Source organism: Duganella sp. 1224, assembly GCF_013408245.1.
GTDB lineage: Bacteria > Pseudomonadota > Gammaproteobacteria > Burkholderiales > Burkholderiaceae_D > Rugamonas.
In genome coordinates this window covers 339279-396949 of the sequence record NZ_JACBYS010000001.1, presented here as the reverse complement: position 1 = coordinate 396949, position 57671 = coordinate 339279, and the positions used below count along the sequence as shown (strand labels likewise).

Below are 57671 nucleotides of genomic sequence, written 5' to 3'. Positions count from 1 at the left end.
GCGCGGCTGACGCCCGATTGCGACATCGCCAGCGCCTCGCCGGCGCGCACGAAACTGCCGCTGTCCACAATCGCGGCCAGGATGCGCAGGCCGTTCACCACCCGTTCGTCGAAAGCCATATATGCTCTTTGGTCATCAATGATATGCCATCCATGCTATCGAAGTATTCCCCGGTTTGCAGCAAAATTCTCCCATCAACTTCACAAGGAGAACAACATGTATGCGATTACCGGAATTACGGGACAAGTCGGCTCGGTGCTGGGTCAGCAACTGCTGGACGACGGCCTGCCCGTGCGCGCCGTGGTGCGCGACGCGGCCAAGGGCGAGGTCTGGGCCGCGCGCGGCGCCGAGGTGGCGCTGGCGGATGTCAACGATGTCGCCGCGCTGACCCGTGCCTTCAGCGGCGCCGAGGCGGTGTTCGTGCTGCTGCCGCCGACCTTCGATCCATCGGCAGGTTTTCCAGAGGCGCGCCGTACCATCGCCGCCCTGCGCGAGGCGCTGGCGGCCGCACGCCCTGCCCGCGTGGTCGCGTTGTCGACCATCGGCGCACAGGCGACGGAACCGAATCTGCTGAACCAGCTCGGTATCATGGAGCGCGAGTTCAGCACGCTCGGCCTGCCGGTGACTTTCCTGCGCGCCGCGTGGTTTATCGAGAACAGCCTGTGGGATGTGCCATCCGCGCGCACTGAAGGCAGCATCGCCAGCTATCTGCAGCCGCTGGAGCGTCCGGTGCCGATGGTGGCGTGCGCCGACATCTCTTCGGTGGCGGCCGAGCTGTTGCGGGAAACGTGGAGCGGCGTGCGCGTGGTGGAACTGGAAGGTCCGGCGCGCGTCAGCCCGGCCGACATCGCCGCCAGCTTCGCGCGGCAACTGGGCAAATATGTCAACGCCCGCGTGGTGCCGCGCGACGAATGGGCCGCCTTGTTCACCACCCAGGGCATGCGAAATCCGCTGCCGCGCATGCAGATGCTGGATGGCTTCAACGAGGGCTGGATCGCCTTTGAAGGCACGCCGCGCAAGGGCGTGGCGCCGCTGGACGTGGCCATCGCCGGCCTGCTGAAGCGCTAGCGGCTGGTGGTGCCAGCGGTGCCGGTGATGCCGGTGACGCCGGGAATATCCGTGGTCGGGCGCGGGAACTGGCCCTTGAGGTCATCCACGCCCGACTGCGGGTGGGCCAGTGGTTGCAGATCGAGGCGCGCGGCGCGGGTCTTGACGGTGTCGACCTCCATCTTGCGGTCGCGCTGCTCGACCAGGCCGGGCGCGGCCTCGCCGTCGCGGTTGAACGACCAAGCCAGCATGGCGGGACCGAGCGGGAGGTTGTTGCGCTCGGTGTCCCAGACGTGCCAGGTCTTGCCATAGCTGTTCATCTTGGTTTTCATCAGCGCGTGCTCCGCCACGTCGGGAATGCCGGGCGCCATCAACTGGCCGCTGGCTCTTCAGTCCGCTTGAAGGATGTCTTCGAGCCACTACACTGAAATGACGACCTACACGTGGGACGAGGCCAAGCGGAAGATCAATTTGCGCGACCATGGCCTCGACTTCAAAGATGCGGCAACGGTGATTGAGAACAACAGTTCACTGACGATTGAAGACACGCGCTATCACTATAACGAGCGTCGATTCTTGACGCCCGGATTTTATGACAGCCTGGAAGTTGCGATAGTTTATGCGGAGAGACACTATGGATTACGAATCATCTCATTCCGAAAGGCGACCCGACGAGAACGGCTCGCATTATTTCGGGCCAACCAGTGAATGGATCAATGTCATGCCTATCGCAGATGAAGATGTCTTATTCGACGGGGACTGTCCTCCGCTTGAGTCAGGTATCTACGCCAATCCTGTGCGTCGCTTCAACGGTCGCGTCATTCCGCCACGCGAATCGCCAACAGATCCTATTGACCCCGAACTACTGGCGTTCATGAAATCACTGACGCCGTACATTCAGATGGAGGACGACATTCAGGCCGGCATGCCGGTATTCCGCGGCACCGCCATCCCCATCAAACGGATGTTCGATTGTCTTCTGGCTGGCCAGCAGTTCGATGACTTCCTGCGCGCGTATCCGTCGGTGCCGCGCGGGACTGCCGTTGCCGTGTTGAATAGCGAGGCAACGCTATTTTATGAAGATATCAGCGCAGCGTTGGCGGCTCGATAGGCTCCTCGGTCAATGCGAAGCCATGGCCAGCGTTGGAGATACGACGCGGCCTTGGCTTCGAACAGATCCGGGTATGGCGTGAGCGGATTGGCGGTGAGCACGCCGTCATACAGCATGTCCAGGCTGTTCGGGGCGTGGACAGCGTCAGGACGAATGCCGACGCAGGTTGCGGGCATGAGGAAACGGTCTATCCCTTCCCGGGCGCTGCCCAGCGCGGGATATGGACGGCCAAAGTAAGCCTCGTACCACGTGTGCACGCGCGCCTGGTTCGATACTTCAACAGCAACCCCGAGGTCCGCCAGTATGCTATCGACGTGGGCCTGCCGCTCACGTTCCGCCGCTTCACTCAGATCGCTCGCATCGAAATAAAAGAGATCGTAGTCCTTGATATCCGCATCGGGCGCGCGGCCGCTCTGAAGGTTCCACACCGTCTGGAATAGACAGCCCGCGACCAGCCAGCCATCCGGCAGCGCCAGGGATGTCCAGCGCTCCAGGATCGCGCGATTGTTCCGGTTGGTCACCACATCGGCACGAAAGCGATCCGGGCTGCGTTTATCAAGTTCTCCCAATCTGATTTCTCCATGCAGTCAAATCCACGCACATTTGATCCACGCTAAGGTTGAGTCAAGCCGGCGGTGGACGATGCCGGAAGATATCCTGAATCCGCTGGCTTTTCAGTCCGCGTGAAGGATATCTTCGAGCCGCTACACTGAAATGACTATTTATACGTGGGACGAGGCCAAGCGCAAAAGCAACCTGCGCAAACATGGCATTACCTACACGGAGAGACACCATGGAATACGAATTATCTCATCTAGAAAAGCGAGCCGAAAAGAGTCAGGAAAATATCTTCGAGGATCAAAATAGCTGGCTGAATGTCATGCCAAACCACGACGATGAAATCATTATTGATGAGGATGGACCGGAGTATGACCCGAGATATTTCGGCGAGCCGGTGCACTACTTTAACGGCCGGGTTATTCCGCCTCGCAGCTCACCCTTGGAACCGTTTGATCCGGAGGTACTGGCGTTTATGAAGTCCATTACGCCACTGGTACAAATGGAGCCGGGCATCCTGGGCGGAATGCCCGTTTTCAAAGATACGTTGGTGCCGATCAAGTACATGTTCGACTATCTGCTGGCGGGGCGGCCGATGTCCGCCTTCCTGGCCAACTATCCCGCCGTGTCGCGCGACGTCGCCACCGCTGTGCTAGAGAACGACGCCACGATTTTTTACGAGGAGATCAGCAAGGCAATAGACTCCGCGGCGATGCCTTCTTCGCGGCCGAGGTAGCCCAGCTTTTCATTGGTCTTGGCCTTGACATTGACCTGGCTGATGTCCACGCCCAGGTCCTCGGCGATGTTGGCGCGCATCGCCGGGATGTGCGGCGCCATCTTCGGGCGCTGGGCGATGATGGTGCAGTCGATGTTGCCGATGCGGTAGCCGGTGGCCACCACGCGCCTGGCGGCTTCCCGCAGCAGCTTGCGCGAGTCGGCGCCCTTGAAGTCGGGATCGGTGTCCGGGAAGTGCTTGCCGATATCGCCCAGCGCGGCGGCGCCCAGGATCGAGTCGGTGATGGCGTGCAGCAGCACGTCGGCGTCCGAGTGGCCCAGCAGGCCGACGTGGTGCGGGATGTCGACGCCGCCGATGATCAGCTTGCGGCCTTCCACCAGCGCGTGGCAGTCGTAGCCCTGGCCGATACGAAATGGGAGTGTGGTCATGATTGGTCTTCCTTGTGAGCCAGGTACATCTCGGCGATGCGGATGTCCGCCGGCAGGGTTACTTTGAGATTGCGTGGATGGCCTGCGATCAGGCGCGGCGCGTAGCCGAGCATTTCGACGGCGCTGGCGTCGTCGGTGATGGCGGTGGCGTCGGGCGCGCTGCCGAGGGCGCGCAGCAGCAGCGCGTAGCTGAACATCTGCGGCGTCTGCGCCGCCCACAGGCCGCTGCGCGGCACCGTGGCGGCGCTGACGCTGGCGCCTTCCGTGGCCGCGGCGGCGCGCTTGATGGTGTCCACCACCGGCAGCGCCAGCAGGCCGCCGGCCGGGTCGTCGCCAACGCCATCGATCAGGCGCGCGATCAGCTCCGGCGTCAGGCCGGGACGGGCGGCGTCGTGCACCATCACCAGGTCGTGGTCGGCCAGCTGGCCGGCCAGCGCGCGCAGGCCGTTCAGCACCGAGTCCATGCGGGTGGCGCCGCCGACGCGCAGCACGGTCACGCCGTCCAGCGAGGGCGGCAGCACCGAGTCGATCACGCCGTCGTCCGGGCTGACGACGACGTAGGTGTGCGCCACCAGCGGCGAGGCACGGAAGGCGTCCACGGCGTGGCGCAGCATCGGTTTGCCGGCGACCGTCAGGTATTGTTTGGGGCCGTTGGCCGCCATGCGCGCGCCGACGCCGGCGGCGGGCAGCAGCGCGACGTGGCGCGGGGGTTGATTGGTTACTGTCATCACTTTCTTTTTCTACTGAGTTCGCGGGAACCGCTTGACCCGCACTGCGGCGAACAGGGGTCGGACCCCGCAGGGGTCCGACCCCGACCTTGTGGGTTGACTGCGAGGCTCAATCTACTGCCGCGGATTTCTGCGGCGGTTGACGATCGCGGCAATCTCGCCATTGCAGGCCTGGGCCAGCCGGGCGTATTCCTGCGGCGAGTCGATTTTGGCCTGCTCGATCTTGCCCTTGTCGAATTCCGCCTGGATGAACGGGAACCACGTGCCGTTGATCTCGTGCTCCAGCGCCGACATCGCGGTGCCGGACGGCGCGTACATCGGTTGCCCGGCGAAACGCTTGTCCAACGCCGCTTTCACCACCTTTTCCACCCGCGCCAGGTTGTCCATGTAGGCCTGCAGGTGGCGCTGCTCGTGCGCCAGAATTTCCTTGTAGGCGCAGCTGCCCGGCACGAACTCGTTGCCGACGTAGATCAGCACCGGCGAATAATTCAACTGGATAGTCACGCGCGGCGCCACGCATTCGTAGCCGCTGGCCGGGTCCTGCAGGATCGGCCCGCCCAGCGTGGCGCGGTACACGCCCTGCGTCACGGTCAGCCCCAATGTCTGCATGCGGTTGCTCATGCTGCCGGTGCGCGCGGTCAGCGCGCGGTACGGCAACTGGTTGTTGATGGTGTAGCCATTCTGCTTCGACGACAGCACCGACACCGTCTTACTGATCGTGTCCTCGCAGCGGATCTGGAACGGCGTGCGCTGTTGCGCCGCCTGCGCACCGCAAGCGGCAAGCAGCAGCAGGCACGCCATCCAGCATTTCATAGCGTCCAGTCGCCCGCGCGCAGCTTGTCCAGCCAGAAGATGCCGATCACGGTCTTGACGTCGGTGATCTTGCCTTCGCGTACCCACTGCAGCAACTCGTCGATGGTGGCGGTGAAGGTTTCGAGGAATTCGCCTTCGTCGAGCCTGGCCGGGCCGGGCTTGAGGCCGCGCGCCAGGTACAGGTCCAGGTGCTCGTCCGAGTAGGCGATGGCGTTGTGAATCTTGGTGACGAACTGCCATTCGCCGCCGGTGTAGCCGGTTTCCTCCTCCAGCTCGCGCCGGGCGGCCAGCAGCGGATCTTCGCCCGGATCGATTTTACCGGCAGGGAATTCGATGAAGACGTCGTGCAGCGGGTAGCGGAACTGGCGTTCCATCAGCACGGTGCCGTCGTCCAGCAGCGGCAAAATCACCACCGCACCGGGGTGCAGGATGTATTCGCGCTTGGTGCGCTTGCCGTTGGGGAGTTCTATGATGTCACGCTGCACCTTCAGGAAGTGGCCGTCGTAGGCCAGTTCACCGTCGATGCGCGTTTCTTTGAGGTTGTCCATCCCTGCTCCACTATCGTATGAGAACGATAGTGTATCAGCCGTGAGGCTTGCGCAGGTAGCGGACGATGAATCCCGGAAAACCGAGAACGACAAACAGGCAGGCGGAGATCGCGTAGAACTCCCAGGTCTGCGGGAAACGGGTGCCGATGTTGGCTTCGAGGGCGAAACCCAGCGCCCCAACGACCAGGTAGAGCGCCGTCATTTCCAGCAGCCGGATGGCCAGCGGCTTGCGCTGCCATTTGGCGCCGATGACGGCGAACAGGCGGTCGTTGAAGAATGGCAGGTTGGCGGCCGCCAAAGCGACCGCGATCACCAGCCAGGCCGCGATGGAGGTATCCATCAGGTGGCCAGCGTCACTTTGATGGCGGCCAGGCAGGCTTTCAGCAGGCCTTCCGGCATCAGGCCCAACGCCACGATGGCCAGACCGTTGATGCTCAGCACCAGCTTCATGTCGGCCGGTGCGGCAATCGGCGCGGTGTCCACCGGCTCGTCAAACCACATGGTCTTGATGACGCGCAGGTAGTAGAACGCGCCGATCAGCGAGAACATCACCGCGAAGATGGTCAGCCACAGCTGGCCGGTGGCCAGCACCGAGTTCAGCACGGCGAACTTGGCGGCGAAGCCCATCATTGGCGGCACGCCGGCCAGCGAGAACAGTAGGATGGTCATGACCAGCGCGAACCAGCCATTGCGCTTGCTCAGGCCCTTGAAGTCGGCGATGTTGTCGGCGTCGAAACCGGCGCGCGAGGCCAGCATCAGCGTGCCGAAGGTGCCGACCGTGGTCAGCACGTAGGTGATGACGTAGTACATGCCGGCGCTGTAGGCGGCGTCGCGGCCGCTCACATCGGTGGTGCCGGCCACGCCCGACAGCAGGCCCAGCAGCACGAAGCCGATCTGTGCGATGGTCGAGTACGCCAGCATACGCTTGATGTTGGTCTGGGCGATGGCGGTCAGGTTGCCGATCACCAGCGACAGCACGGCCAGCACCATCAGCATCTGCTGCCAGTCAAAGGCCATCGGCATCAGGCCTTCCACCAGCAGGCGGATGCAGATGGCGAAGGTGGCGATCTTCGGCGCGCCGCCCAGCAGCAGCGTGACAGCGGTAGGCGCACCGTCGTAGACGTCCGGCACCCACATGTGGAATGGCACGGCGCCCAGTTTGAACGCCAGGCCGGCCACCAGGAATACCAGGCCGAACACCAGGATGGTCTTGTTGATGGTGCCGCTGGCCGCCGCCGCCGAGATCTGGGCGATGTCCAGCGTGCCGGTGGCGCCGTACAGCATCGACATGCCGTACAGCAGGAAGCCCGACGCCAGCGCGCCCAGCACGAAGTACTTCATTGCCGCTTCGGTCGCGCGCACATTGTCGCGGCGCATGGCCACCAGCGCGTACAGCGACAGCGACATCAGTTCCACGCCCAGGTAGATCGACAGCAGGCTGGAGCCCGAGATCATCACCATCTGGCCCAGCATGGCAAACAGCGCCAGCACGTAGAACTCGCCGCCCAGGTTACCGCTCAGCATGTCGCGGTCGCCCGCGTACTGGCGCGAATACACCAGCGTCATGCCCACGGTCAGGTAGGTGAACAGCTTGAGCAGGTTGGCCATCGGGTCGGACACGAACATCCCGTGGAAGGTATAGGCCGTGGTGCCGGCGGCGTAGTCGTGGTAGCTGATACCGGCCAGCACCACCAGCATCAGCAGCGACAGCACGTAGGTGAACGAACGCTGCGCCTTGGACAGGAACATGTCGATCAGCAGGATGGCCGAAGCGCCGATCACCAGCGCGATCTCGGCGTAGGCCGGGACCAGGTTCACGGCCTCTTGTGGAATAGGTGTAGTCATTTATGCGTTTCCGTTATCTCTTAAGGCAGCTTGCTGTGTGCTACGTGTGCCAGCAGGTCAGCGACCGAGGTTTGCATCGTGTCGGTGAATGGTGCCGGGTACAGGCCCATGTACAGCGTGGCAACCGCCAGAATGCCCAGCATGAAGAACTCGCGGCCATTCAGGTCGACCAGTTCGGCCACGTGGTGGTTGGTCACTTTGCCGAAGATGACGCGCTTGGCCATCCACAGCGAGTACGCTGCACCCAAGATCAGCGCCGTTGCTGCCAGCAGGCCGATCCAGAAGTTGTACTGGGTGGCGCCCAGGATCACCATGAACTCGCCGACGAAACCGGAGGTCGCTGGCAGGCCGCAGTTGGCCATCGAGAACAGGATGAAGAAGGCGGCGAAACGCGGCATCTTGTTGACCACACCACCGTAGTCGGCGATCTGGCGCGAGTGCGCCTGGTCGTACAGCACGCCGATGCACAGGAACATCGCGCCCGACACGAAGCCGTGCGAGATCATCTGCATGATGGCGCCCTGCACTGCCATGTTGTTGAACACGAAGAAGCCCAGCGTGACAAAGCCCATGTGCGCGATCGACGAGTAGGCGACCAGCTTTTTCATGTCTTTCTGTACCAGCGCCACCAGGCCGATGTAGACCACGGCGATCAGCGACAGCGTGATGACGAAGCCCGACAGGTAGTGCGAGGCGTCCGGCGCGATCGGCAGCGAGAAACGGATGAAACCGTAGGCGCCCAGCTTCAGCATGATCGCGGCCAGCACGGCGGAACCGCCGGTCGGCGCTTCCACGTGCACGTCCGGCAGCCAGGTGTGGACCGGGAACATCGGCACTTTCACGGCAAACGCCATGAAGAAGGCGAAGAAGATGGCGATCTGCTCGGTCATCGTCAGCGGCGCCTTGTGCCAGTACAGGATGTCCCAGCTACCGGTGACCTTGTACAGGTAGATGATGGCAACCAGCGTCAGCAGCGAGCCGAAGAAGGTGTACAGGAAGAACTTGAACGAGGCGTACACGCGGTTCTCGCCGCCCCAGATACCGATGATGATGTACATCGGGATCAGCGTCGCTTCAAAGAAGAAGTAGAACAGCAGGCCGTCGGTGGCGGCGAACACGCCGACCATCAGGCCGGACAGGATCAGGAACGCGCCCATGTACTGGGCCACGCGTTTCTGGATCACCTGCCACGCCGAGATCACCACGATGATGGTGATGAAGGCGGTCAGCGGCACGAACCACAGCGACAGGCCGTCGATGCCCAGCGCGTAGAAGATGTTGAAGCGTTCGATCCACGCCGATTTCTCGACGAACTGCATGCCGTGGGCGGCGTTGTCGAAGTGGGTGATCAGCGGCACGGTGGCGCCGAAGCTGACCAGTGCGCCGACCAGCGACAGCACGCGGGTGAAGCCGGCGTTGCTGTCACGGCCTACCGCCAGCACGATCAGGCCGAAAATAATCGGGAGCCAGATCGAGAGGCTCAGGTACGGAGGTAATGAAGATATTGTTGACATCATGGTTATCGTTATCTCTTTGCGTATCAGCTAATTAAGCGTGCCAAAACGGCAGGAAGTAGACCAGGAACCCCAGGATGCCCAGGATCATCACAAACGCGTAGTGGTAGATGTAACCAGTCTGCGCCAGGCGGGTCAGCGCCGAGAACCAGCCGACGACTTTGGCGCTGCCATTCACCACCAGGCCGTCGATCAGGGTCTTGTCGCCCACGTTCCACAAGCCATTGCCCAGCAGGCGCGCACCGCCGGCGAACACGACTTCGTTGAACTTGTCCATGTAGTACTTGTTGTCCAGCAGCGTATGCAGGGCCTTGAACTTTTCGTAGAACCAGGCCGGCACGCGCGGGTTGATCATGTAGCAGTAGTACGAGAACGCCACGCCGGCAATCGCCAGCCACAGCGGCAGCGAGGTCAGCGAGTGGATCGCCATGGCCACCGGGCCGTGGTATTCCTCTGCCAGCAGTTCCATCGCCTTGTGGTTTTCGCCGATGAAGATCACACCCTTGAAGAAGTCGCCGAACAGCATCGGGCCGATGGCCAGCGCGCCGATGATGACCGATGGGATGGCCAGCGCAACCAGCGGGAACCAGACCACGAACGGCGACTCGTGCGGCTTCTGGCCCGGGGCCAGGCCGTGGTGGCCGTGATCGTCTTCCTCTTCCTCGTGGTGGGCGTCGCTGTCATGGCCGTGGGCGTCGTGCGCCTTGGCGTCATGGGCGTGGTGGTCGTCGTGGCCGTGGGCGTGCGCCTGGCCGAAACGCTCTTTACCGTGGAACACCAGGAAGTACATGCGGAACGAGTAGAACGCGGTCACGAACACACCCGCCAGCACGGCGAAGTTGGCGAAACCGGCGCCCCAGATATGGGTCTCGTGCACCGCTTCGATGATCGAGTCCTTCGAGTAGAAGCCCGAGAAGAACGGCGTGCCGATCAGGGCCAGCGAACCCAGCAGCGAGGTGATCCAGGTGATCGGCATGTACTTGCGCAGGCCGCCCATGTTGCGGATGTCCTGGTCGTGGTGCATGCCGATGATGACCGAGCCGGCGCCCAGGAACAGCAGCGCCTTGAAGAATGCGTGGGTCATCAGGTGGAACACCGCCACCGAGTAGGCCGACGAGCCCAGCGCCACGGTCATGTAGCCCAGCTGCGACAGCGTCGAGTAAGCGACAACGCGCTTGATGTCGTTCTGGATGATGCCCAGGAAGCCCATGAACAGCGCGGTGATCGAACCGATGACCAGGATGAAGCTCAGCGCGGTGTCCGACAGCTCGAACAGCGGCGACATGCGCGACACCATGAAGATGCCGGCGGTAACCATGGTGGCCGCGTGGATCAGCGCGGAAATCGGGGTCGGGCCTTCCATCGAGTCCGGCAGCCACACGTGCAGCGGGAACTGCGCCGATTTACCCATGGCGCCGATGAACAGGCAGATACAGGCCACGGTCAGCAGCATCCAGTCGGTGCCCGGCAGGGTCAGCAGGGCCAGCGCTTCGCGCTTGGCGAACACTTCCTGGTAGTTCATCGAGCCGGCGTAAGCCAGCAGCAGGCCGATGCCCAGGATGAAGCCGAAGTCACCCACACGGTTGACCAGGAAGGCCTTCATGTTGGCGAAAATGGCGGTCGGCCGGGTGTACCAGAAGCCGATCAGCAGATACGACACCAGGCCCACCGCTTCCCAGCCGAAGAACAGCTGCAGGAAGTTGTTGGACATCACCAGCATCAGCATCGAGAAGGTGAACAGCGAGATGTACGAGAAGAAGCGGTTGTAGCCCTCGTCTTCCGCCATGTAGCCGATGGTGTAGATGTGCACCATCAGCGACACGAAGGTCACCACGCACATCATCATCGCCGACAGCGAATCGATCTGGAAGCCGACTTCCATCTTCATGCCGGCCACCGTCATCCAGTTGTAGATGGTGCCGTTGAAGGTCGCGCCGTTGATCACATCATTCAGCGTCATCGCCGAAATGATGAATGCCACCAGCACGCCCAGGATGGTCGCCGCGGTCGCGGTCTTGCGACCGACCACGTTGCCGAAGAATTTCGTTCCCAACAAGCCCGCCACCGCGGCGCCCGCCAGGGGCGCCAGGGGTACGACTAGCAGGAGATTAGGGTTAAGAGTAACCGCCATGATGAACCTTAATCGTTATTTTTCGAGAGGTTTAAATTAGCCCTTCAGGCTGTCCAGGTCTTCCACGTTGATGGTGTCCAGATTACGGAACAGCACCACCAGGATCGCGAGGCCGATTGCCGATTCGGCGGCCGCCACGGTCAGGATGAAGAAGACGAAGATCTGACCTGCCGCATCACCGAGGTAATGCGAGAACGCGATGAAGTTCATATTCACTGCCAGCAGCATCAGTTCGATGGCCATCAGGATGATGATGATGTTCTTGCGGTTCAGGAAAATACCAACGATCGAGATCGCGAACAGGATCGCGCCCAGGACCAGGTAGTGAGCCAGGGATAAAGTCATGGTGCCTCCTTAACTTCGGTTTCGGCCTGGCCGCGGCTGGTGACCGGCGCGATCTTGACGATCTTCAGGCGGTCATTGCGCTTGACGCGGACGGCGTCGGCTGGGTCGAAGTGTTTGGTGTCTTTGCGCTTGCGCAGGGTCAGGGCGACGGCGGCGATGATCGCCACCAGCAGGACCACGGCGGCGATTTCAAAGCCATAGATGTATTTGGTGTAGATCTGGATGCCCAGTTCCTTGGTGCCGCCCAGGCTGGCGACAGGCGCCGGACGCGGGTCGAACGACAGGAACGAGCGCCACAGCACGGCGGCCATTTCCAGCACGATGATGACGCCGACCAACGAGGCTACCGGCAGGTAGCCCCAGAAATTGGCGCGCAGCTTTTCGGTGTCGATGTCCAGCATCATCACCACGAACAGGAACAGCACCATCACGGCGCCGACATAGACCAGCACCAGCACAATGGCCAGGAACTCGGCTTCCAGCAGCAGCCAGATGCCGGCGGCGTTGAAGAACGCCAGCACCAGGAACAGTGCCGCGTGCACCGGATTGCGGGCCGTGATAACGCGCGTCGCGGCCAGCACCATAATGGCCGCGAAGACGTAGAACAAAGCAGTTTTAAATTCCATAACTAACCCAAGAGACGTACAGTTGATTGATCCACCTGCCGGTTGGCTGCCCGTGGCCCCGCCTTGGCGGGGCCGGGACAGCACCGGTTAGCGATACGGAGCGTCCGCTGCGCGGGCCGCGGCGATGTCGTTTTCGTAACGGTCGCCGACGGCCAGCAGCATCTCTTTCGTGTAGTACAGATCGCCGCGTTTCTCGCCGTGGTATTCCAGCACATGCGTTTCCACGATCGAGTCAACCGGGCACGACTCTTCGCAGAAGCCGCAGAAGATGCACTTGGTCAGGTCGATGTCGTAGCGGGTGGTGCGGCGCGAGCCGTCCGCGCGCTGCTCGGATTCGATGGTGATCGCCATCGCCGGGCACACCGCCTCGCACAGTTTGCAGGCGATGCAGCGCTCTTCCCCGTTCGGGTAGCGGCGCAGCGCGTGCAGGCCGCGGAAGCGCGGCGACATGGGCGTCTTCTCTTCCGGGTACTGCACGGTGATCTTGCGCGAGAACATATACTTGCCCGTCAGCGCCATCCCTTTGATCAGCTCGGTCAGCATGAAGCTGCCGATAAAGTCTTTTAAACGTTCCATTGTCTCTATTCCTTACTTCCAGATATTCCAGGAGGTCTGCATCCAGCCGGCGACGAACACCAGGTACACCAGCGTCAGCGGGATGAACACTTTCCAGCCCAGGCGCATGATCTGGTCATAACGGTAGCGCGGGAAGGTACCACGCACCCAGATGAAGACCGACACCAGGAAGAAAGCTTTTACGAACAGCCAGAAGAAGCCGCCGAAGCCACCCCAGAATTCCAGGAAGGCGAATGGCGCCGACCAGCCGCCCAGGAACATGATGGAACCCAGGACTGCGATCAGGATCATGTTGGCGTATTCGGCCAGCATGAACATGGCGTAGGCCATGCCCGAATATTCAACCATGTGGCCGGCCACGATTTCCGATTCGCCTTCGACCACGTCGAACGGGTGACGGTTGCACTCGGCCAGGCCGGAGGTCAGGTAGACCACGAACAGCGGCAGCAGCGGCAGCCAGTTCCACGACAGGAAGTTCAGGCCCTTGTCGGCCATCATGCCCTGCTGCTGGCCGTGCACGATGTCGATGAAGTTCAGCGAACCGGACACCATCAGCACCACCACCAGCACGAAGCCCATGGCGATTTCATACGAAATCATCTGTGCCGAGGCGCGCATCGCGCCCATGAACGAGTATTTCGAGTTCGACGCCCAGCCGGCGATGATGATGCCGTACACCTCCATCGAGGTGATCGCCATCAGCAGCAGCAGGCCGGCGTTGACGTTGGCCAGCACCGCTTCCGGGCCGAACGGCACCACCGCCCAGCACGCCAGCGCCGGCATGATGGTCATGATCGGGCCGATGACGAACAGGCCAGGGTTGGCCTTGGCCGGGGTGATGATCTCCTTGAACAGCAGTTTCAGCGCGTCGGCGATCGGCTGCAGCAGGCCCATCGGCCCGACGCGGTTGGGACCGACGCGGATCTGGATCCAGCCGATGAACTTGCGCTCCCACAGGGTCAGGTAGGCAACCAGACCCATCAGTGGCAGCAGCACGACGATGATGCGGATCAGCGCCCAGATCAGCGGCCAGGCCGGCGCCAGCGGGCTGTTGGCGCCCATGGTGTTGATGGTAGTGACGAATTCAGGCAGAGCCATTATTTCACCTCTCCTGCTTTTTCTACGGTGATAGGACCGAACATGCTGCCCAGTACGGCGGTCGATGCGTGCGCAGCGGCCACGCGCACGGCGTTGGCAGGCAGTTTGGCGTCGACAGCGGCCACCAGGATGGCGCTGCCCGAACCCTGGGTGACCTTGACCTTGTCGCCGTCGGTCACGCCCAGTTGCTGCGCCAGCGCGCCCGACAGGTGCGCTTTCGGCGCGGCGCTGTCGGCCATCTTCTGCAGCGATTCGGCGCGGCGCACGATGGCGTCGGCAAAGTAGATCGGCACGTCGGCGATACGCTCGGTGCCGGAGAAGGTTGGCGCGGCGGCCGCCAGCGGCAGTTTGGACACATTGTTCAGCTTGCCCGAAACGTCGGTCACGCCGGCGCCCAGCACTTCGTCACGCACCGCTTCCGAGGTCTCGTAGTCGAAGCCGGTCAGGCCCAGGATGTTGCCCAGCACGCGCAGCACTTTCCACGCCGGACGGGTTTCCAGCAGCGGCTTGACGGTGGCGTTGAAGCTCTGCGCACGGCCTTCGGCGTTGACGAAGGTGCCCGAGGTTTCGCTGAATGGCGACACCGGCAGCAGCACGTCGGCATAGTCCAGGCCGTGCTTGAACGGCGACAGCACCACCACCATCTCGGCCTTGTGCAGCGCGGCGACGGCGGCTTGCGGATTGTGCGCGTCCAGTGCCGGCTCGGCGTTCAGCAGCACGTAGGCCGATTTGGCTTCGGTGAAGACTGGCGCCTTGCCGGCGTTGGCGTTGGCGACGTAGGCGCCGACGGTGTTGGCGGCCTCGGTCAGGTAGCCCAGCTTGGCGCCGGTCTGTTCGGCGATCCACTGCGCGGCGGCGTGCAGCGCGGCGGCTTGCGGATGTTGTGCGGCAGCGTTACCCAGGAACACGCCCTTGTTCTCGCCCGACAGCAGCGAGGCGGCGATGGCGGTGGCGGCGTCCGATGGCTGTACGCTGTCGAAGCCGGCCGGCGCGGCCACTTCCTTGGCCTTGGCCACGGCGGCCACCACTTGCGACAGCGCCGACAGCCAGTCCGACGGCGCGGCGATGATCTTGTTGGCGACGTTCATCAGCAGGTCGTCGTCGGTCGCGTGCAGGATCGACAGCTTGGCGCCGCCCTTCACTGCCGTGCGCAGACGGGTGGCCAGCAGCGGGTGATCCTTGCGCAGGAACGAGCCGATCACGAAGGCGCGGTTCAGCGCGCCGAATTCGGTGATCGACATGCCCAGCCACGGGGTCACGTCCAGCGAGAAATCGCTCTGGCGCAGACGGGTGTCGACGCTGTCCGAGCCCAGGCCGCGCACGACTTTTTGCAGCAGGTGCAGTTCTTCCAGCGTCGAGTGCGGCGTGGCCACGGCGGCGATGGCGTTGGCGCCATGCTCGTGCTTGATGTTCTTCAGGCCGTGCGCGACGTATTCCAGCGCGGTCTGCCAGTCGACTTCCTTCCACTCGCCGCCCTGCTTCAGCATCGGCTGGGTCAGGCGGTCGGTGGTGTCCAGGCCTTCGTACGAGAAGCGGTCCTTGTCGGAAATCCAGCATTCGTTGACCGCTTCGTTTTCCAGCGGCAGCACGCGCTTGACCTTGCCGCCCTTGACCTGCACGATCAGGTTGGCGCCCAGGCCGTCGTGCGGCGATACCGATTTACGGCGCGACAGTTCCCAGGTGCGGGCGCTGTAGCGGAACGGCTTCGACGTCAGCGCGCCCACCGGGCACAGGTCGATCATGTTGCCGGACATTTCCGAGTTGACGGTCTGGCCGACGAAGGCGGTAATTTCGGAATGTTCGCCGCGGCCGATCATGCCCAGCTCCATCACGCCGGCCACTTCCTGGCCGAAACGCACGCAGCGGGTGCACTGGATGCAGCGCGCCATTTCCTGCATCGACACCAGCGGGCCGGCATCTTTCGGCGTGACCACGCGCTTGTCTTCCTCGTAGCGCGATTCGCCCTTGCCGTAGCCCACGGCCAAGTCTTGCAGCTGGCATTCGCCGCCCTGATCGCAGATCGGGCAGTCCAGCGGGTGATTGATCAGCAGGAATTCCATCACCGACTTCTGGGCCTGCACGGCCTTGTCGGAGTGCGAACGCACCACCATGCCGGCCGAGACCGGGGTAGCGCACGCTGGCAAAGGCTTCGGCGCCTTTTCCACTTCGACGAGGCACATGCGGCAGTTCGCAGCGATCGACAATTTCTTGTGATAGCAGAAGTGCGGAATGTAGGTTCCCAATTTGTTGGCGGCGTCCATCACCATGCTACCAGCAGGGACTTCGACTTTTTTGCCGTCTATTTCGATTTCAACCATGGTGATCGTTACCTGACGCAGCTTAGATGTAAGCGGGCACTAAGCAATGCTTGTGCTCGATGTGATATTCAAATTCTTCGCGGAATTGCTTGATGAACGCGCGCATCGGCATCGCCGCCGCGTCGCCCAGCGCGCAAATCGTGCGGCCCTGGATGTTGTCGCAAACCGAGTTCAACACGTCCAGGTCCGACGGGCGGCCCTGGCCGTTTTCGATACGGTGGATCATGCGGTACATCCAGCCCGTACCTTCGCGGCATGGGGTGCACTGGCCGCACGACTCTTCAAAGTAGAAGTACGCCAGACGCTCCATCGCCTTGACCATGCAGCGCGTTTCGTCCATGACGATGACCGCGCCCGACCCCAGCATCGACCCCGCCTTGGCGATCGAATCGTAGTCCAGGTCGGTTTCCATCATGATCTCGCCGCGGATCACCGGGGCCGACGAGCCGCCAGGGATGACCGCCTTGATTTTTTTACCGCCGCGCATGCCGCCCGCCAGTTCCAGCAGCTTGGCGAACGGGGTGCCCAGCGGCACCTCGTAGTTGCCCGGACGCTCGACGTCGCCGGAGATCGAGAAGATCTTCGAGCCGCCGTTGTTCGGCTTGCCGATGGCCAGGTATTTTTCCGGGCCCATGTTCAGGATGAACGGCACCGCCGCGAAGGTTTCGGTGTTGTTGATGGTGGTCGGCTTGCCGTACAGGCCGAACGAGGCCGGGAACGGCGGCTTGAAGCGCGGCTGGCCCTTCTTGCCTTCCAGCGATTCCAGCAGCGCGGTTTCCTCGCCGCAGATGTAGGCGCCATAGCCGTGGTGCGCGTGCAACTGGAAGCTGAACTCGCTGCCGAGGATCTTGTCGCCCAGGAAGCCGGCGGCGCGCGCCTCTTCCAGCGCTTCTTCAAAGCGGGTGTAAACCTCGAAGATCTCGCCGTGGATGTAGTTGTAGCCGACCGTGATGCCCATGGCGTAAGCGCCAATGGCCATGCCTTCGATCAGCGCGTGCGGGTTGTAGCGCAGGATGTCGCGGTCCTTGAAAGTGCCCGGTTCGCCCTCATCTGAGTTGCATACCAGGTACTTCTGGCCAGGGAACTGGCGCGGCATGAAGCTCCACTTCAGACCGGTCGGGAAACCGGCGCCGCCGCGGCCGCGCAGCGACGAGGCCTTGAGGTCGGCGATGATCTGCTCCGGGGCGATTTTTTCTTCCAGGATGCGGCGCAGTGCGCTGTAGCCGCCGCGTTTGACGTAGTCTTCCAGGTGCCAGTTGTCGCCGTCGAGGCCGGCGAGAATGACTGGATCGATGTGACGGTTGTGGAGTGACGTCATTTCTTGAGTTCCTCCACCAGGGAGTCGATTTTATCGTTGGTCATGAAGCTGCACATGCGGTGATTGTTCACCAGCAGCACCGGCGCGTCGCCGCAGGCGCCCATGCACTCGCCTTCCATCAGCGTGAACTCGCCGTCGGCCGTGGTGTCACGGTAGTCGATGCCCAGCTTCTGCTTCAGGTGGTGCGCCGCGCGCTCGCCGCCCGACAGGGCGCAAGGCAGGTTGGTGCACACGGTGATCTTGTGCTTGCCGACCGGCTTCAGGTTGTACATATTGTAGAAGGTGGCCACTTCCTGCACGGCGATGGCCGGCATGCGGATGTAGTCGGCCAGTTCCTGCATCACGTCGGGCGACACCCAGCCCAGCTCGACCTGGGCGTGCGCCAGCGCGGCCATCACGGCCGATTGGCGCTGATCGTCTGGGTATTTGGCCAGCTCGCGATCGATTTTTTTATAGCACTGCTCAGATAACAACATACTTTTGCCTCTCGCACTTAGCGGTCAATACTGCCGAACACGATGTCCTGCGTGCCGATAATGGTCACGGCATCGGCAATCATGTGGCCACGCGCCATTTCGTCCAGCGACTGCAGGTGGGCGTAGTCGGGCGCGCGCAGTTTCACGCGGTATGGCTTGTTGGCGCCGTCGGACATCAGGTAGACGCCGAACTCGCCTTTCGGGTGTTCCACCGCGCAGTAAGCCTCGCCCGGCGGCACGTGGAAGCCCTCGGTGAACAGCTTGAAGTGGTGGATCAGCGATTCCATGTTGGTCTTCATGTCGACACGGCCCGGTGGCGCCACCTTGCGGTTGCTGGTCATGACCGGCCCCGGGTTGTTGCGCAGCCATTCGACGCACTGCTTGATGATGCGGTTCGACTGGCGCAGTTCTTCCACGCGCACCAGGTAGCGGTCGTAGCAGTCGCCGTTGGTGCCGATCGGGATGTCGAAATCCATCAGGTCGTACACTTCGTACGGCTGGTGCTTGCGCAGGTCCCACTGGATGCCCGAGCCGCGCAGCATGGCGCCGGTGAAGCCCATCGCCTTGGCGTCTTCCGGCGACACCACGCCGATGCCGACGGTACGCTGTTTCCAGATACGGTTGTCGGTCAGCAGGGTTTCGTATTCGTCGACATAGGTCGGGAAGCGGCTGGTGAAGGCCTCGATGAAGTCCAGCATCGAGCCCTGGCGGTCCTTGTTCAGGTTGTCGATGGCTTTTTGCGAGCGGATGATCGACGGCTTGTGCTGCGGCATCGCATCCGGCAGGTCGCGGTAGACGCCGCCCGGACGGTAGTAGGCCGCGTGCATGCGCGCGCCCGACACCGCCTCGTAGCAGTCGAACAGGTCTTCGCGGTCGCGGAAGCAGTACAGGAACGGGCCCATGGCGCCGACGTCCAGCGCGTGCGCGCCCAGCCACATCAGGTGGTTCAGGATGCGGGTGATCTCGTCGAACATCACGCGGATGTACTGGGCGCGCAGCGGCACCTCGATGCCCAGCAGCTTCTCGATCGCCATCACGTAGGCGTGCTCGTTGCACATCATCGACACGTAGTCCAGGCGGTCCATGTACGGCACCGACTGCAGGTAGGTCTTTTGCTCGGCCAGCTTCTCGGTGCCGCGGTGCAGCAGGCCGATGTGCGGGTCGGCGCGCTGGATCACTTCGCCGTCCAGCTCCAGCACCAGGCGCAGCACGCCGTGCGCGGCCGGGTGTTGCGGGCCAAAGTTCAGGGTGTAGTTCTTAATCTCAGCCATTATTTAATCCCGTAGTTTTCTTCGCGGATCACACGCGGCACGTTTTCACGCGGCTCGATGGTGACCGGCTGGTAGACCACGCGCTTCTGTTCCGGGTCGTAGCGCATTTCGACGTAGCCCGACACCGGGAAGTCCTTGCGGAACGGGTGGCCGATGAAGCCGTAGTCGGTCAGGATGCGGCGCAGGTCGTTGTGGTTCTCGAACAGGATGCCGAACATGTCGAACGCTTCGCGCTCGTACCAGTTCATGGCGCGCCACAGCGGGGTGATCGACTGCAGCAGCGGCATGTCGTCGTCCGGGCAGAACACGCGCACGCGCACGCGCCAGTTGTGCTGCACCGACAGCAGGTGCACCACGGCGGCAAAGCGCTGGCCGTCCCAGGCGCCGTCGCCGTAGTTCAGGTAGTCGATGCCGCACAGGTCGATGGCGGTGTCGAAGCCGAGCGACTGGTCGTCGCGCAGCGTCTGCATCACGCCGTAGTAGTCGGCGGCCTTGACGGTCAGCGTGATCTCGCCCAGCGCGACCACGGTAGTAACGCGATCGCCCAGGGCGGTGCCGAGGGCGGTTTGCAGTTGTTCCAGATGAGTAGTCATGTTTTTGTAGCGCCCCCGTTAGCGTGCGATCGTGTTGGTGCGCTTGATCTTGTTCTGCAGCTGCATGATGCCGTACAGCAGCGCCTCAGCGGTCGGCGGGCAGCCCGGGACGTAGACGTCGACCGGCACGATGCGGTCGCAACCGCGCACCACCGAGTAGGAGTAGTGATAGTAGCCGCCGCCGTTGGCGCACGAGCCCATCGAGATGACCCAGCGCGGCTCCGGCATCTGGTCGTAAACCTTGCGCAGCGCCGGCGCCATCTTGTTGCACAGCGTGCCGGCCACGATCATCACGTCGGACTGACGTGGCGACGGACGGAACACCACGCCGAAGCGGTCCATGTCGTAACGGGCCGCGCCCACGTGCATCATTTCGACTGCGCAGCAAGCCAGACCGAACGTCATCGGGAACATCGAACCCGTGCGCGCCCAGTTGATCAGCTTGTCAGCCGAGGTGGTGATGAAACCTTCGTTTAATACGCCTTCAATAGCCATGGCTTATTCCCAATCAAGGGCACCTTTCTTCCAGATGTACCAGAAACCGACCACGAATTCGGCGATGAAGACCATCATCGTGACGAAGCCTTGCCAGCCGAGTTCGCGCATGGATACGCCCCACGGGAAGAAGAACGCCGTTTCCAGATCGAACAAAATAAAGAGAATCGCGACGAGGTAGTAACGCACGTCGAACTTCATGCGCGCGTCTTCGAACGCCTCGAAGCCGCATTCATACGGGGACAGCTTTGCAGCGTCAGGTTTTTTCGGACCGAGAATGTGGCCCAGCACTTGGGGAGCGATGCCTACGCCGAGACCGACGAGGATGAACAACAGGACGGGAAGATAGTTTTCGAGGTTCACGATTGATGAGCTTATGTTGAACGATCAGTTTAAAGGACACATCGCGGTGCTCTGCGGTGCGCTTACGTTCGCCCCAATCGTAAAACTGCTCAGACCAGGATCGAACGACACATCCTCGTAAAAAAGCCAGCTTGGTACACCCTTGCTGGCCTATGTTCTGGTGCCGACGACGAGACTCGAACTCGTACAGCTTGCGCCACTACCCCCTCAAGATAGCGTGTCTACCAATTTCACCACGTCGGCATAAGGCCGTTATTTTACTTCCTTTTCACGCGGTTGTTAATCCGTAATTGCGTTAAAACAAGAAGAAAAACGATAAATCTTTAACTATTTTGCCGCACAAAAGCACTTCGCCACAATACTGCTAAAACTATGTGCAAACAACTTAAAAAATTATCAACTGCGCCTAATTAACTACACAATTATATTACTTTGGGATGGAGTTTGCAGGCGCCGGTGTTGCAGGCGCGGCGGCTGGTGCGGACGCGGCCGGTGCGGTCGGGGTTGCCGGAATCGCATTGACCGGTGCCGAGGCGGCCGGGGCGGCCGGCGCCGGCGCGGTGGCGGCCGGCAGCTTGTCCATCACGCCGCCGCTGACATTGTTGGTCTGGTGGGTGGTGATGTAGGACAGCGCCAGCGTCGAGCTGAAGAAGATGGCGGCGGCCAGGCCGGTCGACTTCGACATGAAGTTCGAGGAGCCGGTGGCGCCGAACAGGCTACCCGACGCGCCCGAGCCGAAGGCCGCGCCCATGTCGGCGCCTTTGCCGTGCTGCAGCAGCACCAGACCGATAATGGCGAGGGCCGAAATGACCTGCACGATGATAACCAGATTGAACAAGGAGCCCATGTTATTCCATTCCAAATTAAAAGTTTTGTATCGTTTTGTTTCTACCGCTTTTACTGCCGCGCCGCGCGCTTAAACCGCCTGAATAATCCCGAGAAAATCAGTCGCCTTTAAAGCCGCCCCGCCAATCAGGCCGCCGTCGATATCGGGCTGCGCCATCAATTCTTTCGCATTCTCCGGCTTCATGCTGCCGCCGTACAGGATCTGCACGGTGGCGGCCGCCGCCGCGTTCTTGTCCGCCAGGCAGTTGCGCAGGAAGCGGTGCGCGTCCTGGGCGATCTGCGGCGTGGCGGTCTGGCCGGTGCCGATGGCCCATACCGGCTCGTAGGCCAGCACCATCTTCGCCACGTCCTCGGCCGCGATCACCTCCAGCACCGCCCGCAACTGGGCGCAGATCACGTCCTCCGTCTGCCCCGCCTCGCGCTGCGCCAGCGATTCGCCGACGCACACCACCGGCCTCAGGCCGGCGGCCAGCGCCGCCACGGTTTTTTGCGCCACCAGTTCGTCGCTCTCGTGGTGGTAGGCGCGCCGCTCGGAGTGGCCGCACAGCACATAACTGGCGCCAAAGTCCAGCAGCATCGCCGCCGACACCTCGCCGGTGTAGGCGCCGCAGGCGTGGACGGACAGGTCCTGGCCGCCCCAGCGCACCGGCGTTCCCGCCAGCTCGGCCTGGCACTGGGCCAGGTAAGGCGCCGGCACGCACACCGCGCAATCCGCCCCAAAATCGTTGAGGCCGGCCACGATGCCGGACAACAGTGCCGTGTTGGCGGCGCGGCTGCCGTTCATTTTCCAGTTGCCGATAACGAGTTTGTGACGCATAGCTAGCCCAAAGATTAATAACTCGCCATTGTACCGCGCCCAAAAAGGCAGGGTCAAACAGGCAAAGCGTATCCCCGGCTAGCAAAAACCGTAAATTTACTACGCATTTTACAACGAAAAGCCCATTCAGATCACTTGCAACATGATTTTTCCCACATGCGAGCTGCTCTCCATGAGCGCGTGGGCGGCGGCCGCCTGCTCCAGCGGGAAGACGGTGTGGATCACCGGCTTGATCTTGCGCTCGGCCAGCATCGGCCACACGCGTTCCTTCAATTTTTTGGCGATGGCGCCCTTGAACTCGGCCGAGCGCGGGCGCAGCGTCGAGCCGGTGACGGTCAGCCGGCGGCGCAGCACCTGGCCCATGTCCAGCGTGCCCTTGGCGCCGCCCAGGGTGGCGATGATGGCGATGCGGCCATCGTCCGCCAGGCAGGACAGCTCGCGCGGCAGGTAGTCGCCGGCCACCATGTCGAGGATGACGTCGACGCCGCGGTCGTTGGTCAGCGACTTGACCACGGTGGCGAAATCCTCGGTTTTATAGTTGATGCCGCGCTCGGCGCCGAGCTTCATGCAGGCCGCCACCTTGTCGTCCGAGCCGGCGGTGGCAAACACACGGTGGCCCATCGCCGACGCCAGCTGGATGGCGGTGACGCCGATGCCGGAGCTGCCGCCCTGCACCAACAAGGTCTCGCCGCCGGCCAGATGGGCGCGGTCAAACACGTTGCTCCAGACTGTGAAGTAATTTTCCGGAATCGTTGCCGCTTCGAGCATCGACCAGCCCTTCGGGACCGGTAAAACCTGCTGTATTGGTGCAACAACGTACTCGGCATAGCCGCCGCCCTGCACCAAAGCGCAGACGTGGTCGCCGATATCGAGGGTGGTGTAGTCGAGATCGCCGTCGACGATTTCACCGGCCACTTCCAGGCCGGGGATGTCGGACGCGCCCGGCGGCGGCGCGTAATTGCCCTGGCGCTGGAACACGTCCGGGCGGTTGACGCCGGCCACGTGGACCTTGATCAGCACCTCGCCGGCTTTGACCACCGGCATCTGGCGTTCGCACAGTTTCAGGACATCGGCCGGGCCGGGCTGGGTGATTTCGATTGCGCGCATGGGGGAGCCTTTCTCAGAAAGGGCAATTTTACCCCGCACGGCGCTCCGCTGCGGGGTCTGACCCCGTACGGGGTCAGACCCCTCTGTCGCTGAGGGGTGTCAGCCGCCGCCGGTGCGCGACTTCTGCGGTAAGGGGGTGTTCGGCTTCCAGGCCGCCGACAACGCCTGCCCTTCTTCGATCTGCTCCTGCGTCATGGTCCGCATCACCTGCCCGCGCTGCTCAGCGGCGTTGGCCGAACCGCCGGCCGCCGCCAGGTTCCACAACATATAGGCAATCACGTTATCCTGCGGCACCCCGCCCATGTGATACCGGTACATCAGCCCCAGCACCTGCTGCGCCTGCACATGCCCCTGCTCGGCCGCCTTGCGGAACCATGCCACCGCCTGCTTGTGATCCTGGATCACCGCGTTGCCGGTGTAATACATGGCGCCCACCACGTACTGCGCGTCAGCCTTGCCCTTGAGGGCCGCCTTGCGGTGCCACTCCAGCGCCGCCTTGTAGTCCTGCGGCACGCCGCGCCCCATGTAGTACATCAGCCCCAACAGATGCTCGGCATCGGCATTGCCGGCCTGCGCCAGCGGCCGGATCTCCTTCAGCGCCGCCGCATAGTTCTTGGCGTTGTACGCGGTCGCCCCCTCGGCGAATCCGGCCATCGCGGCTGCGGGCCAGCCCAGAGCGATCACCATTGCTAGTATGAATTTGTTCATATCGCGTTATATCTATGGGTGTGGTTACTTCCAGCTGACCTTGCCCAGACCGTCGACGCTGACGTCGCGGTTCAGCGGCTTGCCATACACAATGACCGATCCCAGGCCGCTCAGGTTCAGCGTGGCGTTGGTCTTGGCGGTCACGGTGGCGTTGCCCAGGCCGCTCAGGTCGATGTTGACCGAATCGGCCTGGAACTGCTGCGCGTTGAGGCCGCCGACGCCGCCCAGATTGGCCTTCAGCAGCTTGCTGCGCCCGCCCAGCGTGATGTAGCCGGCGCCGCGCAGGTCGAGGTCCGCCTCGTCGTTCTGGCTGAGCCACAGATTCATGCTGCCGACGCCGCCCAGGTTGGCCTTGAGCGCGCGGTAATCGCCCACCAGCTTCATGCTGCCGGCGCCGTCCATCGTCAGCTCCAGCTTGTCGCCGCTGAAGCCGTTGATGTCGGTCGAGCCAACGCCCTCCGACACCACTTCGCGCAGGTTGGGCAGCACCAGCTCGGCGCGGGTGGTGCCGCGCCCCACCTTGATGCCGCGCCCCTCGGTTTCCAGGTGCAAGGTGTCGCCCGATTGCGACGCCGTCAGCTTGTCCATGTAGCGCTTTTCGCCGGTGATCTTGAGCGACGGCGTCTCGCCCTGGCGCAGCTTGAGATCGATGACCCCGTCCACCTTGACGCGCACCACGCGGGCGTCGATCGTGATCACACGCGTCTCGGTGACCTCGTCAGCGGCACTGGCGCGACCAAACAAGGCGCAGAACGCGGCAAACAGCAGGCCGACCTGGAAAAGCTTATTCATTGTGGAATTCCTCAGAGGTTGTTGCAGCTATCATAATCATAAAGCGCGCCACCGCGCCACCGACGCGGAATGCGACGAACTGCACAAAACGGCGACTGGACGACAATATCCGGGGATGGGAGGCGCGTCAGAGCTTGATATAGATTTTCCTGCGGTCGAGCGCGTAGCCGACCAGCCAGCAGCCCAGCATATAGGTGACCGCCCACAGCAGCGTGCCGTTGCGCGCGCCGGCCCAGGGGCGGAACAGGTGCTGGTAGACCCAGTCAAACACCGACAGCCCGCCGATCTGGTTGATGAAGAATAGTGTGGCCAGCAGCTCGCTGAACAAATAGATAAACAGGGTATTGCGCCCGAAGACCTCGAAGAAATAGGTCCAGCCGCGCCGCCCGCGCAGGTCGATCACGTACAGCAGCACCGACAGCGCGCCGAGGTCGATGGCGATGGTGACCAGCGTATAGGAACTGGTCCACAGCTTTTTATTCAGCGGGAACACGCTGCTCCAGCTCAGGCCCAGCGCCGCCAGCACGGCGCCGGCCAGCAGCAGCCTGGCGATCGTCTCGTAGCTGGCGCCGAGCCGGCGCACCAGCCGTCCGGCGAAATACCCGGCCAGCACGTTGACGATGGCCGGCAGCGTGCTGAGGATGCCCTCCGGATCGAAGGCGATGCCTTCGCCATGGTACATATGCGCCTCGCCCAGCAGCAGCAGGTCCAGCTTGCGCTGCGCGTTACCCTCCAGCGTGTCATCGCCGAACGCCGCCATCAGCGCCCAGTAGCCCAACAGCGCCAGCACCGAGAACGCCAGCGCGCCCTTCTCGCCGCTGTAGTGCAGGATCAGCGAGGCCGCGCAGTAACCCAGCGCGATGCGCTGCAGGACGCCGAACACGCGCGTGCCGGAGAACGGCATCAGCGACACGCCGTGGTCAAAGCTGAAGAACGGGAACCAGTACATCAGAAAGCCGCACAGGAAGATCAGCGCCGTGCGGGTGAAGATTTTCCTCAGCACCGCTGCCTCGCCCATGCCCTCGTACTTCTCCAGCGTGAATGCCAGCGCCGTGCCCACCACGAACATAAAGGTCGGGAACACCAGGTCGGTCAGCGTCAGTCCATGCCAGGCGGCGTGCAGGAAGGGAGCGTAGGCGGTTTCCGGCGTGCCGGGCATGTTCACCATGATCATCAGCGCGACCGTGAGGCCGCGCAGCACGTCGATGGCTTGCGAACGTTGCTGCGATATGTTCATTCAGCCTTCCTCAAGGATTGTCGATGCGGGACACCAGGCCCGCGCGGCCGTTGCGGTCAAAGGCCGCTACCTGGATCACGCCCTTGTCCGCGATGGCGCCCGCCACCAGCTTGCTGTTGGCGGTAGGTGTGCTGCCGTCGCTGGTGTAGCGCAGCGTGATCCCCGGCAGCACGTGGTTGACCAGTACCCGCCCGCCGTCCAGCATCAGGCCCGGTGGCGCGATACGGTACATGACGCCGGTCTTTTCCAGGTCGAGGCGCGGCAGCACGCGCTGGCCCAGCGCGTTGACGAAGCCCGACCACGCGGCGCGATGCAGCGCGGTGGCCTTGGCGGCGTCGTTCTCGGTGGCCCATGCTGGATCGGGCGCCCAGGCCCGCTCGGCCACCGCCAGCAGGCGCGGCATGACCAGGTAATCGATGCGCGACGGGTCGCGTATCGTCTCGGTGAACAGCGTCGCCTCCATGCCGCGCACGTGGCGCTTGCCGTAATCGGTCAGGCTGTCCTTGCCAATCAGCGGCGGATTGGCGTTCTTCATGTAGTCCAGCGGGATGAAGTCGTACACCGTGTCCAGCTCCACGTAGGCGCCCCAGTTGACGCCCGGCTCCTCGGGATTGGGATTGTGCGACATGTCCATGTACATCTTGGTCACCGGCGCCAGCACCACGTCGTAGCCGGCGTTGGCCAGGCGGTAGGCCAGGTCCTCCGCGCCCTCGGTGTTGTTCCAGACGTAGGCGCTGAAGCCGCGCTGGGTGAACAGGGGATTGGGTATCAGCTTGCTTTGGCCGCGCAGCGTGGTGACGCGGCCGGCCAGCTCCTCCCAGCCGGAGGCGAACAGGCCGTGCTTCTTCAGCATGCCGTCCACGCGGTCGTAGAAGTAGTCCCACAGGTCGGCGGTGGATTCCAGGTGCTTCTCGCGCATCAGCGCCAGGCTGGCCGGCGACTTTTCCCATGCGCCGCGCGGCAGTTCGTCGCCGCCGACGTGAATGGTGCGCAGCGGCGCGCCGGCCTCCCGGTGCATGGCGACGATCTGGGTGATGACGTGGTCGATGAAGGTGTAGCTGGACTCCAGGCCGGGATTGATCACATGGTCGGTGTACAGCTGCGGCGACTTGTATTCCGATTTGTCGTCCGGATCGCTCAGCAGATAGTTGGCGGCGCCCGGCTTGCCGGCGGCTTTCAGGCGCTGGTAGCGCGCTTCCATGGCCTTGACGGCGGCGCGCGCGTGGCCGGGCATTTCCACTTCGGGAATGACCTCGATGTGGCGCGCGGCGGCGTAGCGCAGGATCTCGATGTAGTCGGCCCGGGTGTAGTAGCCGGAGCCGCTCGGGTCGTTCGGATCTGGGCCGGAGCCGTAGGCCGGTTGCAGCCGCACACCCGGCCTGGCGCTGTGGCCGCGTACCGCGCCGATGCTGGTCAGTTCCGGCAGGCCGGGGATCTCCAGGCGCCAGCCTTCATCCTCGGTCAGGTGGAAGTGGAATGCATTCAGCTTGTAGCGCGCCATCAGGTCCAGCCACTTGAACACCGTTTCCTTGGTGTGGAAGTTGCGGCCGACGTCGAGCTGGAAACCGCGGTAGCCAAAGCGCGGCGCGTCGACGATCTGCAGTTGCGGCAGGTCGACGCCATTTGGGGCGGCGCCCGGCAGCGGCAGCAAGTCGCGCAGCGATTGCAGGCCATACGCCACGCCGGCCGCGCTGTTGCCGACGATGGCGATGCCGTTGTCGTCGATCGTCAGCGCGTACGCTTCCGGCGAGGATTGGCCCGGCACCTTGCCGGTGCTCAGCCGCAATTGCGGCGCGGCGGACGCGGCACCCGGCGCCGCAACACCCGGTGCCGCAGCGCCATCCCGCGCACTCCGCACCGGTGCGGCGGCGCCGAACAGCGAGCGCGCCAGCGCAGCCTCGTTGCCGAGCGATGCCGGCGCCACGATGGCTGGCGCAACGGGCAGGCGCAGCGTGCCGCTGCCGCGCCACAGCGACAGCGGCGTTGGCAGCACCATCGGCAGCGCGTCCGCCGGCAGCAAATCAGCGCTGGTGTTGCGGCGATAGGTATCCTGCGGCGTCACCACCGGCTTGGCGCCGCTGTTGCCCTTGTCCAGCTGCTCCGGCCGCGTCACCGGCAACAGTTCGTAGTCCGCAATGGCCTGTCCGACATCCGGCGCCGCGTCATACACCAGGTACGGTCCCACCGGCGCCTTGGCCAGCTTGATCACCAAGTCCGGATGAACGTAATCGATATTCAGCGTCTGTCCCGGCGCCACGCCGGCAAACCCCGGCGCCGGACGAATGCGAAACAGATTGCCCGCCACCTGTTCCAACACCAGATTGCCCGACAGCGGCCCGGTTGCCACGCCCTCCATCCAGTTCAGGTACAGCGACCAGCCCCGCGCCGGCAGCGGCCGCGTGTCCAGATTCCGCAGGATCAGGCGCGCCTGCGTGCTGCCGCCCGGCGCGCTGTCGCTGAACACATTGCGCACCAACTCCCACCGCAGCTTGATGCTGGCGCCGCGCGCCACGCCGGCCAACGCGCCCCGATCCGCCACCGGCTGCGACGTTGCCGCCTGCGGCCACGCCGGGCCGCCGGCCATCAACATCAGCGCCAGCACAACGCTCCTGTATTGAATCTGCATATCCGTCCTGTTAAAAGTGGCCGCCGCCAAACCGTGGGCTTGCCATATTACTATGACTGCGCACGGCCAGCGGCTTTACTGCGCACCAGATCGAGCCAGGCGCGCGCCGCGAACGACAGGTGGCCGCCGCGCCGCCAGGCCAGCATCAGCTTCCAGTCCAGCGCCGGCTGTTCCAGCCGCACCACCGTGAAGCGGCCCTTTTCCAGCGTGTCACAGAACACCTTGGGCAGCAGCGTGACGCCCACGCCCAGTCGCACCAGCGAGGCGACGAAATCCCACTGGCCACTGCGGCCACTGATGCGCGGCGTGAAACCGGCGCGCAGGCAGGCGTCGGCCATCACCTCGTTCAGCGCGAAGCCTTCGCCGTAGAAGATGAACGCGCAGTCGGCCAGCTCGCCCAGCTTGACGCCGCGCCGGCCGCGCCAGGGCGAATCCCTGGGCGCCAGCAGGCAAATGGGCGATGTGAGCAGCGGGAAGGACTCGAACTCCTGCCATACGGCGGCGTTGGACGGGTAGTCCAGCATCGTTCCCATCTCCAGCGCGCCGCTGCGCAGGTCCGCCTCGATGCCCTGCGAACCGCCTTCGAACAGCTTGAGCTCTATCTGCGGATAACGCTGGTGATACGCCGCCAGCAGCGGCGCCAGCGAGGCATGCGACTGCTGGGTGACGCCGATGCGCAGGTCGCCGCGCCGCAGCTGCTGCAGGTCCTGCAGCTCCACGCCCATCTCTTCATGCATGGCCAGCAGCGCCCGGCCGCGCTGCAGCACCACGTTGCCGGCGTCGGTCAGCGTGAAGCGCTTGCCCACGCGCTCCAGCAGCGTGAGGTCGAGCGACTGCTCCAGCTGCTGGATCATCTTGCTGACCGTCGGCTGCGTCACGTACAGCGCCTCGGCGGCGCGGCTGAAGCTCTGGTGGTCGACGACAGCGACGAAATAGCGCAGCGCGCGGATGTCCATGATCTATTCCAATTCAGAATGATTTTAATAATTTTAATTCATTTTATCTTTTATCCGCCAACACCTAGAATGGCAATATGAAACGAATTGTCTACACACTGATGCAGGTCCTGGGGCTGATCGCGGCGTGGTATGCGGCCGACCGCTTCTCGTCCTGGGTCGGACTGCCCTTTTCCGGGGGCGTGGTTGGCCTGATCATCATGGTCGTCCTGCTGCAAAGCGGCGTGCTGCGGCCGGCCGTCATTGAGCACGGCGCGGACTGGCTGCTGTCGAACATGCTGCTGTTTTTCATTCCGCTGGTGGTGTCGGTGGTGCAGTTCACCGGCCTGCTGAAGGAGGACGGGCTGCGGCTGTTTGCGGCCATCGGCATCGGCTTCACCTGCGTAATGCTGGCCACGGCATTCACCGTCGAATGGGTATGCCGCTTTGAGCGGGGACGCAAGCTGCGCCGCCTGCGCGCGGAGCGTGCCGCGTGAAGCCGCTGCTGTTCCTGCTGCTGACACTGGGCCTGTTCTATGCGAATCAGGCGCTGCACAAGCGTTATCCGCGCGTCTGGCTGACGCCCGCCATTGCCACGTCGGCGGTGCTGATCGCGGTGGTGCAGCTGTCGTCCACGCCCTTCCCCGTCTACTTCGGCGATACGCGCTGGCTATCGTGGCTGCTCGGCCCGGCGACGGTGGCGTTTGCGCTGCCGATCTATCAGTACCGCGACCTGGTGAAGGAGCACTGGCTGGCGCTGTCGCTGGGCAGCGTGGCCGGCATCGTCGCCTCGCTGGGCAGCACGCTGCTGCTGGACCGCGTGCTTGGCCTGCACGGCAGCCTGGCGCAAAGCCTGCTGGCGCGCTCGGTGTCCACGCCGTTTGCGCTGGAAGCCACGCGCCACCTGGGCGGCTCTGCGCAACTGACCGGCGTCTTTGTCATCATCACCGGCTTGTTCGGCATCCTGCTGGGACAAGTGCTGCTGGCGCGCCTACCGCTGCGCATGCGCATCGCGCGCGGTGCGCCGTACGGCGCGGCGGCGCACGGTTTCGGCTTGAGCAAGGCGCGCGCCATCGGCCCGCAGGAAGGCGCGGTCGCCAGCCTCACCATGATCTTCAGCGGCGTGCTGATGGTGCTGCTGGCGCCGTGGCTGGGCCACATCCTCACCAGCGCATGACCGCCTTCACCTGCGGCAGCAGGTCGTTGGCGATGCTGGTGTTCTGTTCGCGCGTGGGGTGGGCATTCTTTTCATCGCCCGGATAGCCGGTCGACCTGATCGCGTGGACGCGCTGATCGCCGACACGGCGTACCGTGTCCTCGATATAGCTGCGCAACGCCGCCTGTTTTTCCCCATGCAGCATGCCGCCCTCCGTCAACATGATTTGCGCCTGCGGATGGTCCTTCAGCAGTGTGCGCAGCAGCGACACGTAGGCCGTCACATACTGCTCGCGCTCCGGAATGCCTGGCGTCATGTCGTTGGTGCCGATGGCGATGAGGATGGCGTCCGGCCGGTAGTTGCGCTGGTCCCAGGGCACGGCGGAGGGCTGGGTGGGCAGCGCCATGCCATAGTAGTCCGCCAGGTTGAGGTCATTGGTCTTGCCTTCCCAGGTGCGGATCAGGCCTCGGCCGCCGTAGCACACCAGTTGCACTTGCGCGTTGAGCTGGCGCGCCAACACCATGCCGTAAGACACGCGCGGATTGCCCGATGCCGCGCCTTTGTCGTCGCCCGGCACCCGGTCGATCACCGCGCCACAGGTGATGGAGTCGCCCAGGATCAGCAGCTTGCGCGCGGGTAGCTGCGTGGCGGCGCGCCAGGTGCCGTCGGTGTCGAAATTCAGCAGGCTGGCGGTGCCCTGCCAGGTTTCCGTGCGGTTGACGACTTCCACCGTGTGCGGTCCTGGCGCCAGCCCTTCGGCCAGCGCCAGCGTCTGGCGCCCTTCGGCAAGATGCACTTTGCGGGCCGCGCCGTCGACGATTACGTCCAGGTAGCTGAACGCTCCGCTGGCCTCGGCGTTTGCGCTCAGGCGCGTACCTTCAAAGTTCACGTAGAAGGTCACGCCGGGGTAGCTGAAACGCACGGCGCCACGCTCGGCAAGCTGCGTGCGCCCCATGATCGTCACGTGCGGATCGCTGGCCGGCATGGTGGCGGCGCCCGCGATCCCGGCCGCGGCGGCCGCCGCGGCCAGCAAGGCTATGGCAAATGCGCGCATCATGTTCACTCCATCAGCTTGCGGATCGCCGGCAGCATGGCGTCCGCCCAGATCTGGTAGCCCCTGGGGCTGGGGTGCAGGAAATCGGGCATGACGTCGGCCGACATGTCGCCGTTCGGTTGCAGGAAGAACAGGCCATAGTCCTGGTAGAACACATGCTGGCCATCGTTCAGGTTGGCCACCATGCGGTTCAGTTCCACCACCTTGAGACGCTGCGGGCTCTGCGTGGTCTGGCCATATGGCAGCACGGCGTTCAGCAGGATGCGCGCATCCGGGTAGATCTTGCGCAGCAGTTCCACCACCGCCTTGACGCCCTGGTAGGCTTGCTCCGGCGTGGCGTCGCAGAAGTTGAAGTTGTTGACACCAATAGTCAGCACCACCGCCTTGGGGCGCAGCTTTTCGGCGTGGCCGTTCTGCAGGCGCCACAACAGGTTGCCGGTGTGGTCGCCGCCGACGCCGAAGTTGGCAGTGCGCCAGCCGCCAAAGGCGCGGTCGAACACCGCCTGGTTCCACATTTCGGTGATCGAATCGCCGACGAACAGCAGATCCACACCGCCCTTGTCGGCCACCGCCACGTCCTCATCAAAGAACTGGTGCCAGCGCGCGATCGACATCCATGGGTAGTCTTTCTGGCGCGGCATGGGGGTCAGGCTGCAGGAGGCGCCATCCGCCGCCACCGCCGACATCGCCGGCAAGCAGGCGGCCGCCAGCAGCAGAGAAATCAACAATTTACGCATCATTTTCCTTTTCAGTTGTTTTAGCGCTTGATCGCGTGGAGCTTGTCGCCGTATTCCTTGATCAGGATGAGCGAGGTCACGTCCGAGTCGAACACGGAGTACAGGCCCTGCTCTTCCTGCGGCGGATCGCCGACAAAGTCATTACCCGGCTTCCACCAGTAGTCCGCATTGGCGGCGCGGCCGGCGCCGCCCCAGGCCCAGAAATTGAAGCCGGCGATCGGATCGCCTTTCTTCGCGCGCGTGGTGACGATCTCGAACACCTCGCGGTAGAAGCGGTCGCGGATGTGGGTGGTGGCCTTGACGCTGAACGACGGACCATCACGGTCCAGGCCAAATTCCTCCAGCACGATGGGCTTGCCCAGCTTTTTGGCCAGCTCGATGTGCGTGTTCAGGTAATCGCGGCTTTTGCCGATGGCGTTGTCCCAGCTGCCGTCCGGATTGTGTGAGTCGAACCAGTTCCAGTTCTTCGGCCACAGATGATACGTCAGGTAGTCGATATGTTGGGTGCGGTGCGCGTCGAGGTACAGCTGCGCATCCTGCGCCGAGCCGGCCAGGCCTTCGCTGCCGCTGCTGACCAGGTGGTTCCGGTCGAGGCCATGGATGTAGCCCGCCGTCTCGTCGATCCACTTGACGTAGACCGCCTTTTCTTCCGGCGTGGCCTTGCCGTTGCCCGGACGCGGCTCGTTGGCCAGTTGCCACGACAGGATGTGGGTGTCCTCGGTGTACGGCTTGCCGGTGATGGTGTTCACGCGCTTGACGATGCTGGCGATGACCTTGCGGTACTCGGCCTGCGCGGCGGCATTGCGGTAAAAGCCGGCGGTTTTCCGCATGTAGGTGTCGTAATCCCTGGTCACGTTCGGGTCCAGCGCCGGCGTGCCCTCAAACCAGTTCAGGTACTGCGTCATGCCGCCCGACCACTGCCAGAAGTTGTTCAGGTAAAGCACCACGGTCATGTCGCGCTTGGCCACTTCCGCCATCAGGAAGTCCAGGCCGGCCAGCAGCGTTTCGTCATACTGCCCCGGCGCGTTGGTGGTAGCCGGGCGCACGGCGCTCTTCATGTCGGTTTTTTCGGACACCGCCAACACGCGCAGGTTGTTGATGCCGATGGCCTTCATGTTATCCAGCTCTTTCAGCAGGCGCGCGCGATCGCCCACACCGCTGGCCGCGCCCAGATAACCGCCGTACCAGAAGTTGGCGCCGACGATGTAATACGCCTGCCCCTTGTGGGCGAAATGTGTCTGGTTGACGGTCACAAAGTCGCTGCCGGCGGCCGGCGCCGCCGCGACGATGCCGCAACTGGCGGCCATCAGCGCGGCCGCGCAAAATCGGTACAGTGGTCTCAAGTCTCGCTCCTCGGGTGATTTTTATATTAATGCAATCGATTTTGCATGGCCGCCGGCGCACGGTCAAACAGCAGGCGTCATCCGGGTGCAGTTTAGCGCGCGCCACTAAACACACCGGCGCCGGCGCAACGGGGCGCGGATGGGTGTTCGGGGCTAAAGCCGGCTTGTTTAGTAAATTGCGCTAAACTCGACGGCCGATTGCCGGTCGCGTTTGACCGTCAACAGACGCTATGCAAGACTGCGCTCATACCGTAGGAGATTGACAAGAATGGGCACGAACATCACGATCAGGGACATCGCCCGGGTCGCTGGCGTGTCGGCGGGGACGATTTCACGCGCGCTGAAAAATGAACCCGGCCTGACCGAAGCTACCCGCCAGATGGTGCTGGAAACGGCGCGTACGCTGGGATACGACTTTTGCAAGCTGCGGCCGAAGCGGCTGCGCCGCCTGACCTTCCTGCTGCACCGCCAGCACAACACCGCCGCCAGCAGCCCGTTCTACTCCCAGGTGCTGCATGGCGCCGAGGAAGCGTGCCGCAAGCAGGGCATCGTGCTGTCCTTCATGGCGGTGGGGCCGGCCGATGGCCTGATCGACCAGATCCGCATGCACGCGCCGGACGGCATCGTCTGCGCCGGCTTCTTCGAGCCGGAGACGCTGAGCGCCCTGCGCTCGACCGGCAAGCAGCTGGTGCTGATCGATATGAAGCTGCGCGGCTACAGCTCCGTCAATCCGGACAATATGATGGGCGGCTACCTGGCGACCCGGCACCTGATCGACACCGGCCGCACCCGGGTGGGCTTCATCTCCGGCCCGCTGGCGCACTACTCGATCCGCGAACGCGCGCGCGGCTACCGCCAGGCCCTGTTCGAGGAAGGCATCCTGGCCGATCCGCGCCTGGAGGCCTGCCTGCCGGATGGCGTCGACCTCGAAACCGGCGCCTGGGAGGCGATGGAGCAGCTCCTCGATCTGCCGCATCCACCGGACGCGGTGTTCTGCTACAACGACAGCGCCGCGCTGGTGGCCATGCGCTGCTGCCTGGCCAGGGGACTGAAGGTGCCGCACGACGTCGCCATTGTCGGCTTCGACGACATCTCCACCGCCGTGCTGGGGCACCGTCCCCTGACCACGCTGCGCATCGACAAGAAGGCGCTGGGTGCGCTGGGCGTGGACCTGCTGCTCAACGGCCAGCCCGACGAGCCGGTGGAAAAAATCTCGCCGGTGGAATTAATCATCCGCGCCAGCACGGTCACGGAAGGCTGGCGCCCCAAGAACCTACTCAACTTCAAACGGACCTGATAATGGCCCCTGATTTCCGATCCCGCACCACCCTGCTCAACCACATCCGCCATACCAAACAGTTCTACGACAGCCGCTGCGTCGACCCCAGCGGCGGCCTGTATCACTTCTACAAGGACGACGGCACCGTCTACGATGCGCACACGCGCCATCTGGTCAGCAGCACGCGCTTCGTCTTCAACTATGCGATGGCGTGGCGGCAGTTCGGGGATACGGAAGACCGCCAGCGTCTGCGCCACGCGCTGGCCTTCCTGCGCGACGTCCACCGCGATCCGCATACCGGCGGCTATGCCTGGCAGCTGGAATGGAAGGACGGCGTGCGCGGTGTCATTGACGGCACCAACCACTGCTACGGCCTGGCCTTCGTGCTGCTGGCGTACAGCCACGCGCTGATGGCCGGCGAAACGCAGGCGGCCGAATGGATCACCGAAACCTTCGCGCTGATGGAGCGCCGCTTCTGGGAACCGCAACACGGCCTGTACGCGGACGAAGCCAGCGCCGACTGGTCGCGCGTGGACAACTATCGCGGCCAGAACGCCAACATGCACGCCTGCGAGGCGCTGATCGCCGCCTTTGAAGCGACCGGCAACCGCGACTACCTGCTGCGCGCCGAAACGCTGGCGCACAACATCACCATCCGCCAGGCGGCGCTGGCCGACAACATGGTGTGGGAGCACTATCACGATGACTGGTCCGTGGATGCGGAGTACAACCGCAACGACAAGACCAACATCTTCCGCCCCTGGGGCTACCAGCCGGGCCACCTGACCGAGTGGGCCAAGCTGCTGTTGCTGCTGGAGCGCCATGGCGCGCAGCTGTCGATGAATCCGCGCTGGCTGCTGCCGCGCGCGGTGGAGCTGTTCGACGCCGCGCTGGCCAAAGCCTGGGATCATGAACACGGCGGCATCTACTACGGTTTCGCGCCGGATGGCAGCATCTGCGACGATCTCAAGTACTTCTGGGTGCAGGCGGAGAGCCTGGCCACGGCGGCGCTGCTGGCGGCGCGCACCGGCGAGGCGCGCTACTGGACGTGGTACGACAAGATCTGGGCCTACAGCTGGGCGCATTTCGTCGACCATCAGTATGGCGCCTGGTATCGCATCCTCGGCGCCGACAACAGCAAGCTGACCGACGAAAAGAGCCCGGCCGGCAAGGTGGATTACCACACGATGGGCGCCTGCTACGAAGTGCTGAACGTGGTGAAGGACTGAGATGGATTTTCCCCTGTTCGTGGCAGCCGGCGAGGCGCTCACCGATATGATCGTGCAGGACGCGGCGCAGCAGCACTGGCTGGGCCAGGTGGGCGGCTCGACCTGGAACGTGGCGCGGGCGATGGCGAAGCTGGAGGTGCCGACCGCGTTCGCCGGCGCCATCAGCCAGGACGTGTTCGGCGATGCGCTGTGGCGCGCCAGCGAGGCGGCGCGGCTGGATGTACGCTTCCTGCAGCGGCACGCGCGCTCACCGCTGCTGGCCATCGTGCATCGCACCGATCCGCCGGCGTACTTCTTTGTTGGCGACGATAGCGCGGATTTACATTTCGACGCCGATCTGCTGCCGCAGGGCTGGCGGGTGCATTGCCAGTGGGCGCATTTTGGCGGCATCAGCCTGGCGCGCGCGCCGCTGGCCGGCAAGCTGGTGGCGCTGGCGGAGCAGTTGAAGGCGGGCGGGGTGCGCATCAGCTACGATCCCAATTACCGGCTGCTGATGGATGAGCGGTATGACGCCACGCTGCGGCGCATGACGGCGTTGGCGGACGTGGTCAAGGTGTCGGAGGAGGATCTGGAGGGCTTGTTCCGGACCCGCGACATTGACGGTGCGTTTGCCACGCTGCGCGGATGGAATCCGTCGGCCACCTATCTGTACACCAAGGGCGCTGCCGGCGCTTCGCTGCACGTGGGCGACGCGGCGTGGTCGCTGCCGGCGCCGAAGATCGAGGTGGTGGATACGGTTGGCGCGGGGGATGCCAGCATCGCCGCGCTGGCGTGGAGCATGATGCATCGTCCGCAGGCGGAGCCGCTGCAGCATTTGCGTTTCTGCGTGGCCGCTGGCGCTGCAGCATGCCTATCGCGGGGTGCTGCCTCCCCGTCGCTGAAGGATATCGAAGCGCTGTTGTAGTGCTGCCGGCGGCACCCCGGAAACCCGCACACCGCTGCGGCCAGGGTCTGACCCCGTACGGGGTCAGACCCTTTCGTTTTGGGGTGATGTCATGAGGAGGTCACAGATGGTCAATAGGATAACGGGCTTTTACCCCCAGATCCCCTTCCCATGTCATCGAAAAACCCTTGCACCCCATCCCGCCTGCATCTCGCCCTGGCCGCTGCCGGCCTGTGCGCCCTCCACTTCTCCGCCATGGCGGAAGACGCCGGTGGCGCGCTGTCCACGGTCGAAGTCAAAGCCACCGTCGAGAAGAAAAAGCTCGGCGATGCCGTGAGCGCCGGCGCGCTGGGCCGAAAGTCGGAACTGGATACGCCTTTCTCCACCAAGGCCGTCTCCAGCGATGAAATCGAGGACCGCCTGGCCACCAGCATTTCCGAAGTGCTGAAGTACGACGCCTCCGTCACCGCGATCTCGCCGCCCATCTCCACCCACCCCGCCACCATCCAGATGCGCGGCCTGCGCCTCGATGACCTGAACGGCTACAAGGTCAACGGCCTGGCCAACATCAACCGCGGCACCGAGATGCCGCTGGAAATGTTTGAAAGCGTGGAGGCGCTGAAAGGCCTGACCGGCTACATGTACGGCTTCGGTTCGCCGGGCGGCATCATCAACTACGTGACCAAGCGCCCGACCACCGCCAAAACCTTCAGCGCGGCGCTGGGCTACCAGGAGGGCGGCGCGATCAAGGAACATATCGACACCGGCGGCCGCCTGGGCGAAGACGACAGCTTCGGCTACCGCCTGAACCTGGTGCACGAGGACGGCGACGTCAAACAGGAAAGCGGCTCGCTCAAACGCAATGCCGCCGGCCTGAATCTGGAATGGCGCGTGACCAGGGACCTGGCCCTGACCTACGACGCGATCTACCAGCGCCGCCACACCGTGGGCGGCACGGACATCATCCTGCAAGGCTTCAAGATCCCCGAGCCACTCGACGGCGACGCCAAGCTGAATAGCATCGGTGCCGGCAGCGACGTTGAATACACGCTGGCCACCACCGGCATCGAGTACCGCCTGGCGCCCAACTGGACCGCCAACGCCTCCTACCGCACCTCGGACTCCACCCGCGTGTACAAGAAGGACCAGTACTACATCACCGACAACAAGGCCAACTACTACGACCGCATCACCTCGGAACTGCACGCCTACCACTTCGATCAGGTGCAGGCCACCGTCAACGGCCAGTTCGATGTGGCCGGCATGGGCCACGAGGTGGTCCTGGGCCTGATGTCGCAGAACCTCGCGTCCACCTCGTCGGTGGTCACGCCAAAAGTGAAGATCGGCACCGGCAACCTGTACGCGCCAACCATCTACAGCGCGGCCACCGTCAACTACAGCGGCGGCACTTACCGCGACGAAGCCACGCGCCAGGAGGCGCTGTTCGCCAGCGATACGCTGACCTTCAATGACCAGTGGAAGCTGGTGGCCGGCGCGCGCTACACGCGCTTCACCGACAACGCCTATTCGACCAAGGGCGCGCTGACCGCCAGCTACCCGGCCAACAAGACCACGCCGACCGTGGCGCTGATGTTCAAGCCGGCCGCCGACACCACGCTGTACGCCAGCTACGTCGAGGCGCTGGAGCAGGCGGCAAACGCCCCCACCTCCACCGTCAACGCCAATCAGACCTTCGCCCCGATCAAGAGCAAGCAGACGGAAGCCGGCCTGAAGACCGAGCGCAGTAGGTGGAACGCCACCGCCGCCCTGTTCCACATCGAGCGCGGCGCGCAGTACACCAATGCCGCCAACGTCTACGTGGCGGATGGCCAGTCCAAGTACAACGGCCTGGAACTGAACAGCGTGGTGCAGGCGGCGAAGAACGTGTCGATCGAAGGCGGCATCATGCTGCTGGATGCGACGCTGGAAGACGCCGCGCCGGGCTACAGCGGCAAGCGCGCGGTGGGCGCGCCGCGCCGCCAGGCGTCGATTCAGGCGACCTGGCGCGAGGTGCTGCCTGGCCTGGCGCTGCACGCCGGCTCGCAGTACCTGGGCGAACTGCCGGTGGACGCCGGCAATATCAACACGCTGCCCGCCTACACGCTGTTCGACGCGGGCTTCAACTACCGTCACCGCTACTTCGGCAAGATGATCAGCGTGCGCGCGAATATCTCCAACATCGCCAACCGCAAATACTGGACGTACTACCAGGAAGGCTACCTGAACATCGGCGCGCCGCGCACCGCCAGCGTCAATGTTCGCGTAGACTTCTAAGGTATGAAACCACTCCGTCTTGCGGCCGGCGCCGCGTTGTCCCTGCTGTTGTCGCACGCCCGCGGCGAGCCGTTTTATCAGACCAAGACGCCCTACGCGCCGCAACAGGCCAGCGCCAGTTATGAGGCGGCGCCCGCCGGCTACACGGCGGTGTACGTGCAAATGCTGGCGCGCCACGGCTCGCGGGGCCTGAGCAGCTTCAAGACGGATCTGGCGCTGTACAACCTGTGGCAGCTGGCGCGCCAGCGGGACGCGCTGTCGCCGCTCGGGCAGCGGCTGGGCGCCGACCTGGAGGCGATGATGAAGGCCAACGCGCTGCTCGGCTATGGCGTGGAGGGCATCGGCAAGCCAGGCTACGGCAACGAAACCCTGCAGGGCGTGGACGAGCATACCGGCCTGGCGCAGCGCATGATCGGCCGCCTGCCAGCGCTGTTCCGCGACGCCGAGACGCAGCGGCGCCGCATCGTGGTGCGCAGTTCCGGCAAGGACCGGGCGGCGGACAGCGCCTGGTTCTTCAGCCGTTCGCTGATCGCCCGGCAGCCAGGCCTGGCGCCGCTGTTCGACACCGCCATCGACCGCCCCACGCTGTACTTCCACAAACTGAACGCCAGCCAGGATGCGCAAGTGCCGCCGGCCACGCTGGCCTACCAGCAGTGGAACAAGAGCGGCGAGCTGACAGCCCGCAAGGCCGCCATCCACGCCGCGCCGCGGCTGCATGCCGCCGCGCTGGCGACGCTCGGCGGGCTGTTCACGCCTGACTTCATCGCCGCGCTGGACCAGGGCCGCGTCAGCGCCGCCAACACCGGCAGCCGCACTTACACCAGCGCGGACGGCCAGTTCACTGCCCGTCTCACCGGCGACGGCGAGACCCGCATCGCCAGCGCCATCGACGCCGCGCTGGCGCTGTTTGACATGTACGCCGCCGCGGCCGACATGCGGGCCGAATTGCATGCCGACTTCACCCGCTACATCGAGACGGCGCAGGCGCGCGTGTATGCGGAGGCCGAGGACGCGGTCGCGTTCTATGAAAAAGGTCCCGCCATCGGCGAGAACGGCGACGTCACCTGGCGCATGGCCGCTCCGCTGCTGGACGATTTCTTCGCCGAGGCGGACGCCATCGCCGCCGGCGGCCGCGCGCACCTGGCCAAGCTGCGCTTCGCGCACGCCGAAATCATCATCCCCTTCGCCAGCGCCCTTGGCCTGAGCGGCATGGCGGAACAGTTGCCGCGCGCGGCGACTTATAGTTACGATAACAACCCCTGGCGCGGCGACCAGGTCGCGCCGATGGCGGCCAATATCCAGTGGGAGCTGTATCAAAACGCCGCCGGCGGCACGCTGGTGCGCATGCTGTACAACGAGCGCGAAACCGCGTTCAAGCCGGCCTGCGACGGCGCCCGCGTGGCCGGCAGCCGCTACTTCTATGACTACGCCCAGTTGAAACGTTGTTACAGATAACATAAAAATTATCAATTCAGCTATACCAAAAGGCGCCTCCCATAAGATAGCAACAATTAATACAAAACAGCACTCGCGGTAGTGCCCTGTGGAATGATAAACTGGTGTGGTCATTAGACAAACTAGAGAGGTATTCCATGAACCAGATGTCGAGACGCCAGTTCCTTCGGGTAACCGGCGCGACCATCGCGGGTTCGAGCATTGCGCTACTCGGCTTTGCGCCGGCAACGGCCCTGGCCGAAGTCCGGCAGTACAAGCTGTCGCGCAGTACCGAAACCCGCAACACCTGCCCTTACTGCTCCGTCGGTTGCGGCATCCTGATGTACGGCCTGGGCGACGGCGCCAAGAACGCCACCGCCAGCATCATCCACATTGAAGGCGACGCCGACCACCCGGTCAACCGCGGCACGCTGTGCCCGAAAGGCGCTTCGCTGATCGACTTCATCCACTCGCCGAACCGCTTGCTGGCGCCGCAGTACCGCGCCCCCGGGGCGACCGAATGGAGCCCGATGTCGTGGGATGAGGCGCTCAACCGCATCGCCAAACTGATGAAGGCTGACCGCGACGCCAACTTCGTCGAAAAGACCGAAGACGGCAAAACCGTCAACCGCTGGACTACCACCGGCATGCTGTGCGCCTCGGCGGCCAGCAACGAAGTCGGCTATTTAACCCATAAAACGATGCGTGCCACCGGCATGCTCCCATTCGACAACCAAGCACGTGTTTGACACGGTCCAACGGTGGCAGGTCTTGCCTCGACATTTGGACGTGGTGCGATGACGAATCACTGGGTCGACATCAAGAATGCTGATGTCATCCTGGTCATGGGCGGCAACGCAGCAGAAGCACACCCTTGCGGCTTTAAATGGGTCACGGAAGCGAAAGCGCATCGCGGCGCCAAGCTGATCGTGGTCGATCCGCGCTTTACCCGAACCGCTTCGGTGGCGGACCATTACGTCCCTACCCGTACCGGTGCGGACATCGTTTTCCTGGGCGGTATCATCAACTACCTGCTCACCAACGATAAGATCCAACACGAATACGTCCGCAACTACACGGACATGCCGTTCATCGTGCGCGAAGATTTCGCCTTCAACGATGGCCTGTATTCGGGCTGGGACGACGAAAAGAACAAGTACACCGACAAAACCAGCTGGAACTACGAGATGGGCGACGACGGCTATGCCAAGGTCGACCCGACGCTGCAGCACCCGCGCTGCGTGTACCAGCTGATGAAGAAGCACTACGCGCGCTACACGCCAGAGATGGTGGAGAAGGCCTGCGGCGTGCCGCCAGAGAAGTTCCACCTGGTGGCCGAAGCGCTGGCCTCGACCGCCGTGCCGGGCCGTGCCGCCACCATCCTGTACGCCCTGGGCTGGACCCAGCACTCGACCGGCGCGGAAACGCTGCGCACCGGCGCCATGGTGCAGCTGCTGCTGGGTAACATGGGGATCGCCGGCGGCGGCATGAACGCGCTGCGCGGTCACTCCAACATCCAGGGTCTGACCGACCTCGGCCTGCTGACCAATATGCTGCCGGGCTACCTGAGCCTGCCTAGCGAGGCGGAGCAGGACTGGGATGCGTTCGTGGCCAAGCGCGCGCTGAAGCCGCTGCGTCCTAACCAGCTGAGCTACTACAGCAACTCGAAGAAGTTCCTGGTGTCGTTCATGAAGTCGTGGTGGGGCGACCACGCGACCGAAGAGAACAAGTGGGCCTTCGACTACTTGCCCAAGCTGGACAAGCCGTACGACATGATGCAGGCCTTCGAGCTGATGAACCAGGGCAAGATGACCGGTTACATCTGCCAGGGCTTCAACATCCTGGCCTCCGGCCCGGACAAGCAGAAGATCACCGACGGCCTGTCCAAGCTGAAGTGGCTGGTCATCATGGACCCGCTGCAGACCGAAACGTCGGAATTCTGGAAACCGCACGGCGACTTCCACAAGGTCGACCCGGCCGCGATCCAGACCGAGGTGTTCAACCTGCCGACCTCGTGCTTCGCGGAAGAACGCGGCTCGCTGGTGTCGTCGTCGCGCGTGCTGCAGTGGCACTGGCAAGGCGCCGAGCCGCCAGGCCAGGCGCGCAGCGACCTGGAAATCATGTCGGGCATCTTCCTGCGCATGAAGAAGGCGTACCAGACCGAGGGCGGCAAGTTCCCCGATCCGATCGTCAACCTGACCTGGAACTACGCCCAGCCGCACTCGCCGACGCCGGAAGAGCTGGCGATGGAATTCAACGGTAAAGCGCTGAAGGAAATCACCGATCCGAAGGATCCGACCAAGGTCATTCTGAAGAAGAATGAACAGCTGGCCGGCTTCGCGCAGCTCAAGGACGACGGCAGCACCGCCTGCGGTTGCTGGATCTTCGCCGGTTCCTGGACCGCCGCCGGCAACCAGATGGGCCGCCGCGACAACAGCGACCCGACCGGCATCGGCAACACGCTGAACTGGGCGTGGGCCTGGCCGGCCAACCGCCGCGTGCTGTACAACCGCGCCTCGTGCGACCCGCAAGGCAAGCCGTGGGACGCGAGCCGCAAGCTGATCTCGTGGAACGGCGCCACCTGGGGCGGCGCCGACGTGCCGGACTACAAGGTGGACGAACCGCCGGAAAACGGCATGGGCCCGTTCATCATGCTGGCCGAGGGCGTGGCACGCTTCTTCTCGCGTGACGCGATGGCCGAGGGTCCGTTCCCGGAACACTACGAGCCGTTCGAGTCGCCGATCGGGCACAACCCGCTGCACCCGAACAATCCGAAGGCCTTCAACAACCCGGCCGGCCGGATGTTCCCGAACGACCGCAAGAAACTGGGCAAGAAGGACGAGTTCCCGCACGCGGCCACCAGCTACCGCCTGACCGAGCACTTCCACTTCTGGACCAAGCACGCGCGCCTGAACTCCATCATCCAGCCGGAGCAGTTCGTCGAAATCGGCGACGCGCTGGCCAAGGAGGTGGGCGTGGTGCATGGCGACCGGGTCAAGGTGTCGTCCAAGCGCGGCTACATCATCGCCAAGGCGGTGGTGACCAAGCGTCTCAAGCAACTGACCATCGACGGCAAACCGATGCACCACGTCGGCCTGCCGATCAACTTCGGCTTCAAGGGGCTCACCAAACCGGGCTACCTGGTCAACACGCTGACACCGACCGTGGGTGACGGCAATTCGCAGACACCGGAATCGAAATCGTTCCTGGTGAAAGTGGAAAAAGCCTGACGCCGGAGGAGATAAGAAATGTCATTACAATCGCTTGATATCAAACGCATGTCCGCCACCACGGTGACGCCGCCGCAGGCGCGCACCCCGGTGACCGGCACTGTGGCCAAACTGATCGACGTCTCCAAGTGCATCGGCTGCAAGGCTTGCCAGACCGCCTGCATGGAGTGGAACGATCTGCGCGACGAGGTGGGTGAAACCACCGGCGTCTACGACAACCCATTGGACCTGACGCCGCAATCGTGGACCGTCATGCGCTTCTCGGAATACGAGAACACCAAGGGCGACCTCGAATGGCTGATCCGCAAGGACGGCTGCATGCACTGCGAAGATCCGGGCTGCCTCAAGGCCTGCCCTTCGCCGGGCGCGATCGTGCAGTACACCAACGGCATTGTGGACTTCCACCAGGAAAACTGCATTGGCTGCGGCTACTGCGTGGCCGGCTGCCCGTTCGACGTGCCGCGCATCTCCAAGCAGGACAGCCGCGCCTACAAGTGCACGCTGTGCTCGGACCGCGTGGCCGTCGGCCAGGAACCGGCTTGCGTCAAGACCTGCCCGACCGGCGCCATCACCTTTGGCACCAAGGAGGACATGAAGACGCACGCCGAGGAACGCATCGAGGACCTGAAGTCGCGCGGTTTCCAGAACGCCGGCCTGTACGACCCGGCCGGCGTCGGCGGCACGCACGTGATGTACGTGCTGCACCACGCCGATCAGCCGTCGCTGTACCACGGCCTGAAGCAGGATCCGAGCATCAGCGCCACCGTCGGCCTGTGGAAGGGCCTGACCAAGCCGCTGGCGCTGGCGGGCATCGCCCTGACCGCGCTGGCCGGCTGGTTCCACTACTCGCGCGTGGGTCCGAACGAAGTGTCGAAGGATGAAGAAGCCGAAGCCCTGGCCGAGGCCCAACGCATCAAGGAGGAAGCAAAATGAGCAACTCCAACCGCGACAAGGACGGCAACCCGCTGATCCAGCGCTACACCAAAAATGAGCGCAGCAACCACTGGATCACGGCCATCTGCTTCATTCTGCTGGCTGTCTCCGGCCTCGCCATGTTCCATCCGGCGACGTCGTGGATGGCGGTGTTCCTTGGCGGCGGCCAGTGGACGCGCATCCTGCACCCGTTCATCGGGCTGGTGATGTTCGTCTCGTTCGCCGTGCTGGTGCTGCGGTTCTGGCACCACAACCACATCGACGCCGCCGACAAGCAGTGGATGCAACAGATGGACGATGTGCTCAACAACCGCGAAGACAAGCTTCCGAAGATCGGCATGTACAACGCCGGCCAGAAGATCCTGTTCTTCGTGCTGATTGCCTGCATGATCGGTCTGCTGTTGTCGGGCATCGTGATCTGGCGCGCGTACTTCGCGTTCTACTTCCCGATTCCGGTGATCCGCGCGGCGGCGCTGCTGCACGCGTTCTGCGCCACGGTGCTGATCATGTCGATCATCGTGCACATCTACGCGGCGCTGTGGGTCAAGGGCTCGATCGGCGCCATGGTGCGCGGCACCGTCACCTATGGCTGGGCGCGCAAGCACCATCCGCGCTGGTTTGAAGAAGTGATCCGCAAGTCCCGTCACTGAAACTAGTATCACGGCGCGTCCAAAAGGCGCGCCGTTTCCCCTCTCTAAAGTTCAGTCGTTTTCCCTCCCTGATTTCCCACTATACTTTCGGTACATAGTCGCCGCCGACGCGCCGGCGTAGCCTCCGCACATCATCATCACGCGATAGAGGCCACCCATGCACATGTCCAGGCGCCAATTCCTGCGGGTCACCGGCGCGACCGTCGCCGCGTCGAGCATCGCCGCACTCGGCTTCATGCCGGCCACCGCGCTGGCGGAAGTCCGCCAGTACAAGTTGAGCCGCACCACCGAAACCCGCAACACCTGCCCTTACTGCTCGGTGGGCTGCGGCCTGCTGATGTACGGCCTGGGCGACCACGCCAAGAATGCCGTCGCCAGCATCATCCACATCGAGGGCGACCCGGACCACCCGGTCAACCGCGGCACGCTGTGCCCGAAAGGCGCCTCGCTGATCGATTTCATCCACTCGCCGCACCGCCTGAAGGAGCCGGCATACCGCGCGCCCGGCAGCGGCGAATGGAAGACCATCTCGTGGGACGACGCCATGACCCGCATCGCCAAGCTGATGAAGGCCGACCGCGATGCCAACTTCGTCCACAAGACCGCCGACGGCAAGATCGTCAACCGCTGGCTGACCACCGGCATGCTGGCCGCCTCCGCCGCCAGCAACGAGGCCGGCTACCTCACCCACAAGGTGGTGCGCAGCATGGGCATGCTGGCCTTCGACAACCAGGCGCGCGTGTGCCACGGCCCGACCGTGGCGGCGCTGCAGCCGACCTTTGGCCGCGGCGCCATGACCAACCACTGGGTCGACATCCGCAACGCCGACGTGATCCTGTCCATGGGCGGCAACTCGGCCGAGGCCCACCCGTGCGGCTTCAAATGGGTGGTCGAGGCCAAGGCCCACAACAAGGCCAAGCTGATCGTGGTCGACCCGCGCTTCACCCGCACCGCCTCGGTGGCCGACCACTACGTGCAGAATCGCACCGGCACCGACATCGTCTTCATGGGCGCGCTGATCAACCACCTGCTGACCACCGACCAGATCAACCACGACTACGTCAAGGCCAACACCGACCTGGCGTTCATCGTGCGCGAGGACTTCAGCTTCGAGGACGGCCTGTATTCCGGCTACGACAAGGACCAAGGCCGTTACACCAGCAAGGTTAGCTGGGACTACGAGATGGGCGCCGACGGCTACGCCAAAATCGACCCGACCCTGCAGCACCCACGCTCGGTGTACCAGCTGATGAAGAAGCACTACGCGCGCTACACGGTGGACCTGGTGGAGCGCGTGTGCGGCGTGCCGCGCGATAAATTCCTGCTGGTGGCCGACACCATGGCCTCCACCGCCAAGCCGGGCCGCGCCGGCACCATTCTGTTCGCGCTGGGCTGGACGCACCACTCGAACGGCGCGCAGACGATACGCAGTGCCTGCATGGTGCAACTGCTGCTGGGGAACATCGGCATCTCGGGCGGCGGCATGAACGCGCTGCGCGGCCACTCCAACATCCAGGGCCTGACCGACCTGGGCCTGCTGTCGACCATGCTGCCGGGCTACCTGACGCTGCCGGCCGAGGACGAGCAGGACTACGCCAGGTACATGGCGCTGCGCACGCTCAAGCCGCTGCGCCCGAATCAGCTAAGCTACTGGAGCAACTACCCGAAATTCCACGTCAGCTTCATGAAAAGCTGGTGGGGCGACGCCGCCACCAAGGACAACAACTGGGCCTACGAGTACCTGCCGAAACCGGACAAGATGTACGACATGGTGCAGGCGATTGAGCTGATGCACAACGGCCAGATGAACGGCTATCTGGCCCAGGGCTTCAACGTGCTGGGTTCCGCGCCGGACAAGAACAAGACCAGCGCGGCGCTGTCCAAGCTGAAGTTCCTGGTGGTGATGGACCCGCTGAGCGTGGAGACGGCCGAGTTCTGGAAGAACCACGGCGACTTCAACGACGTCGATCCGGGCAGCATCCAGACCGAGGTGTTCCGCCTGCCGACCACCTGCTTCGCCGAGGAAAACGGCTCGCTGGTATCGTCCTCGCGCGTGCTGCAATGGCACTGGCAAGGCGTGGAGGCGCCGTACCAGAGCCGCAGCGACATCGACATCATGGCCGAGCTGCACCTGCGCATGAAGGCCTTGTACCAGGCCGAAGGCGGCGCCTACGCCGACCCGATCGTCAACCTGGCGTGGAAGTACGCCGATCCGGCCTCGCCGACGCCGGAGGAGCTGGCGCGCGAATACAACGGCAGTGTGCTGGAAACCGTCGCCGATCCGAAAGACCCGTCCAGGGCGCTGCTGAAAAAAGGCGAACAACTGTCCAGCTTTGCGCAACTGCGCGACGACGGCAGCACCGCCAGCGGCTGCTGGATCTTCTGCGGGGCCTGGACCCAGGCCGGCAACCAGATGGCGCGCCGCGACAACAGCGATCCTACCGGCAGCGGCAATACGCTGAACTGGGCGTGGGCCTGGCCGGCCAACCGCCGCATCCTGTACAACCGCGCCTCGTGCGACCTGCACGGCAAGCCGCTCGACCCGAAACGCCCGGTGATCAGCTGGAACGGCAGCAGCTGGACCGGCATGGACACGCCGGACTTCAAGCTGGACGAACCGCCGGAGAACGGCATGGGCGCCTTCATCATGATGGCCGAGGGCGTGGCGCGTTTCTTCGCCCGCGACGCCTACGTCGAAGGCCCCTTCCCCGAGCACTACGAGCCGTTCGAGACGCCGGTCGGCTACAACCCGCTGCATCCGAAAAATCCGCTGGCGACCAGCAACCCGGGCGCGCGCGTGTTCCCCAACGACCGCGCGCGGCTCGGCAAGGCCAGCGAATTCCCGCACGTGGCCACCAGCTACCGCCTGACCGAGCACTTTGGCTTCTGGACCAAGCACGCGCGCCTCAACGCCATCGTCCAGCCGGAGCAGTTTGTGGAGATCGGCGAGGCGCTGGCCAGGGAGGTGGGCGTGGCGCACGGCGACCGGGTGCGGGTGTCGTCCAAGCGCGGCCACATCGTCGCCAAGGCGGTGGTCACCAAACGGATCAAGGTGCTGACGATTGAAGGCAAGCCGGTGCACACGGTCGGCCTGCCGACATCGTGGGGCTTCACCGGCCAGACCCGGCCGGGCTACCTGATTAACACGCTGGCGCCGGTGACCGCCGACGCCAATTCGCAAACCCCGGAATACAAATCGTTCCTGGTAAAAGTGGAGAAGGCCTGATCATGTCCATGCAATCACTCGATATCAAGCGCCTGTCCGCCACCACGGTGACGCCGACGCAGGCGCGCACGCCGGTCACCGGCACGGTGGCCAAACTGATCGACGTCTCCAAGTGCATCGGCTGCAAGGCTTGCCAGACCGCCTGCATGGAGTGGAACGACCTGCGCGACGAGGTGGGCGAAACCACCGGCGTCTACGACAATCCGCTCGACCTGACGCCGCAGTCGTGGACCGTGATGCGCTTTACCGAATACGAGAATCCCAAGGGCGACCTCGAATGGCTGATCCGCAAGGACGGCTGCATGCACTGCGAGGACCCGGGCTGCCTGAAAGCCTGCCCGTCTCCCGGCGCCATCGTCCAGTACACCAACGGCATCGTCGACTTCCACCAGGAGAACTGCATCGGCTGCGGCTATTGCGTCGCCGGTTGCCCGTTCGACGTGCCGCGCATCTCCAAGCAGGACAGCCGCGCGTACAAGTGCACGCTGTGCTCGGACCGCGTGGCGGTGGGCCAGGAACCGGCCTGCGTGAAAACCTGTCCGACCGGCGCCATCAACTTCGGCACCAAGGAAGACATGAAGGCGCACGCCGAGGACCGCATCGAAGACCTGAAATCGCGCGGCTTCGAACACGCCGGCCTGTACGACCCGGCCGGCGTCGGCGGCACCCACGTGATGTACGTGCTGCACCACGCCGACCAGCCGTCGCTGTACCACGGCCTGAAGCAGGACCCGAGCATCAGCGCCACCGTCGGCCTGTGGAAGGGGCTGACCAAGCCGCTGGCCCTGGCCGGCATCGCCCTGACCGCGCTGGCGGGCTTCTTCCACTACTCGCGCATAGGACCGAACGAAGTATCGAAGGACGACGAAGCCGAAGCACTGGCCGAGGCACAACGCATCCGGGAGGAGTCGAAATGAGTGCACACCATCGTGATAAAGACGGCAACCCGCTGATCCAGCGCTACACGCCGAATGAGCGCAGCAACCACTGGATCACGGCCATCTGCTTCATCCTGCTGGCGGTATCCGGCCTCGCCATGTTCCATCCGGCGATGTCGTGGCTGTACATGTTCCTCGGCGGCGGCCAGTGGACGCGGATTCTGCATCCCTTCCTGGGCGTGACCATGTTCGTGTCCTTTTGCGTGCTGGTGCTGCGTTTTTGGCATCATAACCATATCGACAACGCCGACAGGCAGTGGCTGCGCCAGATCGGCGATGTGCTCAACAACCGCGAAGACAGGCTGCCGAAGATCGGCATGTACAACGCCGGCCAGAAGCTGCTGTTCTACGCGCTGATCGCCTTCATGTGCGGGCTGCTGTTGTCCGGCATCGTGATCTGGCGCGCCTACTTCGCGTTCTACTTCCCGATTCCTGTGATCCGGGCGGCCGCGCTGTTGCACGCGGTGTGCGCTTTTGGCATCATTTGTTCGATCATCGTCCACATTTACGCGGCCCTGTGGGTCAAGGGCTCGATCGGCGCCATGGTGCGCGGCACGGTCACCTTCGGGTGGGCGCGCAAGCACCATCCGCGCTGGTTTGAGGAAGTGGTCCGCAAAACCCGCGACTAAGCTGCGGGGCCGCCGATTTGCGATTAAAATGTCGCTTGAGCCGGCAGCCCTCCGCCACCGGCAAAGGAGATATTTTTGGTACAACGTTTGCTTGAACCGGGCGAAATCGAGTCGCTCGACCACACCGCCATTCCGCGCCTGCTGCTCCCCGAAGCACGCAGCCTGTTCGCTGCGCGCGCCGCGCGCCTGCGCCAGTTGGCGGATAATCAAATCAAGGGTATCCCGGTCGGCGATACCATGCAGGGCTATCTGCTGATGATGGCGGCGCTGGTGGACGCCCAGGCGGCCGTGATCCGCACGCTGCCGGCCGACACCTTCGCCCTGCCGGATGCCGCCAGCATCGACCTGGCGATCGACCACCACATGCCGCCGCTGCCGGTCAGCGGCCAGCGCCCGGCCACCTGGCGCCGCGTGTTCGACGCCATCCTCGATCATCTGGATGGGCTGGCGGCCAGCCAGCCGCAGCTTGCCACCGTGCTGGCCGAACTGCGCGCGCTGGACAGCGCCCAGCTGGAAGGCTGCGCCGACGCCGTGCTGGCCGAGCTGACCGAGGGCGTGCATCCGCTGCACGCGCCGTTCGTGGCCGCGGCCCTGCAAGCCATGTGGACCATGCGCGCCAGCCAGCTGGACGCCAAGCGCGTGCAGCCGCTGGTGACCAACACCCTGTGCCCGGTGTGCGGCGCCCATCCGGTGGCCAGCGTGATCCGCATCGGCGGCCAGTCGCAAGGCTACCGCTACCTGCAATGCGCTTGCTGCTCCAGCGAATGGCACATGGTGCGCGTGAAGTGCACCACCTGCGAGAGCACCGCCAAGATCTCGTACCAGAGCATCGAGGCGGAAGGCGCGCAGGAAGCGGCCGATCCGCAGGAGCCGGTCAACAAGGCCAACGACCCAAGCCGGGTCGCGCGCGCCGAGACCTGTGACGAGTGCCACACCTACCGCAAGATCTTCAACCAGGAGCACGACTACCACGTCGAGCCGCTGGCGGACGATCTGGCCAGCCTGGCGCTGGACCTGCTGGTCGGCGAAGCCGGTTATTCGCGCGCCAGCGGCAATCCCCTGCTGTGGTTTAACGCCGAATGAGCGAGCACTCCGCCCGCGACGGGAGCAAGGCCGACACCACGCTGCGTGGCGCCGTGGCGGCCAGCGGCGCGCCCGCCGGCGCCATCCGCCTGCCGGCCGTCCACCTGGTCCTGTCCGACGCCGGCTGCGAGCCGCTGATCGCCGCCTATGGCCGCGTGCAGACGCTGGAAGCGGCGCGCGCGCTGCTGGCCGAACTGCGCGCCATGCTGCTGGCCGCGCGCGAAGGCGGCGACACGGCGGTGGCGGTGGCGACGGCGGGCGCGCCGGACACCAGCATCCCGTCGCTGCTAGCGATGCTGGCGGCGCGGCTGGAGGAACAAAACACCTCGCCGCTGCGGCCCGTGTTCAACCTGACCGGCACCGTGCTGCACACCAACCTGGGCCGCGCCCTGCTGCCCGACGCCGCCGTGCAGGCGGTGGTGGACGCGATGCGCTGGCCGATGAACCTGGAATGGGACATCGACACCGGCAAGCGCGGTGACCGCGACAACCTGATCGAAGAACTGCTGCTGGAACTGACCGGCGCCGAAGCGGCCACCATCGTCAACAACAACGCCGCCGCCGTGCTGCTGATGCTGAACACCGTGGCCCTGGGCAAAGAGGTCATCGTCTCGCGCGGCGAGCTGGTGGAAATCGGCGGCGCCTTCCGCATTCCGGACGTGATGACGCGCGCCGGCGCCGTGCTGCGCGAAGTGGGCGCCACCAACCGCACCCACCTGAAGGACTACGACGAAGCGGCCGGCCCGAACACCGCGCTGATGATGAAGGTCCACACCAGCAATTACGCCATCACCGGCTTCACCAAGAGCATCGAGCTGGAGGAACTGGCGCCGCTGTCGAAGAAGCACAATATTCCGCTGGCGGTGGACCTGGGCAGCGGCACGCTGGTGGATCTTGAACAGTATGGCCTGCCGCACGAAACCACGGTGCGCGAAACCATCGAGGGCGGCGCCGACCTGGTGACCTTCAGCGGCGACAAGCTGCTGGGCGGCCCGCAGTGCGGCATCATCGTTGGCCGCAAGGACCTGATCGCGCAAATCAAAAAGAATCCGCTGAAGCGCGCGCTGCGCGTCGGCAAACTGACGCTGGCCGCGCTGGAGCCGGTACTGGCGCTGTACCGCGCCCCGGACCTGCTGCCGGAACGCCTGACCACCCTCAAGCTGCTGACCCGCCCCGCCGCCGACATGCGCGCGCAGGCGCAGGCCATCCTGCCGCAGTTGCAGGCCGCGCTGGGCGCCGGCTACGAGGTGACCGACGAGGCGATGTTCAGCCAGATCGGCAGCGGCGCCTTGCCGGTGGACCAGTTGCCAAGTCACGGCCTGGTGATCCGCCCGGCCGCCACGGGCCGCGTCAGCAACGCGCTGGGCGTGCTGGAACAGCGGCTGCGCGCCCTGCCGCTGCCGGTGATCGGCCGCGTGGCGCAGGACGCGCTGTGGCTCGATCTGCGCTGCCTGCAGGACTATCAGCAGCAGCGTTTCATCGAACAACTGGGGCTGCTGGCAGCATGATCGTCGGCACCGCAGGACACATCGACCACGGCAAGACCACGCTGACGCGCGCCCTCACCGGCGTCGACACCGATCGCCTCAAGGAAGAAAAAGCGCGCGGCATCTCGATTGAGCTGGGCTACGCCTACGCGCCGCTGGAAGGCGGCGACATCCTCGGCGTGATCGACGTGCCGGGCCACGAGAAATTCATCCGCACCATGGCGGCCGGCGTGACCGGCATCGACGCCGCGCTGCTGGTGATCGCGGCCGACGACGGCATCATGCCGCAAACGCTGGAGCACCTCGCCATCCTGCGCCTGCTGGGCGTGAAGCGCGGCGCGGTGGCCATGACCAAGATCGACCGCGCCGACCCCGACCGGCTGGAGCAACTGGAAAGCGAGATCAACGCCCTGCTCGCGCCCACCGATTTCGCCGGCGCGCGGATTTTCCGCACCAACGCCACCGTCGAAGGCGACGCCGGCGTGCGCGCGCTGCTGCACCACCTGGCGCAGATCGCCGCCACGCTGCCGGCCAACGACGAGCGGCGCCTGTTCCGCCTGGGCGTGGACCGCGTGTTCACGCTGTCCGGCCAGGGCACCATCGTCACCGGCACCGCGCTGGCGGGCTCGGTGCGCGTGGGCGACACCTTGCAACTGGCGCCCGGCGGACAGGAGGCGCGCGTGCGCAGCATTCACGCGCAGAACCGCGCGTCCGACCTCGGCCGCGCGGGGCAGCGCCTGGCCCTGAACCTGAGCGGCGTCGGCAAGGACGACATCGCGCGCGGGACCTGGATCGTGGCGCCGCAACTGGCCGCCTGCTCCGAGCGCGTGGACGTGCACCTGACGCTGACGCCGGACTGCGGCCTGACGCTCAAGCCATGGTCGCCGGTGCACGTGCACCTGGGCGCCGCGCACCACACCGCCAACGTGGTGCTGCTGGATGACGAGGTGCTGGCGCCCGGCCGCAGCGGCCGCGTGCAGCTGGTGCTGGACGCGCCGGTGCACGCCGTGCCGGGCGACCGCTTCGTGATCCGCAACGCCCAAGCCACCGCCACCATCGGCGGCGGCATGGTGCTCGATCCATTCGGGCCGGCGCGCAAGCGGCGCAGCCCGGCGCGGCTGGCGTGGCTGGACGCGCTGGCCGATTACATCGCCAATGGCGACATCGGCGCGCTGCTGGCGCGCGGTCCGCTGGGCCTGCGCGTGTCGACGCTGGTGCGCCTGTCGCAACTGCCGGCGGACCGGATCAGCGCGCCGCCGGGCACCGAGGAGGTCGGCCTGCAAGGCGGCGACAAGCTGCTGATCGCGGCGGCCGAGGTGCGGGCGCTGCAAGCGCGCATCCTGGCCGCGCTGGCCGAATTCCACGCGCGCGCGCCGGACGATGCCGGGCCGGAGCTGTGGCGCCTGAAGCGCATCGTGTCGCCGGACATGGAAGACCGCTTGTGGAGCCGGCTGGTGGACACGCTGCTGGCCAGCGGCGCGATCCGCCAGCGCGGCCGCAGCCTGCACCTGCCCGAGCACAGCGTGGAGCTGAGCGCGGCGGAACAGGCGGCGGTGGCGCCGCTGCTGGCGTCGCTGCTGGCCGGCGGCTTCGATCCGCCCTGGGTCCGCGAGCTGATGCGCGAGCACCATATGCCGGAGGCCGAGGTGCGGCGCCTGCTGCTCAAGCTGTCCAAGACCGGGGAACTGAGCCAGGTGGTGAAGGACCTGTTCTATCATCCTCAGCGGCTGGACGAACTGGCGCGGCTGGTGGCCACGCTGCCCGAGGTGCAGGCGGCGTCGTTCCGCGACGCCACCGGCCTGGGACGCAAGCGCGCGATTCAGATCTTGGAGTTCTTTGACCGGGTCGGCTATACTCGCCGGGTTGGCAACATCCACCTGATACGACCGAACACCGTGTGGTCGTATCACAGTTAAAGCACCACGGAAGGCATACTCATCCGGTGATGGGGCCGGGCTTCAAACCCGGTGGGGGGCGTCAGCCGCTCCCTCGTAAGTTCGACTCCTACTGCCTTCCGCCATCGATCACTCCCACCACCATGGCCAACGCCGCCTCGAAGTCGGCCGGCGTTTCGGCCAGCAACGCCCACAGACGGTTGTGCTCGGCGCCGGGCACCACGTACAACTGGCGCGAGCGGGCGCGCGTGGCCGCGCCGTACAGCCGTTCGGAGATCTCCAGCGGGATGGTGGCGTCGTGCTCGGCGTGCAGGACCAGCAGCCGGCCCTCGAAGCGCGACAGGATGTCCCAGGCGTCGCTGTCCGCCCAGCTGCGCTCGCGGCGGATCACGGCCGAGAAATCCGGCCCGAACGGCACCTCGTAGGCAGGCGGCGTGTACACGCCCGGCACGATCAGCACCAGCCCGTCGATATGGTGCTGTTCGGTCAGGCGGATGGCGTTGTAGGCGCCCATGCTGCTGCCAAACACCACCAGCGGCTGCGTCAGGGCGGATGCCGCCAGCACCGCCTGCGCCTGCCGCGTGCGGCTGGCCACCGACGACAGCGCGAACGTGCCGCCCGTCTCGCCATGGCCGATGGCGTCAAAGCACACGCTGCCCAGGCCGCGCCGCTGCAGCGCGCTGCGCAGCAGGCGATGGCTGTGCCGGGTGCTGTTGCCGGCGCCGTGCAGGTAGAGGATGCGGTTGCTGTCGCTGCCGACATAGTGGTCGGCCTTCAGCACATGGCCGTCGAACGGCACGTCGAAATCAAGAATGGTCGTCATGGCAACAGCCTACTCAAGCCACTCTACTTTGTAAATAAAAGTAATAAACGATCTGTTGCCGCACGGAATTTTTTAATTCAGTGATAGAATGATTTAAGGAAACATTGATTTCCATTTTAATAAAACACCTCCAACAAGATACGCCACTTCTCCACCACCGGAGGCACCATGAAATTATCTGAAATGAAAGTCGGCCATCGCCTGGCCATCGGCTTTGGCGCGACGCTGATATTGCTGCTCGCCATCGCCATCGCCAGCTGGATGAGCATCCGCCAAACCTCGCGCGACACCGACGCCCTGCTGGACCAGCACCTGAAAACCGAGCGCCTGGTCAGCGCGTGGAAATCCATCGTCGAAACCAATGTGCAACGCGCGCTGGCGGCCGCCAAGACCGGCGACGCCAGCACCCAGAAGCTGTTTGAAGACGGCATCGCCTCGACCTCCGTCATCGCCGAAGGCTACCAGCGCCAGATCGTCGCCTCGCTGGTCGATCCGCAGGCCAAAACGCTGTTCGACACCGCGCAGGACAAACGCAAGGCGTATCAGGCCGCGCGCAAGCAGGCCTTCGCCGCCAAGGCCGCCGGGGATATCGAGCAGACCAGCCAGATCATCGAAAAAGACTTCATTCCGGCTGGCGACGCTTACGTGGCCAGCATGGGCGCGCTGGTTGACCGCCAGAAGGCCGTCATTGACGAGATCGGCAAAACCATCCACGACCGCAGCGCCGGTTCGGCCTGGATGATCGCGGTGCTGAGCGCCGCCTCGATTGGCGCCGCGCTGCTGCTGGGCTGGCTGATCAGCCGCTCGCTGCTGTTGCAGCTGGGCGGCGAACCGGGCTACGCGGCCGGCATCACCGACCGCATCGCCGGCGGCGACCTGACCGTGCGCGTGGACTTGGCCGACGGCGACCGCTCCAGCCTGCTGTACAGCATCGCCACCATGCGCGAGCGGCTGGCCGCCATCGTCAGCGAAGTGCGCGGCAGCACCGACTCGGTGGCCACCGCCGCCGATGAAATCGCCAGCGGCAACCAGGACCTGTCTTCGCGCACCGAGCAGCAGGCCGGCTCGCTGGAAGAAACCGCGTCGTCGATGGAAGAGCTGACCGCCACCGTCAAGCAGAACACCGAGTTCGCCCGCCAGGCCAATCAGCTGGCGCACAGCGCGGCCGGCGTGGCCGCGCGCGGCGGCGAGGTGGTCGGCGGCGTGGTCACCACCATGGAGGCGATCAGCGCCTCGTCGCGCCAGATTGTCGACATCATCGGCGTGATCGATGGCATTGCCTTCCAGACCAACATCCTGGCGCTCAACGCCGCAGTGGAAGCGGCCCGCGCCGGCGAACAGGGGCGCGGCTTCGCCGTGGTGGCGCAGGAAGTGCGCACGCT

The 57671-nt window shown here is 64.3% G+C and carries 55 protein-coding genes and 2 tRNA genes (2 of these 57 cut by a window edge); 22 read left to right on the top strand and 35 right to left on the bottom strand.

Annotated features, from left to right (window positions below; genetic code table 11):
* Positions 1-119, bottom strand: the start of a protein-coding gene (locus tag FHW58_RS01825) for a LysR family transcriptional regulator (RefSeq protein WP_179671381.1). It extends 787 nt beyond the left edge of the window; only the first 119 of its 906 coding nucleotides appear in the window; the start codon lies at positions 117-119; the stop codon falls past the left edge of the window.
* A gap of 97 nt (positions 120-216) precedes the next feature.
* Between FHW58_RS01825 and FHW58_RS01820 the strand changes: the two genes are divergently transcribed.
* Positions 217-1068, top strand: coding sequence for an NAD(P)H-binding protein (locus FHW58_RS01820; RefSeq protein WP_179671380.1), 852 nt, complete (start codon positions 217-219; stop codon positions 1066-1068).
* On the opposite strand, the gene FHW58_RS01815 is transcribed toward FHW58_RS01820, so the two are convergent.
* The gene (locus FHW58_RS01815; protein WP_179671379.1) at positions 1065-1418 is read right to left on the bottom strand and encodes a DUF1264 domain-containing protein; all 354 of its coding nucleotides are present in this window, start codon (positions 1416-1418) and stop codon (positions 1065-1067) included. The genes FHW58_RS01820 and FHW58_RS01815 overlap by 4 nt on opposite strands.
* A gap of 34 nt (positions 1419-1452) precedes the next feature.
* Here FHW58_RS01815 and FHW58_RS27870 point away from each other — a divergent pair, with 34 nt between their 5' ends.
* Together FHW58_RS27870 and FHW58_RS27310 are read left to right on the top strand one after the other, a co-directional pair.
* The gene (locus tag FHW58_RS27870) at positions 1453-1755 is read left to right on the top strand and encodes a BrnT family toxin (RefSeq protein ID WP_179671378.1); all 303 of its coding nucleotides are present in this window, start codon (positions 1453-1455) and stop codon (positions 1753-1755) included.
* Complete coding sequence (locus FHW58_RS27310) at positions 1682-2158, top strand: DUF433 domain-containing protein (RefSeq protein WP_229265013.1); 477 nt, start codon at positions 1682-1684, stop codon at positions 2156-2158. Before FHW58_RS27870 ends, FHW58_RS27310 begins: the two co-directional genes overlap by 74 nt.
* On the opposite strand, the gene FHW58_RS01800 is transcribed toward FHW58_RS27310, so the two are convergent.
* Positions 2122-2727 (bottom strand): nucleotidyltransferase family protein, encoded by a 606-nt coding sequence (locus FHW58_RS01800; RefSeq protein WP_179671377.1) that lies wholly within the window; start codon positions 2725-2727, stop codon positions 2122-2124. The genes FHW58_RS27310 and FHW58_RS01800 overlap by 37 nt on opposite strands.
* Positions 2728-2951: 224 nt before the next feature.
* On the opposite strand from FHW58_RS01800, the gene FHW58_RS27305 reads away from it, so the two are divergent.
* On the top strand, positions 2952-3452 hold the full coding sequence (locus FHW58_RS27305; RefSeq protein ID WP_218892614.1) for a DUF433 domain-containing protein: 501 nt from the start codon (positions 2952-2954) through the stop codon (positions 3450-3452).
* On the opposite strand, the gene ispF is transcribed toward FHW58_RS27305, so the two are convergent.
* From ispF to FHW58_RS01655, 28 genes are all read right to left on the bottom strand, one after another.
* Positions 3392-3880: a 2-C-methyl-D-erythritol 2,4-cyclodiphosphate synthase gene (gene ispF, locus FHW58_RS01790; protein ID WP_179671376.1), complete on the bottom strand. Its 489-nt coding sequence runs from the start codon at positions 3878-3880 to the stop codon at positions 3392-3394. The genes FHW58_RS27305 and ispF overlap by 61 nt on opposite strands.
* Positions 3877-4608, bottom strand: coding sequence for a 2-C-methyl-D-erythritol 4-phosphate cytidylyltransferase (ispD, locus tag FHW58_RS01785; protein WP_179671375.1), 732 nt, complete (start codon positions 4606-4608; stop codon positions 3877-3879). Before ispD ends, ispF begins: the two co-directional genes overlap by 4 nt.
* 114 nt (positions 4609-4722) lie before the next feature.
* Positions 4723-5409, bottom strand: coding sequence for a hypothetical protein (locus FHW58_RS01780; protein ID WP_229265012.1), 687 nt, complete (start codon positions 5407-5409; stop codon positions 4723-4725).
* An 8-nt stretch (positions 5410-5417) separates the two neighbouring features.
* Entirely contained in the window at positions 5418-5969 is a 552-nt protein-coding gene (locus FHW58_RS01775) for an NUDIX domain-containing protein (RefSeq protein WP_179671373.1), read from the bottom strand.
* A gap of 34 nt (positions 5970-6003) precedes the next feature.
* Positions 6004-6309, bottom strand: a complete 306-nt coding sequence (locus FHW58_RS01770; RefSeq protein ID WP_179671372.1) for a DUF2818 family protein — start codon at positions 6307-6309, stop codon at positions 6004-6006.
* On the bottom strand, positions 6309-7814 hold the full coding sequence (gene nuoN / locus FHW58_RS01765) for an NADH-quinone oxidoreductase subunit NuoN (protein WP_179671371.1): 1506 nt from the start codon (positions 7812-7814) through the stop codon (positions 6309-6311). Before nuoN ends, FHW58_RS01770 begins: the two co-directional genes overlap by 1 nt.
* A gap of 20 nt (positions 7815-7834) precedes the next feature.
* Positions 7835-9331, bottom strand: coding sequence for an NADH-quinone oxidoreductase subunit M (locus FHW58_RS01760; RefSeq protein WP_179671370.1), 1497 nt, complete (start codon positions 9329-9331; stop codon positions 7835-7837).
* A 31-nt stretch (positions 9332-9362) separates the two neighbouring features.
* Positions 9363-11459, bottom strand: a complete 2097-nt coding sequence (gene nuoL / locus FHW58_RS01755) for an NADH-quinone oxidoreductase subunit L (protein WP_179671369.1) — start codon at positions 11457-11459, stop codon at positions 9363-9365.
* Positions 11460-11495: 36 nt separating this feature from the next.
* Positions 11496-11804, bottom strand: a complete 309-nt coding sequence (nuoK, locus tag FHW58_RS01750; RefSeq protein WP_110848930.1) for an NADH-quinone oxidoreductase subunit NuoK — start codon at positions 11802-11804, stop codon at positions 11496-11498.
* Positions 11801-12430, bottom strand: coding sequence for an NADH-quinone oxidoreductase subunit J (locus tag FHW58_RS01745; protein ID WP_179671368.1), 630 nt, complete (start codon positions 12428-12430; stop codon positions 11801-11803). Before FHW58_RS01745 ends, nuoK begins: the two co-directional genes overlap by 4 nt.
* 87 nt (positions 12431-12517) lie before the next feature.
* Positions 12518-13006 (bottom strand): NADH-quinone oxidoreductase subunit NuoI, encoded by a 489-nt coding sequence (gene nuoI / locus FHW58_RS01740; RefSeq protein ID WP_154360378.1) that lies wholly within the window; start codon positions 13004-13006, stop codon positions 12518-12520.
* Between the two features lie 12 nt (positions 13007-13018).
* Complete coding sequence (gene nuoH, locus FHW58_RS01735; protein WP_179671367.1) at positions 13019-14104, bottom strand: NADH-quinone oxidoreductase subunit NuoH; 1086 nt, start codon at positions 14102-14104, stop codon at positions 13019-13021.
* Positions 14104-16422 carry an NADH-quinone oxidoreductase subunit NuoG gene (gene nuoG / locus FHW58_RS01730; protein WP_179671366.1) on the bottom strand — a complete coding sequence of 773 codons (2319 nt, stop codon included), beginning with the start codon at positions 16420-16422 and terminating at the stop codon, positions 14104-14106. The genes nuoH and nuoG overlap by 1 nt, the downstream gene beginning before the upstream one ends.
* Before the next feature lie 22 nt (positions 16423-16444).
* Entirely contained in the window at positions 16445-17740 is a 1296-nt protein-coding gene (nuoF, locus tag FHW58_RS01725; RefSeq protein ID WP_179671365.1) for an NADH-quinone oxidoreductase subunit NuoF, read from the bottom strand.
* On the bottom strand, positions 17737-18216 hold the full coding sequence (gene nuoE, locus FHW58_RS01720; protein ID WP_176644771.1) for an NADH-quinone oxidoreductase subunit NuoE: 480 nt from the start codon (positions 18214-18216) through the stop codon (positions 17737-17739). Before nuoE ends, nuoF begins: the two co-directional genes overlap by 4 nt.
* 17 nt (positions 18217-18233) lie before the next feature.
* Entirely contained in the window at positions 18234-19487 is a 1254-nt protein-coding gene (locus FHW58_RS01715; protein WP_179671364.1) for an NADH-quinone oxidoreductase subunit D, read from the bottom strand.
* Complete coding sequence (locus tag FHW58_RS01710; protein ID WP_179671363.1) at positions 19487-20080, bottom strand: NADH-quinone oxidoreductase subunit C; 594 nt, start codon at positions 20078-20080, stop codon at positions 19487-19489. The genes FHW58_RS01715 and FHW58_RS01710 overlap by 1 nt, the downstream gene beginning before the upstream one ends.
* A gap of 18 nt (positions 20081-20098) precedes the next feature.
* On the bottom strand, positions 20099-20575 hold the full coding sequence (locus FHW58_RS01705; RefSeq protein ID WP_008450353.1) for an NADH-quinone oxidoreductase subunit B family protein: 477 nt from the start codon (positions 20573-20575) through the stop codon (positions 20099-20101).
* A gap of 3 nt (positions 20576-20578) precedes the next feature.
* Positions 20579-20938, bottom strand: a complete 360-nt coding sequence (locus FHW58_RS01700) for an NADH-quinone oxidoreductase subunit A (protein WP_072780614.1) — start codon at positions 20936-20938, stop codon at positions 20579-20581.
* Between the two features lie 158 nt (positions 20939-21096).
* Positions 21097-21181, bottom strand: a tRNA-Leu gene (locus FHW58_RS01695).
* Positions 21182-21365: 184 nt separating this feature from the next.
* Positions 21366-21785: a preprotein translocase subunit SecG gene (secG, locus tag FHW58_RS01690; protein ID WP_179671362.1), complete on the bottom strand. Its 420-nt coding sequence runs from the start codon at positions 21783-21785 to the stop codon at positions 21366-21368.
* Between the two features lie 69 nt (positions 21786-21854).
* Complete coding sequence (gene tpiA, locus FHW58_RS01685; protein ID WP_179671361.1) at positions 21855-22601, bottom strand: triose-phosphate isomerase; 747 nt, start codon at positions 22599-22601, stop codon at positions 21855-21857.
* 126 nt (positions 22602-22727) lie between these two features.
* Positions 22728-23708, bottom strand: a complete 981-nt coding sequence (locus FHW58_RS01680; RefSeq protein ID WP_179671360.1) for an NAD(P)H-quinone oxidoreductase — start codon at positions 23706-23708, stop codon at positions 22728-22730.
* A 99-nt stretch (positions 23709-23807) separates the two neighbouring features.
* Entirely contained in the window at positions 23808-24416 is a 609-nt protein-coding gene (locus FHW58_RS01675; RefSeq protein WP_179671359.1) for a tetratricopeptide repeat protein, read from the bottom strand.
* Positions 24417-24440: 24 nt separating this feature from the next.
* On the bottom strand, positions 24441-25208 hold the full coding sequence (locus FHW58_RS01670; protein ID WP_179671358.1) for a GIN domain-containing protein: 768 nt from the start codon (positions 25206-25208) through the stop codon (positions 24441-24443).
* Positions 25209-25335: 127 nt separating this feature from the next.
* A complete protein-coding gene (locus tag FHW58_RS01665; protein WP_179671357.1) occupies positions 25336-26445 on the bottom strand; it encodes an acyltransferase family protein in 1110 nt (369 codons plus the stop codon).
* A 10-nt stretch (positions 26446-26455) separates the two neighbouring features.
* Positions 26456-29071, bottom strand: a complete 2616-nt coding sequence (locus FHW58_RS01660) for a family 20 glycosylhydrolase (protein ID WP_179671356.1) — start codon at positions 29069-29071, stop codon at positions 26456-26458.
* Between the two features lie 50 nt (positions 29072-29121).
* Positions 29122-30027 carry a LysR substrate-binding domain-containing protein gene (locus tag FHW58_RS01655; RefSeq protein WP_179671355.1) on the bottom strand — a complete coding sequence of 302 codons (906 nt, stop codon included), beginning with the start codon at positions 30025-30027 and terminating at the stop codon, positions 29122-29124.
* A 77-nt stretch (positions 30028-30104) separates the two neighbouring features.
* Between FHW58_RS01655 and FHW58_RS01650 the strand changes: the two genes are divergently transcribed.
* Together FHW58_RS01650 and FHW58_RS01645 are read left to right on the top strand one after the other, a co-directional pair.
* On the top strand, positions 30105-30503 hold the full coding sequence (locus tag FHW58_RS01650; protein ID WP_179671354.1) for a CidA/LrgA family protein: 399 nt from the start codon (positions 30105-30107) through the stop codon (positions 30501-30503).
* On the top strand, positions 30500-31183 hold the full coding sequence (locus FHW58_RS01645) for an LrgB family protein (protein ID WP_179671353.1): 684 nt from the start codon (positions 30500-30502) through the stop codon (positions 31181-31183). Before FHW58_RS01650 ends, FHW58_RS01645 begins: the two co-directional genes overlap by 4 nt.
* Here the strand turns inward: FHW58_RS01645 and axe2C are convergent.
* Genes axe2C through FHW58_RS01630 form a run of 3 tightly spaced genes read right to left on the bottom strand, consistent with a single transcriptional unit; the run spans position 31170 to position 34296 of the window.
* Positions 31170-32219 carry a bifunctional acetylxylan esterase/glucomannan deacetylase AxeC2 gene (axe2C, locus tag FHW58_RS01640; protein WP_179671352.1) on the bottom strand — a complete coding sequence of 350 codons (1050 nt, stop codon included), beginning with the start codon at positions 32217-32219 and terminating at the stop codon, positions 31170-31172. The two genes, FHW58_RS01645 and axe2C, sit on opposite strands and share 14 nt — an antisense overlap.
* Positions 32220-32221: 2 nt before the next feature.
* The gene (locus tag FHW58_RS01635) at positions 32222-32956 is read right to left on the bottom strand and encodes a GDSL-type esterase/lipase family protein (protein ID WP_179671351.1); all 735 of its coding nucleotides are present in this window, start codon (positions 32954-32956) and stop codon (positions 32222-32224) included.
* 17 nt (positions 32957-32973) lie between these two features.
* Positions 32974-34296 carry a cellulase family glycosylhydrolase gene (locus FHW58_RS01630; RefSeq protein WP_229265011.1) on the bottom strand — a complete coding sequence of 441 codons (1323 nt, stop codon included), beginning with the start codon at positions 34294-34296 and terminating at the stop codon, positions 32974-32976.
* A 268-nt stretch (positions 34297-34564) separates the two neighbouring features.
* Between FHW58_RS01630 and FHW58_RS01625 the strand changes: the two genes are divergently transcribed.
* From FHW58_RS01625 to FHW58_RS01555, 15 genes are all read left to right on the top strand, one after another.
* Complete coding sequence (locus FHW58_RS01625) at positions 34565-35593, top strand: LacI family DNA-binding transcriptional regulator (protein WP_179671350.1); 1029 nt, start codon at positions 34565-34567, stop codon at positions 35591-35593.
* 2 nt (positions 35594-35595) lie between these two features.
* Positions 35596-36804: an AGE family epimerase/isomerase gene (locus tag FHW58_RS01620; RefSeq protein WP_179671349.1), complete on the top strand. Its 1209-nt coding sequence runs from the start codon at positions 35596-35598 to the stop codon at positions 36802-36804.
* 1 nt (position 36805) lies between these two features.
* Entirely contained in the window at positions 36806-37708 is a 903-nt protein-coding gene (locus FHW58_RS01615) for a carbohydrate kinase (RefSeq protein WP_179671348.1), read from the top strand.
* Positions 37709-37858: 150 nt separating this feature from the next.
* Complete coding sequence (locus FHW58_RS01610) at positions 37859-39961, top strand: TonB-dependent siderophore receptor (protein ID WP_179671347.1); 2103 nt, start codon at positions 37859-37861, stop codon at positions 39959-39961.
* A gap of 3 nt (positions 39962-39964) precedes the next feature.
* Positions 39965-41416: a histidine phosphatase family protein gene (locus tag FHW58_RS01605; RefSeq protein WP_179671346.1), complete on the top strand. Its 1452-nt coding sequence runs from the start codon at positions 39965-39967 to the stop codon at positions 41414-41416.
* Positions 41417-41553: 137 nt separating this feature from the next.
* Positions 41554-44625: a formate dehydrogenase-N subunit alpha gene (fdnG, locus tag FHW58_RS01600; protein WP_179671345.1), complete on the top strand. Its 3072-nt coding sequence runs from the start codon at positions 41554-41556 to the stop codon at positions 44623-44625.
* 18 nt (positions 44626-44643) lie between these two features.
* On the top strand, positions 44644-45558 hold the full coding sequence (fdxH, locus tag FHW58_RS01595; protein WP_179671344.1) for a formate dehydrogenase subunit beta: 915 nt from the start codon (positions 44644-44646) through the stop codon (positions 45556-45558).
* Positions 45555-46208, top strand: a complete 654-nt coding sequence (locus FHW58_RS01590; RefSeq protein ID WP_179671343.1) for a formate dehydrogenase subunit gamma — start codon at positions 45555-45557, stop codon at positions 46206-46208. The genes fdxH (FHW58_RS01595) and FHW58_RS01590 overlap by 4 nt, the downstream gene beginning before the upstream one ends.
* A gap of 157 nt (positions 46209-46365) precedes the next feature.
* Positions 46366-49434, top strand: a complete 3069-nt coding sequence (gene fdnG / locus FHW58_RS01585; RefSeq protein ID WP_179671342.1) for a formate dehydrogenase-N subunit alpha — start codon at positions 46366-46368, stop codon at positions 49432-49434.
* A 2-nt stretch (positions 49435-49436) separates the two neighbouring features.
* The gene (gene fdxH, locus FHW58_RS01580) at positions 49437-50351 is read left to right on the top strand and encodes a formate dehydrogenase subunit beta (protein ID WP_179671341.1); all 915 of its coding nucleotides are present in this window, start codon (positions 49437-49439) and stop codon (positions 50349-50351) included.
* A complete protein-coding gene (locus FHW58_RS01575) occupies positions 50348-51001 on the top strand; it encodes a formate dehydrogenase subunit gamma (protein ID WP_179671340.1) in 654 nt (217 codons plus the stop codon). Before fdxH (FHW58_RS01580) ends, FHW58_RS01575 begins: the two co-directional genes overlap by 4 nt.
* Positions 51002-51076: 75 nt before the next feature.
* Entirely contained in the window at positions 51077-52084 is a 1008-nt protein-coding gene (gene fdhE / locus FHW58_RS01570) for a formate dehydrogenase accessory protein FdhE (RefSeq protein WP_179671339.1), read from the top strand.
* Entirely contained in the window at positions 52081-53592 is a 1512-nt protein-coding gene (gene selA / locus FHW58_RS01565) for an L-seryl-tRNA(Sec) selenium transferase (protein WP_179671338.1), read from the top strand. The genes fdhE and selA overlap by 4 nt, the downstream gene beginning before the upstream one ends.
* Complete coding sequence (gene selB, locus FHW58_RS01560; protein WP_179671337.1) at positions 53589-55487, top strand: selenocysteine-specific translation elongation factor; 1899 nt, start codon at positions 53589-53591, stop codon at positions 55485-55487. The genes selA and selB overlap by 4 nt, the downstream gene beginning before the upstream one ends.
* 8 nt (positions 55488-55495) lie before the next feature.
* Positions 55496-55591, top strand: a tRNA-Sec gene (locus FHW58_RS01555).
* Here FHW58_RS01555 and FHW58_RS01550 read toward each other — a convergent pair.
* Entirely contained in the window at positions 55576-56289 is a 714-nt protein-coding gene (locus tag FHW58_RS01550) for an alpha/beta hydrolase (RefSeq protein WP_179671336.1), read from the bottom strand. The two genes, FHW58_RS01555 and FHW58_RS01550, sit on opposite strands and share 16 nt — an antisense overlap.
* Positions 56290-56457: 168 nt before the next feature.
* Between FHW58_RS01550 and FHW58_RS27760 the strand changes: the two genes are divergently transcribed.
* Positions 56458-57671, top strand: the 5' portion of a protein-coding gene (locus tag FHW58_RS27760) for a methyl-accepting chemotaxis protein (protein ID WP_179671335.1). 436 nt of this gene lie beyond the right edge of the window; the window shows 1214 of its 1650 coding nt (coding positions 1-1214); it begins with the start codon at positions 56458-56460; the stop codon falls past the right edge of the window.

Coding starts and splice junctions, on each gene's coding strand:
- FHW58_RS01820 (WP_179671380.1), top strand. CDS start 217: ATGTATGCGATTACCGGAATTACGGGACAAGTCGGCTCGGTGCTGGGT.
- FHW58_RS01815 (WP_179671379.1), bottom strand. CDS start 1,418: ATGGCGCCCGGCATTCCCGACGTGGCGGAGCACGCGCTGATGAAAACC.
- FHW58_RS27870 (WP_179671378.1), top strand. CDS start 1,453: ATGTCTTCGAGCCACTACACTGAAATGACGACCTACACGTGGGACGAG.
- FHW58_RS27310 (WP_229265013.1), top strand. CDS start 1,682: ATGGATTACGAATCATCTCATTCCGAAAGGCGACCCGACGAGAACGGC.
- FHW58_RS27305 (WP_218892614.1), top strand. CDS start 2,952: ATGGAATACGAATTATCTCATCTAGAAAAGCGAGCCGAAAAGAGTCAG.
- ispF (WP_179671376.1), bottom strand. CDS start 3,880: ATGACCACACTCCCATTTCGTATCGGCCAGGGCTACGACTGCCACGCG.
- ispD (WP_179671375.1), bottom strand. CDS start 4,608: ATGACAGTAACCAATCAACCCCCGCGCCACGTCGCGCTGCTGCCCGCC.
- FHW58_RS01780 (WP_229265012.1), bottom strand. CDS start 5,409: ATGGCGTGCCTGCTGCTGCTTGCCGCTTGCGGTGCGCAGGCGGCGCAA.
- FHW58_RS01775 (WP_179671373.1), bottom strand. CDS start 5,969: ATGGACAACCTCAAAGAAACGCGCATCGACGGTGAACTGGCCTACGAC.
- FHW58_RS01770 (WP_179671372.1), bottom strand. CDS start 6,309: ATGGATACCTCCATCGCGGCCTGGCTGGTGATCGCGGTCGCTTTGGCG.
- nuoN (WP_179671371.1), bottom strand. CDS start 7,814: ATGACTACACCTATTCCACAAGAGGCCGTGAACCTGGTCCCGGCCTAC.
- FHW58_RS01760 (WP_179671370.1), bottom strand. CDS start 9,331: ATGATGTCAACAATATCTTCATTACCTCCGTACCTGAGCCTCTCGATC.
- nuoL (WP_179671369.1), bottom strand. CDS start 11,459: ATGGCGGTTACTCTTAACCCTAATCTCCTGCTAGTCGTACCCCTGGCG.
- nuoK (WP_110848930.1), bottom strand. CDS start 11,804: ATGACTTTATCCCTGGCTCACTACCTGGTCCTGGGCGCGATCCTGTTC.
- FHW58_RS01745 (WP_179671368.1), bottom strand. CDS start 12,430: ATGGAATTTAAAACTGCTTTGTTCTACGTCTTCGCGGCCATTATGGTG.
- nuoI (WP_154360378.1), bottom strand. CDS start 13,006: ATGGAACGTTTAAAAGACTTTATCGGCAGCTTCATGCTGACCGAGCTG.
- nuoH (WP_179671367.1), bottom strand. CDS start 14,104: ATGGCTCTGCCTGAATTCGTCACTACCATCAACACCATGGGCGCCAAC.
- nuoG (WP_179671366.1), bottom strand. CDS start 16,422: ATGGTTGAAATCGAAATAGACGGCAAAAAAGTCGAAGTCCCTGCTGGT.
- nuoF (WP_179671365.1), bottom strand. CDS start 17,740: ATGACGTCACTCCACAACCGTCACATCGATCCAGTCATTCTCGCCGGC.
- nuoE (WP_176644771.1), bottom strand. CDS start 18,216: ATGTTGTTATCTGAGCAGTGCTATAAAAAAATCGATCGCGAGCTGGCC.
- FHW58_RS01715 (WP_179671364.1), bottom strand. CDS start 19,487: ATGGCTGAGATTAAGAACTACACCCTGAACTTTGGCCCGCAACACCCG.
- FHW58_RS01710 (WP_179671363.1), bottom strand. CDS start 20,080: ATGACTACTCATCTGGAACAACTGCAAACCGCCCTCGGCACCGCCCTG.
- FHW58_RS01705 (WP_008450353.1), bottom strand. CDS start 20,575: ATGGCTATTGAAGGCGTATTAAACGAAGGTTTCATCACCACCTCGGCT.
- secG (WP_179671362.1), bottom strand. CDS start 21,785: ATGGGCTCCTTGTTCAATCTGGTTATCATCGTGCAGGTCATTTCGGCC.
- tpiA (WP_179671361.1), bottom strand. CDS start 22,601: ATGCGTCACAAACTCGTTATCGGCAACTGGAAAATGAACGGCAGCCGC.
- FHW58_RS01680 (WP_179671360.1), bottom strand. CDS start 23,708: ATGCGCGCAATCGAAATCACCCAGCCCGGCCCGGCCGATGTCCTGAAA.
- FHW58_RS01675 (WP_179671359.1), bottom strand. CDS start 24,416: ATGAACAAATTCATACTAGCAATGGTGATCGCTCTGGGCTGGCCCGCA.
- FHW58_RS01670 (WP_179671358.1), bottom strand. CDS start 25,208: ATGAATAAGCTTTTCCAGGTCGGCCTGCTGTTTGCCGCGTTCTGCGCC.
- FHW58_RS01665 (WP_179671357.1), bottom strand. CDS start 26,445: ATGAACATATCGCAGCAACGTTCGCAAGCCATCGACGTGCTGCGCGGC.
- FHW58_RS01660 (WP_179671356.1), bottom strand. CDS start 29,071: ATGCAGATTCAATACAGGAGCGTTGTGCTGGCGCTGATGTTGATGGCC.
- FHW58_RS01655 (WP_179671355.1), bottom strand. CDS start 30,027: ATGGACATCCGCGCGCTGCGCTATTTCGTCGCTGTCGTCGACCACCAG.
- FHW58_RS01650 (WP_179671354.1), top strand. CDS start 30,105: ATGAAACGAATTGTCTACACACTGATGCAGGTCCTGGGGCTGATCGCG.
- axe2C (WP_179671352.1), bottom strand. CDS start 32,219: ATGATGCGCGCATTTGCCATAGCCTTGCTGGCCGCGGCGGCCGCCGCG.
- FHW58_RS01635 (WP_179671351.1), bottom strand. CDS start 32,956: ATGATGCGTAAATTGTTGATTTCTCTGCTGCTGGCGGCCGCCTGCTTG.
- FHW58_RS01625 (WP_179671350.1), top strand. CDS start 34,565: ATGGGCACGAACATCACGATCAGGGACATCGCCCGGGTCGCTGGCGTG.
- FHW58_RS01620 (WP_179671349.1), top strand. CDS start 35,596: ATGGCCCCTGATTTCCGATCCCGCACCACCCTGCTCAACCACATCCGC.
- FHW58_RS01615 (WP_179671348.1), top strand. CDS start 36,806: ATGGATTTTCCCCTGTTCGTGGCAGCCGGCGAGGCGCTCACCGATATG.
- FHW58_RS01610 (WP_179671347.1), top strand. CDS start 37,859: ATGTCATCGAAAAACCCTTGCACCCCATCCCGCCTGCATCTCGCCCTG.
- FHW58_RS01605 (WP_179671346.1), top strand. CDS start 39,965: ATGAAACCACTCCGTCTTGCGGCCGGCGCCGCGTTGTCCCTGCTGTTG.
- fdxH (WP_179671344.1), top strand. CDS start 44,644: ATGTCATTACAATCGCTTGATATCAAACGCATGTCCGCCACCACGGTG.
- FHW58_RS01590 (WP_179671343.1), top strand. CDS start 45,555: ATGAGCAACTCCAACCGCGACAAGGACGGCAACCCGCTGATCCAGCGC.
- fdnG (WP_179671342.1), top strand. CDS start 46,366: ATGCACATGTCCAGGCGCCAATTCCTGCGGGTCACCGGCGCGACCGTC.
- fdxH (WP_179671341.1), top strand. CDS start 49,437: ATGTCCATGCAATCACTCGATATCAAGCGCCTGTCCGCCACCACGGTG.
- FHW58_RS01575 (WP_179671340.1), top strand. CDS start 50,348: ATGAGTGCACACCATCGTGATAAAGACGGCAACCCGCTGATCCAGCGC.
- selA (WP_179671338.1), top strand. CDS start 52,081: ATGAGCGAGCACTCCGCCCGCGACGGGAGCAAGGCCGACACCACGCTG.
- selB (WP_179671337.1), top strand. CDS start 53,589: ATGATCGTCGGCACCGCAGGACACATCGACCACGGCAAGACCACGCTG.
- FHW58_RS01550 (WP_179671336.1), bottom strand. CDS start 56,289: ATGACGACCATTCTTGATTTCGACGTGCCGTTCGACGGCCATGTGCTG.